46 protein-coding genes and 1 tRNA gene (1 of these 47 running past the window's edge) are annotated in these 57671 nt (G+C 71.4%); 29 read left to right on the top strand and 18 right to left on the bottom strand.

Annotation, left to right across the window (positions count from 1 at the left end):
- The 6 genes from ACFY3D_RS24525 to ACFY3D_RS24550 all read left to right on the top strand — a co-directional run.
- Window positions 1-1254: WD40 repeat domain-containing protein (locus ACFY3D_RS24525; protein WP_389982992.1), on the top strand; the 1254-nt coding region annotated here is incomplete at its 5' end.
- A 199-nt stretch (window positions 1255-1453) separates the two neighbouring features.
- Window positions 1454-2272, top strand: coding sequence for a PIG-L family deacetylase (locus ACFY3D_RS24530; protein WP_389982995.1), 819 nt, complete (start codon window positions 1454-1456; stop codon window positions 2270-2272).
- A gap of 167 nt (window positions 2273-2439) precedes the next feature.
- Window positions 2440-4068 (top strand): penicillin-binding transpeptidase domain-containing protein, encoded by a 1629-nt coding sequence (locus tag ACFY3D_RS24535; protein WP_389982998.1) that lies wholly within the window; start codon window positions 2440-2442, stop codon window positions 4066-4068.
- Window positions 4069-4106: 38 nt separating this feature from the next.
- On the top strand, window positions 4107-4697 hold the full coding sequence (locus ACFY3D_RS24540) for a phosphoribosylanthranilate isomerase (protein WP_389983001.1): 591 nt from the start codon (window positions 4107-4109) through the stop codon (window positions 4695-4697).
- Window positions 4698-4844: 147 nt separating this feature from the next.
- Complete coding sequence (locus tag ACFY3D_RS24545) at window positions 4845-5417, top strand: carboxymuconolactone decarboxylase family protein (protein WP_389983004.1); 573 nt, start codon at window positions 4845-4847, stop codon at window positions 5415-5417.
- A gap of 97 nt (window positions 5418-5514) precedes the next feature.
- Entirely contained in the window at window positions 5515-6048 is a 534-nt protein-coding gene (locus ACFY3D_RS24550) for a DUF4396 domain-containing protein (protein ID WP_389983007.1), read from the top strand.
- Window positions 6049-6113: 65 nt separating this feature from the next.
- On the opposite strand, the gene ACFY3D_RS24555 is transcribed toward ACFY3D_RS24550, so the two are convergent.
- Window positions 6114-6716: an O-methyltransferase gene (locus tag ACFY3D_RS24555; RefSeq protein ID WP_389983010.1), complete on the bottom strand. Its 603-nt coding sequence runs from the start codon at window positions 6714-6716 to the stop codon at window positions 6114-6116.
- Window positions 6717-6900: 184 nt separating this feature from the next.
- Between ACFY3D_RS24555 and ACFY3D_RS24560 the strand changes: the two genes are divergently transcribed.
- Window positions 6901-7695 carry an SDR family NAD(P)-dependent oxidoreductase gene (locus tag ACFY3D_RS24560; protein WP_389983013.1) on the top strand — a complete coding sequence of 265 codons (795 nt, stop codon included), beginning with the start codon at window positions 6901-6903 and terminating at the stop codon, window positions 7693-7695.
- A 13-nt stretch (window positions 7696-7708) separates the two neighbouring features.
- Entirely contained in the window at window positions 7709-9634 is a 1926-nt protein-coding gene (locus ACFY3D_RS24565; RefSeq protein WP_389983016.1) for an FUSC family protein, read from the top strand.
- Between the two features lie 39 nt (window positions 9635-9673).
- Here the strand turns inward: ACFY3D_RS24565 and ACFY3D_RS24570 are convergent, their stop codons facing one another.
- From ACFY3D_RS24570 to ACFY3D_RS24580, 3 genes are all read right to left on the bottom strand, one after another.
- Window positions 9674-11047: a GntP family permease gene (locus tag ACFY3D_RS24570; RefSeq protein WP_389983019.1), complete on the bottom strand. Its 1374-nt coding sequence runs from the start codon at window positions 11045-11047 to the stop codon at window positions 9674-9676.
- Window positions 11044-11679 (bottom strand): gluconokinase, encoded by a 636-nt coding sequence (locus ACFY3D_RS24575; protein ID WP_389983022.1) that lies wholly within the window; start codon window positions 11677-11679, stop codon window positions 11044-11046. The genes ACFY3D_RS24570 and ACFY3D_RS24575 overlap by 4 nt, the downstream gene beginning before the upstream one ends.
- 435 nt (window positions 11680-12114) lie before the next feature.
- Entirely contained in the window at window positions 12115-12930 is an 816-nt protein-coding gene (locus ACFY3D_RS24580) for an SAM-dependent methyltransferase (protein WP_350949070.1), read from the bottom strand.
- A 616-nt stretch (window positions 12931-13546) separates the two neighbouring features.
- Between ACFY3D_RS24580 and ACFY3D_RS24585 the strand changes: the two genes are divergently transcribed.
- Window positions 13547-13882, top strand: coding sequence for a YciI family protein (locus tag ACFY3D_RS24585; protein ID WP_362903193.1), 336 nt, complete (start codon window positions 13547-13549; stop codon window positions 13880-13882).
- A 48-nt stretch (window positions 13883-13930) separates the two neighbouring features.
- Window positions 13931-16102, top strand: coding sequence for a sigma-70 family RNA polymerase sigma factor (locus tag ACFY3D_RS24590; protein ID WP_389983137.1), 2172 nt, complete (start codon window positions 13931-13933; stop codon window positions 16100-16102).
- Window positions 16103-16126: 24 nt separating this feature from the next.
- Here ACFY3D_RS24590 and ACFY3D_RS24595 read toward each other — a convergent pair whose 3' ends face one another.
- Window positions 16127-17095 (bottom strand): aldo/keto reductase, encoded by a 969-nt coding sequence (locus ACFY3D_RS24595; protein ID WP_389983025.1) that lies wholly within the window; start codon window positions 17093-17095, stop codon window positions 16127-16129.
- A gap of 391 nt (window positions 17096-17486) precedes the next feature.
- Between ACFY3D_RS24595 and ACFY3D_RS24600 the strand changes: the two genes are divergently transcribed.
- Window positions 17487-18800: a hypothetical protein gene (locus tag ACFY3D_RS24600; protein ID WP_389983027.1), complete on the top strand. Its 1314-nt coding sequence runs from the start codon at window positions 17487-17489 to the stop codon at window positions 18798-18800.
- Between the two features lie 16 nt (window positions 18801-18816).
- Here ACFY3D_RS24600 and ACFY3D_RS24605 read toward each other — a convergent pair whose 3' ends face one another.
- On the bottom strand, window positions 18817-19260 hold the full coding sequence (locus ACFY3D_RS24605) for a MerR family transcriptional regulator (RefSeq protein WP_389983030.1): 444 nt from the start codon (window positions 19258-19260) through the stop codon (window positions 18817-18819).
- A 100-nt stretch (window positions 19261-19360) separates the two neighbouring features.
- On the opposite strand from ACFY3D_RS24605, the gene ACFY3D_RS24610 reads away from it, so the two are divergent.
- Window positions 19361-20410, top strand: coding sequence for an aldo/keto reductase (locus ACFY3D_RS24610; protein WP_350949064.1), 1050 nt, complete (start codon window positions 19361-19363; stop codon window positions 20408-20410).
- Window positions 20411-20431: 21 nt separating this feature from the next.
- Here the strand turns inward: ACFY3D_RS24610 and ACFY3D_RS24615 are convergent, their stop codons facing one another.
- The 6 genes from ACFY3D_RS24615 to ACFY3D_RS24640 all read right to left on the bottom strand — a co-directional run bounded on the left by ACFY3D_RS24615 (window position 20432) and on the right by ACFY3D_RS24640 (window position 27046).
- On the bottom strand, window positions 20432-21961 hold the full coding sequence (locus tag ACFY3D_RS24615) for an N-acetylmuramoyl-L-alanine amidase (RefSeq protein WP_389983033.1): 1530 nt from the start codon (window positions 21959-21961) through the stop codon (window positions 20432-20434).
- A 167-nt stretch (window positions 21962-22128) separates the two neighbouring features.
- Entirely contained in the window at window positions 22129-22362 is a 234-nt protein-coding gene (locus ACFY3D_RS24620) for a zinc-ribbon domain-containing protein (RefSeq protein ID WP_389983036.1), read from the bottom strand.
- 97 nt (window positions 22363-22459) lie between these two features.
- The gene (locus ACFY3D_RS24625) at window positions 22460-23347 is read right to left on the bottom strand and encodes a carbohydrate ABC transporter permease (RefSeq protein WP_389983039.1); all 888 of its coding nucleotides are present in this window, start codon (window positions 23345-23347) and stop codon (window positions 22460-22462) included.
- Complete coding sequence (locus ACFY3D_RS24630; protein WP_389777968.1) at window positions 23347-24456, bottom strand: carbohydrate ABC transporter permease; 1110 nt, start codon at window positions 24454-24456, stop codon at window positions 23347-23349. The genes ACFY3D_RS24625 and ACFY3D_RS24630 overlap by 1 nt, the downstream gene beginning before the upstream one ends.
- 69 nt (window positions 24457-24525) lie before the next feature.
- On the bottom strand, window positions 24526-25797 hold the full coding sequence (locus tag ACFY3D_RS24635) for an extracellular solute-binding protein (RefSeq protein ID WP_389983042.1): 1272 nt from the start codon (window positions 25795-25797) through the stop codon (window positions 24526-24528).
- Between the two features lie 52 nt (window positions 25798-25849).
- The gene (locus ACFY3D_RS24640; RefSeq protein ID WP_389983045.1) at window positions 25850-27046 is read right to left on the bottom strand and encodes a LacI family DNA-binding transcriptional regulator; all 1197 of its coding nucleotides are present in this window, start codon (window positions 27044-27046) and stop codon (window positions 25850-25852) included.
- A gap of 176 nt (window positions 27047-27222) precedes the next feature.
- Here ACFY3D_RS24640 and ACFY3D_RS24645 point away from each other — a divergent pair, with 176 nt between their 5' ends.
- Entirely contained in the window at window positions 27223-29358 is a 2136-nt protein-coding gene (locus ACFY3D_RS24645; RefSeq protein WP_389983048.1) for a glycogen debranching N-terminal domain-containing protein, read from the top strand.
- 161 nt (window positions 29359-29519) lie between these two features.
- On the opposite strand, the gene ACFY3D_RS24650 is transcribed toward ACFY3D_RS24645, so the two are convergent.
- Window positions 29520-30449 (bottom strand): dienelactone hydrolase family protein, encoded by a 930-nt coding sequence (locus ACFY3D_RS24650; RefSeq protein WP_389983051.1) that lies wholly within the window; start codon window positions 30447-30449, stop codon window positions 29520-29522.
- Window positions 30450-30816: 367 nt separating this feature from the next.
- Between ACFY3D_RS24650 and ACFY3D_RS24655 the strand changes: the two genes are divergently transcribed.
- The 6 genes from ACFY3D_RS24655 (at window position 30817) to nrfD (ending at window position 38859) form a co-directional block, all read left to right on the top strand.
- Window positions 30817-31806, top strand: a complete 990-nt coding sequence (locus ACFY3D_RS24655) for an AraC family transcriptional regulator (RefSeq protein WP_389983054.1) — start codon at window positions 30817-30819, stop codon at window positions 31804-31806.
- 231 nt (window positions 31807-32037) lie between these two features.
- Window positions 32038-33261 (top strand): styrene monooxygenase/indole monooxygenase family protein, encoded by a 1224-nt coding sequence (locus ACFY3D_RS24660; protein ID WP_389983057.1) that lies wholly within the window; start codon window positions 32038-32040, stop codon window positions 33259-33261.
- A 9-nt stretch (window positions 33262-33270) separates the two neighbouring features.
- A complete protein-coding gene (locus tag ACFY3D_RS24665) occupies window positions 33271-33771 on the top strand; it encodes a flavin reductase family protein (protein WP_389983061.1) in 501 nt (166 codons plus the stop codon).
- A gap of 33 nt (window positions 33772-33804) precedes the next feature.
- A complete protein-coding gene (fdh, locus tag ACFY3D_RS24670; RefSeq protein ID WP_389983064.1) occupies window positions 33805-36996 on the top strand; it encodes a formate dehydrogenase in 3192 nt (1063 codons plus the stop codon).
- The gene (locus ACFY3D_RS24675; RefSeq protein ID WP_389983067.1) at window positions 36989-37768 is read left to right on the top strand and encodes a 4Fe-4S dicluster domain-containing protein; all 780 of its coding nucleotides are present in this window, start codon (window positions 36989-36991) and stop codon (window positions 37766-37768) included. The genes fdh and ACFY3D_RS24675 overlap by 8 nt, the downstream gene beginning before the upstream one ends.
- Window positions 37765-38859, top strand: a complete 1095-nt coding sequence (nrfD, locus tag ACFY3D_RS24680) for an NrfD/PsrC family molybdoenzyme membrane anchor subunit (RefSeq protein ID WP_389983070.1) — start codon at window positions 37765-37767, stop codon at window positions 38857-38859. The genes ACFY3D_RS24675 and nrfD overlap by 4 nt, the downstream gene beginning before the upstream one ends.
- A gap of 132 nt (window positions 38860-38991) precedes the next feature.
- On the opposite strand, the gene selD is transcribed toward nrfD, so the two are convergent.
- Window positions 38992-40038 carry a selenide, water dikinase SelD gene (gene selD, locus ACFY3D_RS24685; RefSeq protein WP_389983073.1) on the bottom strand — a complete coding sequence of 349 codons (1047 nt, stop codon included), beginning with the start codon at window positions 40036-40038 and terminating at the stop codon, window positions 38992-38994.
- An 85-nt stretch (window positions 40039-40123) separates the two neighbouring features.
- Here selD and ACFY3D_RS24690 point away from each other — a divergent pair.
- A tRNA-Sec gene (locus ACFY3D_RS24690) sits at window positions 40124-40216 on the top strand.
- 110 nt (window positions 40217-40326) lie between these two features.
- Here ACFY3D_RS24690 and ACFY3D_RS24695 read toward each other — a convergent pair.
- Window positions 40327-43629 carry a glycoside hydrolase N-terminal domain-containing protein gene (locus ACFY3D_RS24695; RefSeq protein WP_389983076.1) on the bottom strand — a complete coding sequence of 1101 codons (3303 nt, stop codon included), beginning with the start codon at window positions 43627-43629 and terminating at the stop codon, window positions 40327-40329.
- Window positions 43630-44095: 466 nt separating this feature from the next.
- On the opposite strand from ACFY3D_RS24695, the gene selA reads away from it, so the two are divergent.
- The 3 genes from selA to fdhA all read left to right on the top strand — a co-directional run bounded on the left by selA (window position 44096) and on the right by fdhA (window position 48838).
- Window positions 44096-45394 carry an L-seryl-tRNA(Sec) selenium transferase gene (gene selA / locus ACFY3D_RS24700; RefSeq protein WP_389983079.1) on the top strand — a complete coding sequence of 433 codons (1299 nt, stop codon included), beginning with the start codon at window positions 44096-44098 and terminating at the stop codon, window positions 45392-45394.
- 12 nt (window positions 45395-45406) lie between these two features.
- A complete protein-coding gene (locus ACFY3D_RS24705) occupies window positions 45407-47440 on the top strand; it encodes a SelB C-terminal domain-containing protein (protein WP_389983082.1) in 2034 nt (677 codons plus the stop codon).
- Between the two features lie 174 nt (window positions 47441-47614).
- Entirely contained in the window at window positions 47615-48838 is a 1224-nt protein-coding gene (fdhA, locus tag ACFY3D_RS24710; protein WP_362925334.1) for a formaldehyde dehydrogenase, glutathione-independent, read from the top strand.
- A 151-nt stretch (window positions 48839-48989) separates the two neighbouring features.
- On the opposite strand, the gene ACFY3D_RS24715 is transcribed toward fdhA, so the two are convergent.
- Window positions 48990-49475, bottom strand: a complete 486-nt coding sequence (locus tag ACFY3D_RS24715) for a ribosomal protein L7/L12 (protein WP_389983086.1) — start codon at window positions 49473-49475, stop codon at window positions 48990-48992.
- 401 nt (window positions 49476-49876) lie between these two features.
- Between ACFY3D_RS24715 and ACFY3D_RS24720 the strand changes: the two genes are divergently transcribed.
- Genes ACFY3D_RS24720 through ACFY3D_RS24735 form a run of 4 tightly spaced genes read left to right on the top strand, consistent with a single transcriptional unit; the run spans window position 49877 to window position 54810 of the window.
- Window positions 49877-50986, top strand: coding sequence for a BMP family ABC transporter substrate-binding protein (locus ACFY3D_RS24720; RefSeq protein WP_362903239.1), 1110 nt, complete (start codon window positions 49877-49879; stop codon window positions 50984-50986).
- A 1-nt stretch (window position 50987) separates the two neighbouring features.
- Window positions 50988-52718, top strand: a complete 1731-nt coding sequence (locus ACFY3D_RS24725; protein WP_389983089.1) for an ABC transporter ATP-binding protein — start codon at window positions 50988-50990, stop codon at window positions 52716-52718.
- Window positions 52715-53899: an ABC transporter permease gene (locus tag ACFY3D_RS24730; protein ID WP_389983092.1), complete on the top strand. Its 1185-nt coding sequence runs from the start codon at window positions 52715-52717 to the stop codon at window positions 53897-53899. The genes ACFY3D_RS24725 and ACFY3D_RS24730 overlap by 4 nt, the downstream gene beginning before the upstream one ends.
- A complete protein-coding gene (locus ACFY3D_RS24735; protein WP_389983095.1) occupies window positions 53896-54810 on the top strand; it encodes an ABC transporter permease in 915 nt (304 codons plus the stop codon). Before ACFY3D_RS24730 ends, ACFY3D_RS24735 begins: the two co-directional genes overlap by 4 nt.
- A gap of 50 nt (window positions 54811-54860) precedes the next feature.
- Here ACFY3D_RS24735 and ACFY3D_RS24740 read toward each other — a convergent pair whose 3' ends face one another.
- The gene (locus ACFY3D_RS24740) at window positions 54861-55295 is read right to left on the bottom strand and encodes an ArsR/SmtB family transcription factor (protein WP_389983098.1); all 435 of its coding nucleotides are present in this window, start codon (window positions 55293-55295) and stop codon (window positions 54861-54863) included.
- A 162-nt stretch (window positions 55296-55457) separates the two neighbouring features.
- Here ACFY3D_RS24740 and ACFY3D_RS24745 point away from each other — a divergent pair, with 162 nt between their 5' ends.
- Window positions 55458-55652: a DUF1918 domain-containing protein gene (locus ACFY3D_RS24745; protein ID WP_389983101.1), complete on the top strand. Its 195-nt coding sequence runs from the start codon at window positions 55458-55460 to the stop codon at window positions 55650-55652.
- 75 nt (window positions 55653-55727) lie between these two features.
- A complete protein-coding gene (locus ACFY3D_RS24750) occupies window positions 55728-56705 on the top strand; it encodes an aldo/keto reductase (RefSeq protein WP_362903249.1) in 978 nt (325 codons plus the stop codon).
- Window positions 56706-56740: 35 nt separating this feature from the next.
- Here ACFY3D_RS24750 and ACFY3D_RS24755 read toward each other — a convergent pair whose 3' ends face one another.
- Window positions 56741-57671, bottom strand: partial view of a BTAD domain-containing putative transcriptional regulator gene (locus ACFY3D_RS24755; RefSeq protein WP_389983104.1) — the final stretch only. The gene runs 2609 nt beyond the window's last position; the window shows 931 of its 3540 coding nt (coding positions 2610-3540); its start codon lies beyond the right edge, outside the window; its stop codon occupies window positions 56741-56743.

The raw sequence follows: 57671 nt of genomic DNA on the forward strand, positions 1-57671 counted from the left end.
TGGGAGGCCGACGGTGGTGAGCGGGCCGCTCTGACGGGGCATGCGGGGGTGGTTCGTCAGGTGGTGATCTCTCCCGACAGCACCTGGCTCGCCGCCTGCTCCGACGAGGGGACGATCCGGATCTGGCAGTCGGAGCGCGCCGCGAGGCAGAGCCGCAAGGGGAGGACCGGGACGGTCCGCCAGGTGACGATCTCTCCCGAGGGGAGCTGGGTCGCCACCCACTCCGGTGACGGATCGGTGAAACTCTGGAACGAGGACAGGATAGAGGAGGCGACCCTCACCGTTCCCTTGGAAGACGGTCACCACGGCGTGGTCTCACCGGACAAGACGTGGCTCGCCGTCTGGTCCACCGATCACGTCGTGCGGATACGCGGGGCCGGTGGCCGCAGGCGAGCCATCCCGACGGGGCACGCCGGACGCCTGCGGGGGGTGGCGATCGCCCCCGACAGCACCTGGCTCGCGACCTGGTCGGCCGATCGGGCCGTACGACTGTGGGGTGCGGGCGGCAGCAGGAGGGCGGTGCTGAACGGTCACACCGGGCCGGTGCGCGAGGTGGTGATCTCTCCCGACAGCACCTGGCTCGCCACCTGCTCCGAAGACGGCACCGCCCGCGTGTGGTGGGCCGACGGCACCGAGCGCGCCGTCCTGGTCGCGAACATCAGGGCGACGGCACACCTCCTCGTCTCCCCGGACGGCGGCTGGCTCGCCACGCTGTCCATCTACGGGAAGATCCAGCTCTGGAAGCCGGACGGTGCCAGGTACGCCACGCTGAGAAGCAGGGTGGAGGCGATCGAGGAGATCACCGTGGCGCCGAACGGCAGGTGGTTCGCCATCTTCTCCGCCAACGGCACGGCCGGCCTGTGGGGAGCCGACGGCAAGTCGCGGGCCTCGCTCAAGGGATGCCCCGGCCCCGCCCGGGGGGTGACGATCGCCCCCGACGGCACCTGGCTCGCCGCCTGCTTCGACGACGGCGGCGCCCGCGTCTGGTCGGCGGGTGGCACGGAGCGGGCGAGGCTGTCCGGCGGCGAGGGAAGGATCCGCGCGGTGGCCATCTCGCCCGACAGCAACCTGCTCGCCACCTGCTCCGACGACGGCACCATCCGGGTGTGGGACAGGTACGGCGACTCGTTCGCCGCCGGGGCACGGGTCGAGGCGGGCCTCAACTGCCTCGCCTGGTTTCCCACCGGGTTCGCCATAGCCGCCGGTGGCGATCAGGGCCTGTACGGGTTCGACCTCTACCCCCCGCCCGGATAGCGGCCGGCGCGGCGTACCCGACGAGGGGGGACCCGCGACGCGGGACGCGGGGTGGGCCGCTCGCCCCGGAGTGTTCAGGGTCTGGACGCCTCCCGCCCGGAGACGTCGTTCCAGGTGATCCGCCTGTCGCGCTCGACCTCTCGGCAGCGGTCGTAGAGTGGGCCGGTCCGCATGGCTTTTTGCGAATGGGTGGAAAATCATGGATGAGAAGTTGACGCTGATGGCCGTGCACGCCCATCCCGACGACGAGGTGATCAGCACCGGCGGGATCCTCGCCAGATACGCGGACGAGGGTGTCCGTACCGTATTGGTGACCTGCACGAACGGCGAGCAGGGCGACGGTCCCGGCGGGGTGAAGCCGGGGGAGGCCGGCCACGACGCGGAGGCGGTGAGAGCGTTGCGGCTGGAGGAGCTCCGCGAGTCGGCGACCCATCTGGGGATCTCCCACGTCGAGCTGCTCGGCTACCAGGACTCGGGCATGGTCGGCTGGGCGGCCAACGAGGCGCCGGACTCCTTTGCCAACGTGTCTTTCGAGCAGGCCGTCGGCAGGCTCGTCGAGCTGATGGAGCGCTATCGCCCGCAGGTCGTCGTCACCTACGACGAGAACGGCGGTTACGGCCACCCCGACCACATCCAGGCCCACCGGATCGCGGTGGCCGCCACCGAGGCGAGCGGCATTCCCCGCAAGCTCTACTACACCGCCGTGCCCCGGGAGCGGACGGCCGAACTGTTCGCGTATCTCCGCTCGATCGGCGCCGGTCCCGAGGACGTCGAGCTTCCCGACGACTTCGGCGTTCCCGAGGAGCAGATCACCGCCGTGGTCGACGTGTCCTCCCAGGTGGAGCGCAAGCGCAAGGCGCTGGAGGCGCACGCGAGCCAGGGCGACAGCATCTTCCTGCTGCGCATGCCCGCGGAGGCGCAGCACCAGGTGTTCGCGCAGGAGGCCTTCATCCGTCACATCAACCACGTTCCCGCCGCGGGCGATCGAGAGGACGACCTTTTCGACGGTCTCCGTTAGGGAGAGGGCCCCGGCCGGGGAGAGGTGACCTGTCGTGGAGCTCCCCCGGTTGCGCCGCGGGATACGGTGTCATACCGAAGTAGGGAAAAATCTGGTTCGCTGCTTCTTGTCGCCTTTACGATCTTTTCTCTGGTATGCAACTCTGCACACCCGGGGGAGTAGACGGTATGCGTGATCGACGGCTCCTCGCACTGGTCATCTCGGCGGCCACGATCCTCCTCTTCGGCGTGTACGCGGTGGTGGCCGCGCCGGGCGCCGTCGTTGCCTCACCGCCCTCGCCGGCCGGTGACCCCGAGGTCAGGACGAACGCGGTACGGGCGGGGGAGTCGCCCAACCCGGTGCCCGCCTCACCGCCGGCGAACCTGGTCACGCTGACCCCGGCCACACCGAACCCGAACAGCGGTCCCGAGACGACCGCGACGAACTATCTCACCGCCTGGCAGGGGGGCGACCTCGCCGCGATGGAGGGCATGGTCGTCGACCCCCCGGCCGACTTCGGCCCGCGGCACCGCGGCTTCGACGGCGACCTGCGGATCTCCTCGCTCTCCCTTACCCCCGGCGACCTGCGTCACCGAGGTGAGGACGCGGCCGAGATGTCCTTCAACGGGGTACGACAGGTCACGGGGCTGGGCGAGTGGCCGTTCGCCTCCGTCCTGCATTTGGAGTCGCGGTTCGGGGTGTGGAAGGTGCGCTGGACCCCCGAGACGATGCACCCCTCGCTCAAGAACGGCGGGAGCGTGCGGTTGGAGGAGACCGAGGTCCGGCGACCGGCCACGGTGACCCGCGAGGGAGTGCCGTTCCCCCAGGACAGCAGGGCGGAGGACTACTTCACCGGGCTGGGCGACACGGCGGTCATCCTGAAAGTCCGGGAGGAGCCTTCCGGCCAGGTGCTGCGGGAGTCACCGCTCCCGCCGACCTCGGGGAAGAAGACCACGATCTCCCAGCCCGTGCAGGCGGCCGCGGCCCGTGCCCTGGACGGTGTCTCCCAGCCCGCCGCGATCGTGGCCGTGGACGTCGGGACGGCCCAGGTACGAGCGGTGGCGGACACGCTGGACGGGCGGGAGGCGTTCAACGGGCTCTACCCGCCCGGCTCGACGTTCAAGGTCGTGACCGCAGCCGCGCTGCTTCGCGGTGGCCTCACCCCCGACTCCCAGGTCGCCTGCCCCGCCGGCTACACGATCCCCAACGGCAGGAGCTTCAGCGACTCCGACGGCGTCGACCACGGCGGCGTGGCCTTCACCACGGCCTTCGCGCTCTCGTGCAACACCACCTTCGCCCAGCAGGCGTACGAGCGGCTGCGCGACGGCCAGCTGCGCGCCGAGGCGGCCGACCGGTTCGGTTTCCGGGAGAAGCCGGGGCTGAGCTCCTGCCGGATCCAGCCGCCCGGAAACCCGGACGAGCTGGGCTCCGACGCCATCGGCCAGAACTCGGTGCAGGCGAGCCCGCTCTGCATGGCCGAGGTCGCCGCCGCGGTGGCGAGCGGTGTCTGGAAGCCCGCGATCACGACCGACGAGCCTCCCGCGGACTCGCCCGCCCCGGTGCCGCTGGACGAGGGGGTGGCCGCGGGGCTGCGGACGATGATGAGCGCCGTGGTCGCCCGGGGAACGGCCGCCCAGGCCGGGCTCCCGCCGGACACCGCGGGCAAGACCGGCACCGCCGAAGTCGCCGGCGGCGGGGACCACGCCTGGTTCATCGGCTACCGGGGTTCCCTCGCCTTCGCGGTCTTCATCCGGCACGGCGGTGCGGGAGGCAAGGTCGCGGCGCCGATCGCCGCGAGGTTCCTGAACGCCCTCTGAGGCGTTCCGGGTGGGGGAGACGGGCTACCGTACACAGGGTGTACGTGAAGATCTGCGGGCTGCGCGAGCCCGGACATGTGACGGCCGCCGTCGAGGCGGGGGCCGACGCCATCGGGTTCGTCCTCACCAGGAGCTCGCGGCGGGTCACCCCCGCGCGGGCGAGGGAGCTGGCCTCGGCGGTGCCCCCGCACGTGCTGACCGTCGGGGTCTTCGCCGGAGAGCCCTCCGAGGAGGTGAGGGCGGCCACCCTGGAGGCGGGACTGCGCGCCGTCCAGTTGCACGGTGACCACCCGCACGGGGACTTCACCGCGTTGAAGGACCTCGGCGTCACGCTGGTCCGCGCCGGGGCCGCGAGCACCGACCTGCGCTGCGGCGCCCTCGACGAGGACCTGCTCATCGTCGACGCGCCCAGGCCCGGTTCGGGGGAGCCGTGGGACTGGGCGGCCGTGCGCGGGCGCCCGGCGGGCCGCTGGATGCTGGCAGGGGGACTGGCCCCGTCGAACGTGGCCGAGGCGATCGCCGCCGCCCGGCCCTGGGGAGTCGACGTGTCGAGCGGTGTGGAGGTCGCGCCAGGGGTGAAGGACCCCGGCCTCATCAGGGACTTCATCACCGCCGCCCGCGGCGGCTGAGCCTCGCGGGCCCGCGTCCGGGGGCGGCCGTTGCCAAAGTCGTCAACCTCGTTTACGGTATAGACAACCATGTTGACGATATCGCCGTGACGTGCGATCGCCGAACCCGTGTTCCGAGGGCTCGGAACACCCAGAGAGAAGGCTCCCGTGACCACTGACGTCCACCCCCTCTTCCCCACCCACACCGCCGAGAGCGCCCCGGCCGACGCCCGCTCCACCGTCGAGAACGTGAAGCGGAAATTCGGCTACGTCCCCGCGCCGGTCGGCCGGATGGCCACCTCCCCGCAGTTGCTCAAGGGATTCCTGGCGGCGAGCGCCACCTTCGAGCAGACCACCCTCGATCCGATCGACCGCGAGATCGTCGTCATGACGGTCGCCACCCGCAACGGCTGCCACGTCTGCGTGGCGATGCACACCGCCACACTGGTCAGGCTGGAGGCCCCGTCCGAGGTCGTCGAGGCGCTCCGCGCCGGGAAGCCGCTCCCGGACGGGCGCGCCGAGGCGCTCCGGTCGTTCACCCTCGCCGTCATGGACCATCACGGCGCGGTCGGCGACGAGGAGACGCGGGCGTTCCTCGACGCGGGCTACAGTGCGCGGAACGCCCTTGAGGTCGTCCTCGGCGTCGGCGCGTACACGATCTCGACCTTCGCCAACCGCCTGATCGACGCGCCCCTCGACCCGCCGTTCCACGCCTTCGCCTGGGACGGCGACGACAGATAGGGGCGACCGGTTCGCCCTCCGGGCTCTCTGGCCGTTGTCACATACCCCCCACCGGTATAGATTAAGGCTCTTGCCAGAGAGCCATGAGGAGGTAGGGATGTCCGAACCGGCACGGTACGCGAGTCACGCCGACGACGGGGCCGACCATGGATCCGGCCACGGGGCCGATCACGGGTCCGGCGACCACCCGCCGAAGGCCACCTGGCGGGTCGCCGCGTCGGCGACCCTGCACTGCCTCACCGGATGCGCCATCGGCGAGGTGCTCGGCATGGTGATCGGCACGGCTCTGGGATGGCCGAACGTGTCCACCGTCGTCCTCTCCATCGTGCTGGCCTTCTTCTTCGGCTACGCCCTCACCCTGCTCGGGTTGCGCAGGGCCGGCGTCGACTGGCGCAAGGCCGTACGGCTGGCGCTGGCGGCCGACACCCTGTCCATCCTCGTCATGGAGATCGTCGACAACACCGTCATGATCGCGGTTCCCGGCGCGATGGACGCGGAACTCACCTCCGGCCTCTTCTGGGGCGCCCTCGCCTTCGCCCTCCTGGTGGCCTTCCTGGTCACCACGCCCATCAACAAGTGGATCATCGGCCGAGGCAGGGGACACGCCGTCGTCCACTCCTACCACCACTGAGGGACCGTCCTCGACTCCGTCGCCACCCGGAACCGACGCGACCGCGCCGTACGCCGAGCAACGGGCTAAAGGGGGCGGCGAACTCCGATGACGGTGCTGAGATCACCTGACAGGGGGATGTCGACGGCGCGAAGCGCCGGATGGTCCAGCCAGTGGACACGGGCGGAGTCGGGTCGCCCGAGATGCTCCGGCGGCCAGGTGGCCGACGGTGTGAAATCGTCGACGACCAGCACGCCGCCGGGGGTGAGCAGCCGTTCGGGGTCGGCGGCGGCCTCGCCGTTCTTACCCTGGCCGCCCCCGTCCAGCACCAAGAGGTCATAGGGCCCGTACGCGTACACCTCGGTCCAGTCGGCATGCAGGACGCGAACCCCCGGGATGCCGACGAAGATCTCGGCGGCGCCTCTCGCCCTGTGCTCGTCCCGTTCGACACCGATCATCTCGACCCCGGGTCGCGCACCGGTGGCGAGCCACGCCAGACCCACCCCGTACCCCGTTCCCGTCTCGGCGATCCGGCGGGTGGCGCCGCCCGCGAGGGCGCGCAGCAGGCGGCCCTGCTCCGGGAGGCAGGAGAACGCGAATCCGTGTCGCTCGGCCACCGCGACCGCGTGGGCCACCAGCGGTGGAAGACCGGTCTCGCTCCGGTACGCGTCGGTGCCGAACAGGGACATGAGCGCATTATCGGGAAAAGCGTCGTCATGCGGACCGGTTCTCTGCAAATGATCGCTGCCCGCGCGTTCCACCTCGATGGGCGCGGGAACGAACACCGGATCAGCTGGACGACGTATCACCAGGTCGTGATGGTCTCGCCCGCGCCGATGGGCGGCTCCGCACCGGGTTCCAAGGACGTGACGCATGCATATCGATCTCACCGGCAAGACGGCGCTGGTCACCGGGTCCACCCAGGGCATCGGGGCCGCCATCGCCGTCGGTCTCGCGCGGGCGGGCGCGACGGTGGCCGTCAACGGCCGCACACCCGACAAGGTCCAGGCCGCCGGCGAGGCGCTGCGCGCGCAGGTCCCCGATGCGGAGATCGTCCCGCTCGCGGCGGACCTCGCCACCGAGGAGGGCGCGGAGCACGCGGTGGACCTCCTGCCGGAGGTCGACATCCTGGTCAACAACCTCGGGATCTTCGGAGCGAAGGACGCCCTGGAGATCACCGACGACGAGTGGCGCCGCTACTTCGAGGTGAACGTCCTGGCGGCGGTCCGCCTCACCCGTGCCTACCTTCCGGGGATGGTGGCACGCTCCTGGGGTCGCGTCCAGTACATCGCCAGCGACTCCGCGATCGTCACCCCCATCGAGATGATCCAGTACGGCATGTCCAAGACCGCGCTCCTGGCCGTCTCGCGCGGCTTCGCGAAGAAGGCCGCGGGCAGCGGCGTCACCGTGAACTCCGTCATCGCCGGCCCCACCCACACCGGCGGCGTGGAGGAGTTCGTCTACGAACTCGTCGACCGTGACCTGCCCTGGGAGGAGGCCCCGCGTGCCTTCATGAGAGAGCACCGCCCGCAGTCGCTCCTGCAACGGCTGATCGAGCCGGAGGAGATCGCCAACATGGTCGTCTACCTCAGCTCACCACAGGCCTCCGCCACCACGGGTGGTGCCCTGCGCGTCGACGGTGGATACGTCGACGCCATCATCCCCTGAGCGACGGCGAGCGATGCCCTCGCTCTTCCGGCGGACCGCCGACCGGCTGACCGACGCCGCTCCCGGCTGGCTGGTCGAGACGGTCAGGCCCGCACCCGCGCCGCTACGGTGGTGGCCGATGCTGCGCATGGCCGTGGCGGTGACCGGCCCGCTTCTCGTGGCACTCGTCTCCGGGAACGTCGTGGCCGGTCTGCTGCCCGCGATGGGCGCGACGAACGCCGGTCTGGCCGACCGCGGTGGCCCCTACCTGGTCAGGATCGCCAGGATGGGCGCGGCCGGTGCCGCGGGGGCGCTGGGGTATCTCATCGGGGCCGCGGCCCACGGCCACGGCTGGTGGACGGTGCCGGTCGTGGTGGCGGTCGCCGTGCTGTCCGCGCTCATCAGCACGAGCGGGGCGACGGGCTCGGCGGCCGGGCTGCAGCTGCTGGTGATGACCGTGATCGCCACCGGCGTGAAGCTGCCGGGGGCGCCGGGCGCGAACGCGCTGGCGTTCCTGCTGGGTGCGCTCTGGGTGATCGTGCTGGGGGTCGCCGACTGGCCGTTCCACCCCCGGGCGCCGGAGAGGGCCGCCGTGATCGCGGTCTACGAGGCTCTCGACCGGCTGTTCACCGATCACGACACCCTCGCGCTGAGAACGTTCGACACCACTCTCAAGAACGGCTACGACGTCGTGCTCGGCGCCCGCTTCCTGGCCGGAGGGCTGGACCCGGAACGCACCCGCCTGGTCGCCCTGCTGAACCAGGCCTCGCTGATCCGCAACGCCCTGCTCTCGCTGCGCTACGAGGAACGCGGGCTGCCCGAACCGCTCGTGCGAGCCGCCTCCGCCCCCGGGGCCGTCGCAGCCTCGCTCGCCGGTGGACCCGCGCCTCGGGTGCCGTCGTGTTCCTGCGAACGAGGCGACCCGCCCGTCACGCGCGCCCTGTGTCTCGCCGTGCGGGGGGCCGTCGAGCTGGTGTCCGGCGGCGAGGTCGCGAAGGACCAGCTGCCGTACGAACGGGTCGGCTACCGTTCCCGGCTCCGTGACGTGCTGGAGCAGATGTGGCGGGGCCACCTCGCCCGCGTCTACACGGTCAGGCTCGCGCTGTGCATGGGCGTGGCCACCACGCTCAGCGAGTTCGGCTGGTTCGAGCGGTCCTACTGGATGATGCTCACCGTCGCGTTGGTGCTCAAGCCCGATTTCGGGTCGGTGTTCGCCCGCGCCGTGCAGCGCGTGCTCGGCACCCTCGTGGGCACACTGATCGGCACCCTCGTACTCGTCCTGGTGCCGTACGGCCCGCTGCTCCTGGCGCCCATCGCGGTGTGCGCGGCGCTCCTGCCGTACGGCCTGCAACGCAACTGGGGTCTGATGTCGGCCTTCCAGGCGCCGCTGGTCCTGCTCCTGGTGGACCTGCTCACCCGCGGGGGACCCGAGCTGGGGAGGATCCGGCTGGTGGACACGCTGGTCGGATGTGTGATCGTCCTGGTATTGGGCTACCTGCCGTGGTCGTCGAGCTGGGAGGCGCCGGTCGGGCCGCGGTTCGCCGACGCGGTGACGGCCACCGCGAACTACCTGCGGCACGCGTTCGACGGCGGGCACGCCGGCGGGGCGCGACTGCACCGCGGGGCGTACGACGCCCTGGCCGACCTGCGGACGGTTTTCCAGCGGGCGCTGTCCGAACCGCCGGTGATCAGCAGGCGTGTCACCACCTGGATGCCCGCGATGGCCGCGCTGGAACAGGTGGCCGACGCGACCGCCACCACCGTCGCGCGCACCGGGCGCGGCGCGCCGCCACCTCCGAAGGAGGCTGTCCGCGCCCTCGCGGACTCCCTGGAGAAGATCGCCCAGGATGTCCGCGAGGGGCGCGAACCGGCCGGTCCCGGGCCCGATGACGAGGAGAGCCTGGAGCGGGTCGCCTCCGCCGTCCGCTGCCTGCGCGACACGGTCTCCGGACACCACTGACCGGTCCCGGGCCGCGCGAAGGCCGCGGGTCTCGCGGGACTACAGGAAGAGGCTCAGGATCAGGACGAAGACCAGGCCGGCCACCGAGATGACCGTCTCCATCACCGACCAGGTCTTGATGTTCTGGCCCACGGTGAGCCCGAAGTACTCCTTGACCAGCCAGAAGCCCGCGTCGTTGACGTGGGAGAAGAACAGCGAACCCGCGCCGATGGCGAGCACGAGCAGCGAGGTCTCCCCGACGCTGAGGTTGGCGACCAGCGGGGCGAGGATCCCCGAGGCCGTGACGGTCGCGACGGTCGCCGAGCCCGTGGCCAGCCGGATGAGCACGGCGACCAGCCAGGCGAGCAGCAGCACCGACAGGCCGCTGTTCTCCACCCACGTGGCGATGAGGTCGCCGATCCCGGTGTCGATCAGCGTCTGCTTGAAACCACCGCCCGCGGCGACGATCAGCAGGATGCCCGCGATCGGCGGCAGCGACTGTTCCAGGGACTTCGCGACCGCCTTCCTGTCCATTCCGGCGCCGAGGCCCAGGGTGAACATCGCGACGAGGACGGCGATGAGCAGCGCCACCAGCGGCGTACCGAGGAAGTCGAGCACGGTGCGCAGGACGTTGCCCTCGGAGAGGAGGATGTCGGCGAGGGCCTTGCCCATCATCAGCGCGACCGGCAGCAGCACGGTGGCGAGCGTGACGCCGAACGACGGGCGCCGGGTGTCCTCCGCCGAGGGCCGGGCCTCGTAGAGCTCCGGCGCCGGTACGTCCACCCAGCGGGCCGCGTACTTGGCGAACAGCGGCCCCGCGATGGCGACCGTCGGGATGGCGACGAGCACGCCCAGGCCCAGCGTGATGCCGAGGTCGGCGTTGAGCGCGTCGATGGCGACCAGCGGGCCCGGGTGCGGGGGAACGAGCCCGTGCATCACGGAAAGGCCCGCGAGCGCGGGTATGCCGACCCGGATCAGGGAGAGGCCGGAGCGGCGCGAGACCAGGAAGATGACCGGCATCAGCAGGACGAGGCCGATCTCGAAGAACATCGGCAGGCCGATCAGCGCGCCCACCGCGGCCATCGCCCAGGGCAGGGATCGGGGGTTGGACCGGCCGACGATCGTGTCCACGATCTCGTCGGCCCCGCCGGAGTCGGCGAGCAGCTTGCCGAACATCGCGCCGAGCGCGATGAGCGTGCCGACACCGGCCGCGGTGCTGCCGAACCCGTCGCTGAAGGCGGCGATGGTGTCGGTCATCGCGAGGCCCGCGACGGCTCCGACCGCGAGCGAGCCGAGGGTGAGGCTCAGGAAGGGGTGGAGCTTGAAGTACGTGATCAGTACGACGATCAGCGCGATGCCGACGAGCGCCGCCGGGATGAGCCTTCCGGGGGAGGTGTCGGCGGGCGCGGCGAGGGTGGTGAGGAGGGGGCTCACCTCGGGCTCCCGGCCTCGTCGTCCGGGTCTGAGGTCCGGGACGCGGCCGGGGCGGTGGAGTCGGCGGGGGGCGGGTTCGTTTCCGTTCCGGGGGCGGACGTCGTCTGGGCGGTCGCGGCGAGGTAGGCGTCCACGAGTTCGTCCACGGAGGCGGAGAAGTCGAGGACGATCCCCTGCTCGTCGGGCTCCAGGGGCTCCAGCGTCTTGAACTGCGACTCGACCAGCGAGGTGGGCATGAAGTGCCCCGGGCGGCCGGCCACTCTGCGGCGCACGGCGTCCACCTCGCCGTGGAGGTGGACGAAGCTCACCGTCGGCGCGGCCTCGCGCAGGATGTCGCGGTAGCTCCGTTTGAGCGCTGAGCAGCTCGCCACACCGCCGGTGGCGGCGTGCTCGCTGAGCCAGGTGCCGATCGCGCGCAGCCAGGGCAGCCTGTCCTCGTCGTCGAGGGGGATCCCGTCCGACATCTTGGCGATGTTGGCCTCGCTGTGGAAGTCGTCGGCGTCGGCGAACGGCACCCGTAGCCGCTGGCCGAGGGCGGCGCCCACGGTGGTCTTGCCGGAACCGGTCACCCCCATGACGACGATCAGCGCGGCGCCGGGGGGCGGTGAGGCGGGGTCCTTAGCGGGGTTCATGGAGACGACCTCCCATGTCGATCTTGGTTGATCTTCGCGACGGCCTGGCCGGATGAGTGGTGCGCGATCCGGGGTCGGCGTTACAAAAACATCCTTTTGTGGAGATATGTCACCGTTTGTCGCAGTTGGTTGCTGCGGGAGGCAACGAGCGGACGACTATGGGACTGCACCGGAGCGTCCTGAATAAACCCGGTTCGGGGGCCGTGTCTGACGATCTCCGCTGAATCTTCTCGCCGGTCGGGCGCCCAGGCTTGGGCACTCCGCCCCCTGTCGGGGGCGCGAGAGGGCTCTCCGTGACGCGCCGCGCCATCGAGGGGTCGCGATCCGGCCCCCACAGGGGACGTACGGGGCGATGTGCCGCAATCGGAGCACCGAAGCCGGTGCGCACCGAGAGGCCGGAAGGACGCAAACGACAAAAGGCCGGAGAAGGACTCGTCAGGGCTTGCGGGCGACACCGCAGAACTGGGACACCTCAGGAGAATCGCCCCACGGGGTGCGTTCCGAACGCCAGCGTGAACAGGAGACCACGCCGGGCTCCAGGAGTTCCAGGCCGTCGAAGAACGAGGCGACGTGGTGGCGGTCGCGGGCCACGATCGGGGTGCCGCCCCGCTCCATGAACTGTCGCATCGCCTCGTGCATCGCCTCGCCGTGAACCTCGGCGGTGGCGTGCGCGATCACCAGGTGGCTGCCCGAGGGGACGGCGTCGACCAGTTCCCTCACGACCTTTCCCGCCTCCTCGTCATCGGTGAGGTGGTGCAGGATTCCCAGCAGCATCAGCGCGACGGGCCTGGTGAGGTCGAGGGTCTCCGCCGCCGCCCGCAGGATGTGCTGGGGGTCGCGCAGGTCGGCGTCGATGTAGTCGGTGGCACCCTCTGAGTTGCCGACGAGCAGTGCGCGGGCGTGAACCAGGACCAGCGGGTCGTTGTCGACGTAGACGACCCTGGACTCCGGGGCGATCCGCTGAGCCACCTCGTGCGTGTTGTCGGCGGTGGGAAGGCCCGTGCCGATGTCGAGGAACTGGCGAATCCCGGCCTCGGCGACGAGATATTGCACGCAGCGGCCGAGGAACGCCCGGTCGGCCCGCGCCGAGTCGACGATGCCGGGGATGAGCTGCTCGACCATGTCCCCGGCCTCGCGGTCGGCGGGGTAGTTGTCCTTTCCGCCCAGCCAGTAATTCCAGATGCGGGCCGAATGTGGCCGACCGGCATCGAGCTCCACGGGCTGCCAGCCGGATTCGCGAGAGGTACTCATGGGGGTCAGGTCCGTTCATGAGGAATTCGCATCGAATGAGACAGGGGGTAGTTGATCACAATGGTGATGTTCACGGCAAATCTCCCAGGGATCATAGCGGTCACCGAGGTGATCCACGCGATTCCGGAACGTGGGTGACCGGAAGGTGGACGGCACCCTCGTGGCGTCCTCACTGAGACGGAAACGCGGCGATCGTGGGCGGGAATTCGCTCGTCGCGGAACGTGTGCCCGTTTCTGCCGGGCCTCGTCGCGAGGTCCCGTTCTCTCACCACGGAGGTGCAGGATATCCGGGGAGAATACGCCGATGTCGCGATCGTTAAAAAGCTTATGACTTTATTGAGGTTTCCCTAAGACGAATGCGTGGGCCAGGCGGACCAAGGGGTGGAGGCGTTGATTCGCCGGCAGCCGACCGGTGAGCGCGCCGCTGCCCGAGTCGCGAACACGCCGCGAACACGGAATCGGCCCGCGCCTCCCCGTACCGCCGCATCGCATTCCCTGTCACATCCGGGCTACTGTCCTGGTCAGAGGGTGCGTGTCGATTTCCCGCCGATCCGTTCGACGCGTAGCCGAGGACCGGCGAGGATCGGTCACCTGACCACCCGAAGGAGATACGGCAATGCGATTTCTGATGACGACCAGGGGCAGCGACGACATGGCACCCCCGACCGAGGCGATGCACGCCGAGATGGCCGCCTTCGTCCAGGAGATGATCCAGGCGGGAGTGGTGCTCGCGACCGGTGGCCTGGACCCGGCCGGCACCCACATCTCCTCCTCCGCCGGGGAGATCACCGTCACCGACGGGCCGTTCACCGAGGCGAAGGAGGCGATCGTCAGCTTCGCGCTCGTCGAGGTGCGCTCCAAGGAGGAGGCGATCGAGCTGTCCCGGCGCTTCTGGAAGATCGTCGGCGACGGCGAGGGAGACATCCAGCAGGTCTTCGGCCCGGAGGACTGATCGGATGCTTGCGTACCCGGCCGGGCGAATGCTCTGATCGAGCGCGTGATGTCCGGGGACGCCCACCGCGCGGTCGACGCGGTCTGGAAAATGGAGTCGGCGAGGATCGTCGCCGGGCTCGTCCGGATGGTGGGCGACGTGGGGATGGCCGAGGAGCTCGCGCAGGACGCGCTCCTGGCCGCCCTCGAACAGTGGCCGGGGGCCGGCGTCCCGGACAATCCGGGCGCCTGGCTCATGGCCGTCGCCAAGCGCCGCGCCATCGACCACCTGCGCCGGGAGAAGCGGCTCGACCTCAGGCACGAGGAGCTCGCCCACGACCTCGCCACCCGGCAGGACACCGCCGGGGCCGACGTCGACGCGGCCCTCGACGACGAGGTGCGTGACGACGTCCTGCGCCTGATGTTCGTCTCCTGCCACCCGGCACTGCCCGCCGAGTCCCGGGTGGCTCTGACGCTGCGACTGCTCGGGGGCCTGCGCACCGACGAGATCGCGCGTGCCTTCCTCGTCTCGGAATCGACCGTCGCGCAGCGCGTCGTCCGGGCCAAGCGCACCCTCGCCGCCCTCCGGATCCCGTTCGAGGTCCCGGAGGGTCCGGACCGGGCGGCGCGCCTGTCGTCGGTCCTCGAGGTCGTCTACCTGGTGTTCAACGAGGGGTACGCGGCGAGCGCCGGTGACGACTGGATGCGCCAGGACCTCTGCCAGGAGGCGCTGCGCCTCGGCCGCCTGCTGGCCGCACTCGCGCCGGGCGAGGCGGAGGCGCACGGCCTGGTCGCGCTGATGGAGCTCCAGGCATCGCGATCGGCGGCCAGGACAGGGCCGTCGGGAGAGCCCGTCGCGCTGCACGAGCAGAATCGCGGACGCTGGGACCGGCTCCTCATCGACCGGGGAATCGCGGCCCTGCTGCGCGCCAGGCGGTGTGAGGCACCTCTCGGCCCGTACGTGCTGCAGGCCGCCATCGCCGTATGTCACGCGCAGGCCCGTACGGCCGAGGAGACCGACTGGCAGCAGATCGCCGCCCTGTACGCGGCGCTCGTCCGGGTGCTGCCCACTCCGGTCGTGCAGCTCAACCGCGCGGTCGCGCTGGCGATGGCCCACGGTCCCGAAGCGGGTCTGGCGCTCGCCGACACGCTCGTCGGAGCACCCGCGCTCAAGGGCTACCACCGCCTGCCCAGCGTGCGCGGCGACCTGCTGGCCAGGCTCGGCCGCCACGAGGAGGCGCGGCGGGAGTTCGAACGCGCCGCGGCCCTCACCCTCAACGTGCCGGAACGCACGATCCTCACGCGACGCGCCGCGGCCTGCGCCGCCCTCGTCGCACGGAGAACACCCGGAACGGTGGGCTCGCAGGGGGCGGCCGGCACCCCGGCCGGGGCATCGGGAAGGGCCGGGCAGAAAGCGGGCCTCACCCTGGCCGAGGCCGCCATCGCCTTCCTCGCCCGTGGCGACCTGGACGCCGCGACCGTCCGCTCCTACCGTCAGACCATGAACCGGCTGCGCCGAGATCTCGGAGACGACATCCCGCTGTCGGACGTGAGCTCCGCGCGGGTCGCGGAGGTCTTCACCGACGCGTGGGGCAACGCGGCCCCCGCCACATGGAACCGCCACCGCGGGGCCGTCCGCTCCTTCAGTACCTGGATCACCGCCCGGGGCACACCGGTCGGTGGCCCGGGGGACGACCCGGAGCGGGGCCCGCTCGACAGGCCGGATCGCAGGCCGGCCGGTCAGGCGGACAGCGGGCAGTCCGGCGACCTGACCGGCGGTGTGCCCCGCGACCTGGCCGCCGCGCTCGGGCGCAGGCCCGAGCCCAGGGGGCGCACCCGTCCCATCGACAGGCCGCACGTCGAGGCGCTCTGGGAGCGCCCGGACATCGCCCCGCGCGAACGCGCCCTGTGGTCGCTGCTGTACGAGAGCGGGGCCGGGGCGGGCCCGGCGCTCTCGCTCAACGTCGAGGACCTCGACCTGGCGGGGATGCGCGGCAAGGTGGCCACCGGGTCCGGCTGGATCCACTGGCGTTCCGGCACCGCCGAACTCATCCCCGCCCTCGTCGCGGGCCGGCGCCGGGGCCCGCTGTTCCTGTCCGACCGCAGACCCGGCCCCGGCCGGCCTCCCGCACCCGCCGACCTGTGCCCGGAGACCGGTCGCCGCAGGCTCTCCTACGAACGGGCCGAATACCTGTTCAAGCGGGCCACCGGCTACACCCTCAACCAGCTCAGGACCCGATAGGGCCCCATCCGCGCTCCGTCGCCGTCAGCTCCAGGGCAGTGCGCCGCGCCGTGCCCAGTAGCCGTCGGGGTCTTCCTCCAAGCCGGCGAGCCGCTCGTCCAGCTCCGCGTCCCACTCGATCTCGGCCGCGCCGAGGTTGTCGCGCAACTGCCCGGCCGAGACCGCGCCGCTCAGCACCACGCCCGCCCACGGCCTGGCGAGTACGGCCGCCAGCGCGAGCGCGTCCGGCGTGGTGTTCCGCTCACGCGCGACGGTCGCGAGCGCGGCGGGTGCCGCGCGAGCGGTCAGCCGGCCGTTCGCCACGCCCTCCTTGACGATCACCCCCATTCCCGCCTCGTGCGCCCGCCCGAGCGCCTCACCGGCCGAGCGTTCCAGCAGGTTCCACGTCGACTGCACCGCGTCGAACAGCCCGGCCCCGATCGCCCGTTCGATCGTGTCCGCCTGGCGCGGCCCGCTCGTCGACAGCCCGACCGCGACCCCTTCCGCCCGCAGCGCGCGCAAACCGTCGAGCACGTCCTCGTCGTCGAGCACCCCGCTCTCGATCGTGGCCGAGTGGATCTGGTAGAGCGACAGGTGCTCACCGAGCAGCGCGCGCGTCTGGTCCAGCTGGACGCGGAGCCGGTCGGCGGTGAGCTCCTTCACCTCGTGCCGCTCGGCGTTCAGCCGCCAGTCGCCGACGTAGGCGTATCCCCACTTCGAGCCGACCACGACGTCTCCCGGGGCGATCCCGCGCTCGCGCAGCCACCCGGCGAGGAACTCCTCGGCCCGCCCGTACGAGCGCGCCGTGTCGAGGTAGCGCACGCCCGCCGCCCACGCGGCGTCGAGTACGGCCCAGGTGCGTGACCGCATCGTGGCGACGTCCCGCCCTTCGCCGAGGTCCTCGGCGCGGCCGAGCGTGATGTAGGCGGGACGACCGAGGGCCGCCAGGCCCAGGCCGAGCGGCGTCACGGACAGGGAGGTCTGGCCCAGAGGGCGTCGGACCAGCGCGTTCATTGCACCCAATATAGCGACCACGGCGCTCGGGGGCTTTCGGAGCGTTCGGGCACGGGGAGTCCACGATCTCCGGCACGCCGCCCCGAACCGCGGCGCACCGGGTCATCGGCCGCCGTCTCCATCGCACCGTGTCGCACCGGCGGCGGTTATCATCGCCGAGGCCGCCCACGGCTTTATATATCGAAATGGTGTTATATCTTCTTTTTTCTCTTGTGGAGGTTTAGTCGCTTATTGAAAGTCCGTCATCCCGTGGAGTGGGGGAGTCTTGACCTGCTTTCTTTGAAAATCATACGATTTCTAGACTTATAAGAATGTGGGGCCAAAGGCGGAAAACAGTCGGCTCCGCAGGGATACGGGGAAATGCTCCGGCCCGAGTGGTTCTGGAGGGCGTATGGGGAAGTGGCGGGCCGCGATCGTCGCGGTGCTGGCGCTGTTGGTCCTGGGCGCGGGAGCGCCGTTCCAGGAGGCGGCCGAGAAGTCGTACGAGGTGTGGCTCGTCGACCAGTCCAATACCAACGGGCTCGTCCACGGTGGCACCGTCAGTGTGTACTCCGGGCGTGACGTCACCAAGCAGTTGTCGTCGGCGCGGCCCGTCCACGTCATAGACCTGGGCGGCGCGACCTCGTCCCTCTGCCTGGCGAGGACCGGCAGCGTGCCCGTACGCCCGCACATGATCGTTTTCAACAAGGCCGACACCCACGCCGCGCTCGCCTTCGTCGCCAGCGGCCACGTGGTCGTCTTCGACGCCCGCACCCGGCAGCCGCTCACCTGCCTGCTCACCGAGGTCGGAGCGGGAGGGGCACGACAGGCTCACGCCCTCTGGCCCACCGAGGACGACAGATACCTGATCGTCTCCAACCAGAACGGCAAGAAGCTGGAGCGCGTCAGCACCGACTACGCCTCGAACACCTTCGTCCAGCAACCTGCCGCGACGATCGACCTGGCCGGTTGCACCACCCCGAACGGCGTGCCGTGCCAGTCGCCCGTGCTCCGGCCGGACAACGCGCCGATCTGCCCGTTCATCGCCTCGGACAACGGCCCGGTCTTCGTCAGCCTGCGGGGCGGCGGGATGCTCGTGGTCGACTGGCACACGACGCCGATGTCGATCGTGGGGGAGTACGACGCGACCAGGATCCCGGCGAACGGATGCGGGTTCATCGAGGCGAAGGACACCGTCTTCGGCAACGGGGGCGGGGGCACGCCCGCCAACCTCGACCAGTTCAGCGTCTTTAGGCTGCCGATGGGCGGCTACTCGCCCGCCAACCCGCCCAACACCCCGGCGGTCCAGGCGCTCTTCGACGACGACTCGCCCGAGCGCGACGCCCACGGCGTCCTCGCCTCCGCCGGGGAGCGTCACGTGTGGGCCGGTGACCGTGACGCCAACGTCGCGGAGGTCTTCGACGGGGCGAGCGGCGCCCACGTCGGCACCGTCGACCTCGTCTCGCCGTTCAGCGCGGATCCGACGGTCGACCTCTTCGCCGTCTCCCCGGACCACAAGTGGGCCTTCGCCTCAACGCGGGGGCCGAACCCGCTCTCCGGGGACCCGCACTCCTCCCACGGGAGCGACCCGGGGATGCTCATCCTCAAACTGACCGGCAACGGTAAGAAGGGCACGGTCGAGGGCCTGATCCGGATCTCCAACGTGGACGCGGGCGGTGTCCAGCGGGCCGACGCCCACGGCATCCGCGTGCGGCGTACGGACTGACCGGAACCGCTCTCCCTCAGGACCGTTCCGCGCGCCCCGGCTTGTTCTCCGATGACGGCGGCGCGACGCACTCGTGGCCGGCGCCGCCCCGGTCGATGATGTCCTCGTACACCCCGACCTTGTGGTTGATCAGGTCCAGGCAGCGGGAGAGCTGGTCGATCTGGGCGGTCACCCGCTCCCGGTGCAGGCGCAGGAGGGCGAGCCGCTCCTCCTCGTTTCCGTCTCCCCGCCTCACCATCTCCGTGTACTGGCGGATCGCGGGCAGGGGCATGCCGGAGGCGCGGAGAATGACGCAGAGGATGAGCCACTCCACGTCGTCCTCGCCGTAGACACGGCGCCCGCCGGGGTCACGCCGGACGGGATTGGCCAGGATGCCCTCGCGCTCGTAGAAACGCAGCGCGTGAACGCTCAACCCCGTGCGCTCGGCGACCTGCCCGATGCTCAGACCCGTTGTGCCCATGCCGGCCAGAATACGGACTTGACCTAGAGTCGACTCTAAATCCTACGATGCGGGGCGTCGCGACACCACGTCCGGAACGACCATCAAGGGAGCACGACCCATGCGTTATCGCGTCCTCGGCGGCACCGGTATCGAGGTGAGCGTCCACTGCCTCGGAGCCATGATGTTCGGCGCCGTCGGCAACCCCGACCACGACGACTGTGTCCGCATCATCCACGCCGCCCTCGACCAGGGCGTCAACTTCGTCGACACCGCGGACATGTACTCCGCCGGAGAGTCCGAGGAGATCGTGGGAAAGGCGCTCAAGGGGCGCCGTGACGACGTCGTGCTCGCCACCAAGGTGCACTTCCGGATGGGGAAGGGCCCCAACCGGAGCGGCAACTCGCGGCGCTGGATCATCAAGGAGGTCGAGGAGAGCCTCCGGCGGCTGGGAACCGACTGGATCGACCTCTACCAGGTCCACCGCCCCGACCACTCGACCGACATCGAGGAGACGCTCTCCGCGCTGAGCGACCTCGTGCACCAGGGGAAGATCCGCGCCTTCGGCTGCTCGACCTTCCCGGCCGAGGAGATCGTCGAGGCGCACAACGTCGCCGAGCGCCGCGGGCTGCAGCGCTTCAGGACCGAGCAGCCGCCCTACTCGCTGATCGCCCGGGGAGTCGAGGCCGCCGTCCTGCCGGTCTGCCTGCGTTACGGGATGGGGGTGCTGACCTGGAGTCCGCTCGCCTCGGGGTTCCTCACCGGCAAGTACCGGAAGGGGCAGCCCGTCGACCTCTCCACCGGCCGCGCCTCGCTCACGCCCGCCCGTTTCGACCCCTCGATCCCCGAGAACGCCGCCAAGCTCGACGTCGTCGAGAAGCTCGTCGAGCTCGCGACGGACATCGGCTGCTCGCTCCCCGAGCTCGCCGTGGCCTTCGCCGCGGCGCATCCCGCCGTCACCTCGGTGATCACCGGGCCGCGGACCATGGACCAGCTGGAGGGGCTGCTGAAGGGCGCCTCGCTCACCCTCGACGACGCGACCCTCGACCGGATCGACGAGATCGTGCCGCCGGGAACGAACCTGTACCAGCCCGACGGAGCCTGGCGCCCGCCCTCGCTGACCGACACCGCGCGGCGGCGGCGACCGCTCACGGAACGCGCCGCGGGTTAGCAAGGGGAGCCCCGGGGGAGTTCAGAGCCGGGTGAGGCGTACGGCGTCGGCGACGATCAGTCCCGTGCCGGAGGTCCAGCGGCTCACCCCGACGGTGTTGTACGTCCCGGCCTTCAGGGCGAACGTCCCGATGCTCCGCCAGGCGCCGCCCCCGGCGCGCTGGTCGACGTAGACCGTCTTGCTGCCGGAGGAGGTGGCGACGATGTACGGGGCGGATACGTTGTGGCCGGGGGCGGCCGGATACCAGACCTCGACCTGGTAGGTGGCCGCGGCGGGGACGGTGAACCGGTACCAGGCGACGTCACTGGAGGTCACCGGCGTGGTCTGGCGGTGGTCGGGGCCGTGGCGCCCGGCCGCCTGGGTGGAGGTGGTCCAGTTCGCGCTCGCGGTGAACGCGCCGGCGGTGGAGTTGTCGACGGTCGCCGACCAGGGCGCGGTGTCCCCGGTGACGTAGCGCATGTACTTGGCCCAGTCCCAGTGGGAGCCGGGGTCGGTGTGCGTGGCGCCGGGAACCTGCTTGTGCCCGATGATGTGCGAGCGGTCCTTGGGAATGCCGTACTTGTCGCAGAGGGCGCGGGTCAGGGCCGCCGAGGCGCGGTACATCGCGTCGGTGAACCAGGAGGCGTTGTTGATGAACCCCTCGTGCTCGATCCCGATCGACCTGGCGTTGTACGAGCTGTTCCCCGCGTGCCAGGCGACGTCCTTGTCGCGGACCATCTGGGTGATGTCACCGTCGGAGGAACGGACGACGTAGTGCGCGGAGACCTTCGCGGCGGGGTTCTGGAACCAGGAGATCGTGCCCGCGTACGCCCCCTGGGTGACGTGGATGACGACTCGATCGATCTTTGAGCTTTTCGGCCTGTTCGCGACGGCCCGGTTGCCGGCGTGGGCGGCCACCCAGCTCGCGGCGGGGTAGTCGGGGCTCGGGGCCTTGGCGGCGAGTTCCCGCACGCCCTCGTAGGCGCCGCGATCCACCTGCAGTTCCACGGCCGCGACCGTGACGACCTCGCCGCCCGCGACGGTGGCCACAAGGCCCTTGCCGAGGAGGTCGTAGACGGTGTCGGCGTACAGCCTGGCCGTCTCCGAACCGGAGGCGTTGCCGTACCTGGCCACGGCCGGGTACCACAGTCCGGCGTCCTTCCTGGCGCCTGCGTCGAGGCCGAGCGCGTCGGCGTAGGAGCGCAGCACCGCGGCGCCGCCGAGGATGTTGGCCGCGTCGTCCCTCTTCAGGGTCGCCGCCGGTGTGCCGGTCAGCTCGGCCGCGCGTTCCAGGACGCGTACGGCGGGGGTGCTGAGAAGGTGCATCACCCCGTACCCGCCGCTCGCGCTCGGCTCGCCGCCGTGCCCGTCGAGGTGCGTCTCCGCGTACGCGAGGGCGACGAGCAGGTCGCGTGGCACGTCGTAGCCGGCGGAGGCTCGGGCGAAGGCGTCCGCCAGGGGGCCCGCGGACCGGGCGCTCGCCGTCTGGGCGGGCGCGAGGAGCAGGAGGGCGAGAACGGCGGACAGGATCGCGGCTGACCGGCGGTGCGGGCGCGGCCGGGCGTTCTGCACGGAGTCTCCTCAGGAATCGGGGGTCCGGGTCCCCTTCGGACACCGGCTGATTCGGCACCGTAAAGCAGAAACGCGACAAGTGTAAATAATTAACACTTCTTTGTTTGTTTCAGACAAATCCCTTCTTTCATCTGATAGGTCGATATATGTGCAGGTGAAGAAGGGGGTCAGTGGATTGCCAGCCGGTTCGCCTCGTCCTTGGTGATGGCGTACGAGGCCGCGCAGAAGGTGCACTGCATCCCGTATCTCGTCCGTACCGGAAACAGCGGGACGAAGAACAGGCTGAACTTGGTGACCCGACGCGACAGCACCTGCGCCGCCGTGTTGCCGCAGTTGCGACAGGTCAGGGTTACCACCCCGAGCCGATGGGCCACCGTACGCAGACCGAAGATGAGCATCATCCAGACATACCCGGTACGAGCGTGCTATGCCTCGCCCCGTGTCACCCGACGAAGTCTGCCGGGCCTGAGCGCCCGGCAGACTCCCCGTCCCGCCGCCTCACCCCTTGTCCGCGCCCTCGTTGGCGCCCCGGATGAAGTAGCGCTGGAAGATCACGAAGATGATCGCGACCGGGATGGTGGCGAGCACCGCCGCGCCGAGTTTGAGCGGATACTGGCTGCCTTTTCCAAGAGAGCCGCTGACCAGGTCGGCGAGGCCCCGCGGCAGGGTGAACAGGCTGGGATCCTGGACGGCCACCAGGGTGTGCGGGAACTCGTTCCAGCTGCTCTGGAAGGAGATGATCGTCAGGGTGATCACGGCGGGCCGCCCCATCGGCAGCACCACCGACCAGAAGGTGCGGAAACGGCCCGCGCCGTCGATCCGCGCCGCCTCCTCCACGCTCACCGGGATCGACTCGAAGAACTGCTTCATGATGAAGACCCCGGCCGCGTCCGCGATGATCGGCAGGATCAGCGCGGTGTAGCTGTCGTAGATGCCGAGCTGGTTCAGCACCAGGAACTTCGGGATGAACAGCACCACCCCGGGGACCGCCATGATCGCGACGATGGAGGTGAAGAGCGCCTTGCGTCCCCGGAAGCGCAGCCGGGCGAGCGCGTATCCGGCGAGGGAGTCGAAGAACACCCGGCCGACGGTGATGACGACGGTCACCAGCAGCGAGTTGCCCAGCCACAACGGCATGCCGGTGTCGACGAACACCCGCTCGAAGCCGGCCAGCGTCGCCGGGTCGGGGATCGGCGAGAGCGGGTTCGCCGCGGCGTCGGGCTCGGTCTTGAACGAGTTGGCGACCTGGATGACGAACGGGTAGAGGAAGACCAGCGAGAAGAAGACCAGGACGGCGTACCCGCTGAAGGTGGAGAACAGCGAGCGGAGCACGCCCGTCCTCCCCGGATCCTCGGCGCGGTCGGGAGGGGTTCTGGCCGCGGACATCATGCCCTCCTTCGGTGCGGCGCGCGGCGTTTCGCGACCCCGCCGCTCCCGGCGTCCCTGTCGCGCATGACCCACCGCTGGAACGCCGCCAGCACCACGATGAGCACGAAGAGAACGAACGAGATGGCGGCGCCGGAGCCGTAGTCGAGCTCCTTGAAAGCCGTCTGGTACGACAGGAAGGCCGGGGTCAGGGTGGTCTTCGCGGGTTTGCCCTGGCTCATCACGTACACCTGGTCGAAGACCTGCCAGGTGGCGATCAGTCCGAGGGTGAGAACGAGGAACAGGGTCGGCTTGAGCATCGGCAGCGTCACGTAGCGCAGGCGCTGACGGGAGGTGGCGCCGTCCAGCTTGCTCGCCTCCTCCAGGGTCACCGGGATGTCCTGGAGCGCGGCGAGGAACATCAGCATGAACGTGCCCGAGGTGGTCCAGACGACCAGGATGATGATCGTGCACATGGCCACGCTGGGACCGGACAGCCAGTCCCACCACGAGAGCCCGAACGGGCCGCCGCCGGTGAGCGCCTCGGGAGGTGCCTCTGGGTCGACGAGGCCGACGGAGCCCAGTAGCAGGTGCAGTACGCCCCGCGCGTCGGAGAACCACGGGGGCCCGCTCACGCCGGCGAACGCGAGCAGCCTGTTGACCGCTCCGGAGTTGCTGAAGATGAACAGGAACAGGACGCTGATCGCCACCGAGCTGGTCACCGAGGGAAAGAAGAAGGCGGTGCGGAAGAAGGTCTTTCCCCTCAGCATCCGGCGGTTGACGATCAACGCCAGGCCGAGTGCGAGGATCGTCTGGGCGGGCACCACGATCAGCACGTAGTAGAAGTTGTTGCGAAGGCTCGTCATGAAGTTCAGGCGGGTCAGGTTGTCCCGCGCGAACAGCTCGGTGTAGTTGTCCACGCCGACGAACGGCACCTGCGCCCGGAACGGGCTGCCCTGCCCGTTCCAGTCGGTGAGGCTCACCCACAGTGCCATCAGGATCGGCAGCAGCATGAAAAGGGTGAGGATCACCACCACCGGCGCCACGAAGAGCCAGCCCGCGATGTTCTCCCTGGTCCTGTCACCAAGCCGGCGCGCGGGTCGCCGTGATGCGGTCGTTGTCTCGGCCACGTAAGTCTCCCTCATGCCCGGTGCGCGGCCCCGGCCCTGTCCCGGGCCGGGGCCGCGCACCGATCTGACTCAGTCGCCGAGCGCGGCCTGGGTGTTCTTCTGCAGGTTCGCCAGGATCTTCTTGGGGTCGCCCGCGGGCAGCTGCTGGATCGCGGTGTCGAAGTCGGCGAGCACGCTGTCCATCTTGGGGGCGTTGACCGGACCCTGGGCGTACTCGGCGCCGTCGACGAACGGCGCGTCGTCGGGGAAGGCCTGGGTGAAGGCGTCCTTGGCCGACTGGCGCGAGGGCATCACGCCGAACGCCTTGGCGAAGGTCATCTGCTGGTCGGCCTTGGTCATCGCCTCGACGAAGGCGATCGCCTGCTCCTTGTATCTGCTCTTGGCGGCGATGCCCCAGCAGGTGGTGAAGGACAGGGTGCCCTTGCCCTTGGGGCCGGCAGGCAACTCGTGGGCGCTGTACTTGACGTCCGGGTAGTCGGCCTTCATCGCGCCCTTGATCCAGTTGCCCTCGATGGTCATCACGGCCTTGGTCTTGCCGAAGGCCTCGCCGCCCCAGCCGGCGTCCACCTGCTTGGGGAACTGGGCGAGCTTGTCCTTCAGCAGGCCCCGTACGTAGTTCAGGGCCTCGACGTTCTCGGGGGTGTCGGCGGTCGCCTTCTTGCCGTCGGGGCTCACGATCCAGCCGCCGGCCTCCACCATGAACGCGCCGAGCCGGTCGCGGGTGTCGCCGATGACGAGCGGTGTGACGTCCGGAACCTTCTCCTTGAGCTTCCTGGAGACCGAGGTGAGCTGCTCCCAGGTGGTCGGCACGTCGGCGTCGGTGAGCCCGGCCTTCTTCCACAGGTCGTCGTTGACGATCAGCGCCAGCGTGGAGAAGTCCTTGGGCACGCAGTAGAAGGTGCCGTCGTAGGTGAACGTCTCGCGCAGGCTCGGGTAGAAGTCGGCCGCCTCGGAGATCTTGTCCGCGTACGGCTCCAGGGCTCCGACGCTCGCGTAGTCGGCGAAGCGCGCGGCGTCGACGTAGAACACGTCCGGCGGGTTGCTCCCGGCGAAGGCCTGACCGAGCTGCTGGGTCAGGTCCTGGGCGGGGGTGATCGTCGCGGTGTTGCCCGAGGAGGCCGACCACGCCTGGGCGGCCTCGCGCAACGCGTTCGTCTCCGCGTCGCCGGAGGAGCCGAAGAGCACCTGAAGGTTGGCGGGCCCGCTGCTCTGCGGGGCGCTGCTCTGCCCGGCGGAGTCGTCGAAACCACTGCCGCAGGCGGCCGTGGTGGCGAGGGCGCCCGCGGCGAGCGCGGCGAGCGCCGCGCTCCGGAGGCCGTGTCGCTTGGTCGGCTGTTTCATCGTGCTTTTCCAATCTTTCTGGGGGGGGGTGATCCGAAAAGGAGTCAGGTGTTCATCCGGCCGGGTGGTCATGCGGCCACGAGGACTGCCGCAGGACGAGGGACGGCTGGAGCAGGAGGTGCGCACCGGCCTCGGGGGTGTGGGAGGCCGCGGAGATCACGGAGGCCGCGGAGGTGCCGGGGTCGCCGGGGGAGGGCGGGTCGAACAGCCGGGTGAGCAGGCCCACGCAGCCGGCCGCGGCCTCGGCGAGCGGCTGGCTCACGCTGCTCAGCCCCACCGCCCTCGCCACCGGCGTGTCGTCGAAACCGATCACGCTGACCGGGAGGCCCTCCTCGTCGCCGGCCCGTCCCGCGACCGTGAGACGCCCCTCGGCCGTCAGGCGTCCCGAGGCGATCAGCTGTCCCGAGGCGGTCAGGGAGCGGACGGCGTGCAGCGCGCCCAGGGCGAGCGAGTCGCTGGCGCAGACCAGCGCGGTGATCGGCCGCTCGGCACGCAGCAGTTCACGGGCCGCCTTCTCGCCGTCGGCCACCCCGTCGTCCGTGGCCTGGTCCAGGCCGGCCGGGTCGATCCCGGCGGCGGCGAGGGTCCTCGCCCAGCCGGACCTGCGGTCGTCGCCCACACCGGAGCCTCGCGGCCAGCCGAGGAAGCCGATCCGCCGGTGACCGGCGTCGAGCAGGTGGCGGGTGGCCGCCGCGGTGCCGGCCGCGCCGTCCACGTCGACCCAGGGGTACCCCGGATCCGCGGTCGTCCCGCCGGAAGCGGCGTCGCCGTCTCCCGCGTCTCCCCAGGGCCGTCCGAACGTGACGAACGGCAGCCGCCGCTCGCGCAGCCACGCGGGGCGGCCGTCGCCGTGGTAGGTGCTGGTGAGCACGAAGGCGTCCGGCTCGTGGCTTCCGACCAGCTCGTCGAAGGTGTCGATCTCCGCACGCTCGTCGCCCGCCGCGTACAGCAGGATCCGGTATCCGGCACGGGCCGCCGAGGCGGTCAGCCCGTGCAGGAAGCGGTCCAGGACCGAGCCGTTGATCCCGTCCCGGTCGGGTTCGATACGCGTCGCGATCAGCCGTGATCGGCCGGTTCGCATCTGCCGGGCGGCCTGGCTGGCCCGGTAGCCGAGCGTCTCGATCGCCTCCCGCACCCGGTCGCGGGTCTCCTCGCGGACGAGTTCGGGACTGTTGAGCACGTTCGACACCGTCTGGCGCGACACCCCTGCACGGCGCGCGACGTCGGTGATCGTCACTTTTGCAGCCATTTGCACCCTTCTAGGGGTTTGAACGTTCAAAGGGGTATGAGGCATGATTGGATCGTTCAAGTAAACGGAGCGTAATGGTTGGATCGTTCAAGTAAAGAGAGTGTTTCGCAATGTGCACCCCCCGGCCGTCTTCTGTCAAGACGTCACCGGCTCGATACGATCTCAGGGAGTCAGTCGTGCTCGACGACGCCTCATCCCCCAGCCCACAGGCGGTCGCGGTGGGCGGCTCCGCCGACGCCTACCGCCTCCAGCCCCTGCTGCACGATCTCGTCAGCACCGTGCTGGCGCCGACCGTCGCGCTGAGCGGCGGCGACGGGCAGATCCGCCCGGCCGGTGTCCAGGGCGTGTTCCACGCGGACTCCCGCGCCCTGTCGCGGGCCGTCCTGACGATCGACGGCCGAGAGCCCGAGGCCGTGGGCCACGCCCAGAGAGGGCCTGGCGCCACCGGGTTCGTCACGCTGGCCCGATGGCTGGGCGACCCCGTCCCCGATCCCACTGTACGGATCGAGCGGTTCCGGCAGGTCACACCGGGTGGCATGGAAGAACGCGTCGAGATCGTCTCCAGCGCGACCGTTCCCGTCGCCGCCGTCGTCAGCCTGGAGCTGGGCTGCGACTTCGCCCCCATCGAGGTGGTCAAGTCCGGCGGCGACACCGCGGAGGCGGCGGCCGAGCGCACCGCGCCCGATCAGATCTCCTGGAACTCCGGCGGCGTCCGCGTCGTGGCGACCGGTACGGGCGCGCGGGCCGAGTCCGCCGGGTCCGCGCGCACGGCTTTCCTGCGCTGGCCGGTCGAGTTGGCGCCCCGCGCCAGGGTCACCCTGTCGTGGCGGGTCGAGGTACGCGACCCCCAGGCCGTGGTGACCGCGCCCGATCGCCCCGCCGAGTGGGCGGGCGAGGAAACTCTCCGGGTCGTCGCCGCCGACCACCGGCTGAGCAGGCTCTTCGAGCAGTCCATGGACGACCTGCGCTCGCTGCGGCTGGCCGAGACCGCGGCCCCCGGCGACGTCTTCCTCGGCGCCGGAGTGCCCTGGTTCCTCACCCTCTTCGGCCGCGACAGCATCTGGGCCGCCCGCATGCTGCTGCCGCTCGGCACGGAACTGGCGATGGGCACCCTGCGGGTGCTGGCCCGAAGGCAGGGAACCAGGCTGGATCCGGGCTCCGGCGAGGCCCCCGGGAAGATCATGCACGAGCTGCGCCGGCACGACTTCACGGTCGAGGGCAACGACCTGCACCTGCCCGCCGCCTACTACGGCACGATCGACGCCACCCCGCTGTGGATCGCCCTGCTGCACGACGCCTGGCGCTGGGGTGCCCCCGCCACGGAGGTCGCCGCGCTGCTGCCCCAGCTGGAAGCCGCCCTCGGCTGGCTCGGCCACCACGCCGACCCCGACGGGGACGGTTTCATCGAGTACATCGACACCAGCGGCCGGGGCCTGGCGAACCAGGGCTGGAAGGACTCCGGCGACGCGCTGCGCTTCCACGACGGCCGCCAGGCCCAGCCGCCGATCGCCCTGGTCGAGGTGCAGGGCTACGCCCACCAGGCGGCCAGGCAGGGAGCCGACCTGCTGGAGGCGTTCGGCCGCCCCGGCGCGGCCCGCTGGCGCGAGCACGCCGCGGCGCTGGCCGAGCGCTTTCGAGCCAGGTTCTGGGTGGAGGGACCACAGGGCAGGTTCCCCGCCCTCGCCCTGGACCGGGACAAGCGCCCCGTCGACGCGCTCACCAGCAACATCGGGCACCTGCTCGGCACCGGCCTGCTCACCGGGGTGGAGGAGGCGGAGATCGCCGACCTCCTCGTCTCCCCGCAGATGGCCGGTGGCTTCGGCCTGAGGACGATGTCGGCGGACGCGGGCGGCTTCAGCCCGCTGTCCTACCACTGCGGGTCGATCTGGGCGCACGACACGGCGATCGTGGTCGCCGGACTGGCCCGCGCCGGGTTCGCCACGCACGCGGCGACCCTCGCCGAAGGGCTGCTCACCGCGGGCGAGACGTTCGGCTACCGGCTGCCCGAGCTGTTCGGCGGCGACGACAGGTCGGCATTGGGGCGTCCGGTTCCCTACCCGGCGGCCTGCCGCCCGCAGGCGTGGTCCGCCGCCGCCGCGGTGACCGTCGTGCACGCGGCACTCGGCCTCTATCCCGACGTGCCCGAGGGGCGGATGCTGCTGCGCCCGCTCGCCGGTGCCCCCCTGGGTGCGGTCTTCGCGGGAGGTCTGCGGGTCGCCGGAGCGGAGGTGAGCGCGGCCGTCGACCGGGAGGGCGAGGTCGTCGTGACAGGTCTGCCCGAGGGGATCCTCACCGAGCGCGCCTCGACCTGAGCCGGGCGTGCCCGGACCTGAGCCGGGCGCGTCACCGTACCGCGCAGGCGGGTGGGGACGCGCGGATGGGCGGGACGTGTGGGACGTGCGGCGGGAGGCTTCCCGGAGAGGGCGTTCGCCGACCGCCGCGGCGCGGGCCCGTCGGCCGCCGGACGGGACGCTCAGCCCAGGTGGCGGCCGAACCAGTCCAGGACACGCCGATAGGCCTCGGCGGCGGCGCCGGCGTCGTAGCGCGGGCCGGTGTCGTTGAAGAAGGCGTGGCCGACGCCGGGAAACGTGACGATCTCGTGTTCCAGGCACGCCCTCTCCAGGGCGGTTCCGGCCTTCTCGCGGGTGGCGTTGACCCGGTCGTCCCGCTCGGCGTAGATCGCGAGGACGGCGGCCCTCGCCCCCGAGAGGTCGGCGTCGCCGGGAAACGGGCCGTAGAACGGGACGGCCGCCGACAGGCGCGGCTCGTCCGAGGAGAGCAGCAGCCAGGTCATGGCGCCGCCGAGGCAGAAGCCGATGACGCCGAGCCTCTTGCCGAAGGCGCCCCGCTCCAGCTCGCCCAGGGCGGCCTTCATGTCCGCGGCGAGGCGCTCGGGGGAGAGGGCACCCAGCGCCGCGGTGGCCTGAGCCGGGTCCTCGAAGGAGGCGGTCCCGCCCTCGCGGGAGAGCAGGTCGACGGCGAGCGCGCAGTAGCCGTCGGCCGCCAGGCGCCCGGCGACCGACCGGATGTGGTCGGTGAGCCCGCGGTTCTCGTGGATCACCAGCACCGCGCCTCGCGGGTCCGCGGGCGCCGCCCAGGCGCCCCTGAGGGTGACGCCGCTCTCGGTGCCGGGGAAGATGATCTCCTCGGTCGGCAGGGGCGAGGAGATCGGGGGCGGTTCGCCGCCCGGTGGCACGGTGGACGCCGTCGCCGTGTCGGATCCCGTGGCGGACGGCGCGGTCGCGTTCCCTCCGCCGCTTTCCCAGGTCGCGAGCAGAGCGACGGCGGCGGGTGCCTCCAGCCCGAGGAGGGTGAGGCGGTGCAGCGCCTCGTGCCGGGGGACGAGCCCCGCCGCGTGGTCGACCGCGACCTCCTCCGCGAGGTACCGGTGAAAAGACGTCACCAGCACACGGTAGGACCGGCGCATGAAAGCCACGGCAAAGTCGGACCACGTGCCGCCACCCGAAAACCGGGGAGCGCGCGGCCTCCGACGAGGGTCTCCCGAAGGCCCCCTCCGCGGTGACCCACGCGGATTCCACGTGCCCGTGAGGACGCCGCCGGCCTCGCCCGCGAGACCTGTCCACTATTGGACACGCTCCCTCGGGCTTTTGCGTATTTCTCCATGGTCGGCCGGTTCCGATCCGTAGATCATGTGAGGACCGGCCGTGCGCGACCTCGCGTCGTCCTACGCACGCGGCGGCACGTGCGGAGATGCACGAGCACAGATGGTTACAGACGGTTATAGAGAGTTGCGGAGGGTTGGAGGGTCGATGGGCGAGGGTGGAGCGCCGGTCCCGCTCGGTAACCGGCCGGTCTTCGACACCGCGGACCTCGACGAGGCCCGCGAGCTGGTGGCCGGAGTGTTCTGCCCCCACCGGCTGGAGCTCACCGGTGGCACCTCCCGGCTGGCCGCGCGGCTCAACTCGGTCCAGCTGGGCACCGTGCGGGTGAACTACCTGGACTACGGGGCGGACGTCCGCATCGAGCCCGGGGAGCTCGAATCCTTCTTCCTGGTGCAGATCCCGCTGGCCGGGCGCAGCCTGATCCGGTGCGGCGGCCAGGAGATCGTGTCGACGCCGGGTCTGGCCTCCCTGCCGTCGCCGTCGGAACACCTCGACATGCGCTGGGCGGCCGGCTGCCCCCAGCTGATCGTCAAATTCGACCGGCCGGTCGTCGAGGACGCCATGGAGCGGATGCTCGGGGAGCGGCTCGACCGGCCGATCGTCTTCGACCTGGGCATGGACATGACCGCCGGCTGGGCGAGGGCCTGGAAGGCGATGGCCGACCTGATCGTCAGGGAGGCCGAGTACGGCGACGGGCTCGCCGCGCAGCCGCTCGCGATCGCCCACCTGGAGAACGCCATGCTCTCCTCCCTGCTCACCGGGCAACCGTCCAACTACCTGGAGCGGCTGAACGCCCCCCGGCCTCCCGCCCTGCCCAAGGTGGTGCGCCGGGCGATGCGGTACATCGACGACCACGCCCACCTGCCGCTCACGACGGACGAGGTCGCGAGCGCCGTGGCGGTCAGCGGACGCTCGCTCCAGGAGGGCTTCCGCCGCCATCTCGGCCTGACTCCGATGACCTACCTCAGGGATGTGCGCCTGGGCAGGGTGCACGACGAACTGGCGGCCGGCGATCCGGCCAGGTGCACCGTGACGAAGGTGGCGGCCCACTGGGGCTTCCCGCACCAGGGGCGTTTCGCCGCCCTCTACCGCGCGCGCTACGGCCGGACGCCGTCCCAGACGCTACGCGGCGGCTGACGGCACTCGGCCCGGCAGTCGGACGGCCATGACGTCGAGGTGAGGACGAATCGGGGAGGGGCGGGGGAGGATCCCGCGCCAGACGGATGGAACCCGCGCTGAGCGGATGGCATGGGCGGCGGCGGCCGTCGTACCTTTTCACCAGGCGCCGCTCGATCGTTCCCCGCTTCGGGGAAGCCCTCTCAAGGCATCCCCGAAGCTCTCGAAACCTCCTCGAAAGGACACCTCACCATGCGCAGAATCCTCGTCGTCGGCGCCGGTCAGGCGGGCCTCCACCTCGCCCTCGGCCTGCTGCGGAACGGCTACGACGTCACCGTCGTCTCCAACCGGACCCCCGAGGACATCCGCGACGGCCGGGTCATGTCCAGCCAGGCCATGTTCGGCACCGCCCTCGGCCACGAGCGTGACCTCGGCCTGGACCTGTGGGCGGACGGCTGCCCGCCGATCGACGGGATCCAGTTCGCGGTGGCCGGCCCCGACGGGGACCCGGCGATCCGCTGGGCCGCCCGGCTCGACGCCCCCGCCCGCTCGGTCGACCAGCGGCTGAAGATGCCCGCCTGGATGGCCGAGGTGGAGCGGCTCGGCGGGAAGATCGTCATCCATGACGCCACCGTGGAGGACCTGGAGGGCTACGCCGCCCAGTACGACCTGGTCATGGTCGCCGCGGGCAAGGGATCGATCGCCTCGCTCTTCGAGCGGGACGCGTCGCGCTCGCCGTACCACGCCCCGCAGCGGGCCCTCGCCCTCACCTACGTCAACGGCCTCACACCGCGGCCCGACCACTCCGCGGTGTGCTTCAACATGATCCCCGGGGTCGGCGAGTACTTCGTGTTCCCCGCCCTCACCGTCACCGGCCCCTGCGAGATCATGGTGTTCGAGGGCGTCCCCGGCGGGCCGATGGACCGCTGGGCGGAGGTCGCCACCCCCGCCGAGCATCTGGCCATGAGCAGGCGGATCCTGGAGACCTTCCTGCCGTGGGAGGCCGAGCGCGCCGCGGACGTCGAACTCACCGACGCCGGCGGTGTCCTGTCCGGCCGCTTCACGCCGGTCGTGCGCAGGCCGGTGGCGACGCTCCCGTCGGGCGCCCCGGTCCTGGGCGTGGCGGACGTGGTCGTGCTCAACGACCCGATCACCGGGCAGGGGTCCAACAACGCCGCCAAGTGCGCGGCCTCCTACCTGTCCGACATCCTGGAGCGCGGCGAGCGGCCGTACGACGCGGCCTGGATGGAGCGGGTCTTCGAGCGCTACTGGCGAGACGCCCGGCACGCCACCGCCTGGACGAACGCGCTGCTCGCGCCCCCGCCACCGCACGTGCTGGAGCTCCTGGGAGCGGCCGGAGGGTTGCCCGAGGTGGCCTCCCGTTTCGTCAACGGCTTCGACGACCCGTCCGACTACGCGGACTGGTTCCTGGACCCGGCCGGCGCGGCCGAGTACCTGGCGCGGGCCGGGAAGTGAGGCGGAGCCATGAGATCCCTGCGCGACGCCCTCGGGCAGTTCGCCACCGGGGTGGCGGTGGTCACCGCCGCCACCCCACGGGGTGGCCGGCTGGGCGTGACCGTCAACTCCTTCACCTCGGTCTCGCTCGACCCGCCGCTCGTCCTGTGGTGCCTGTCCCGGCGGGCCCCCAGCGCGCCGGCCTTCGCCGAGGCGGAGCGGTTCGCGGTCAACGTCCTGGCCGCCGGCCAGGAGCACCTGTCACGGCGGTTCGCCACACCGCTGCCCGACAAGTTCGCCGGGGTGGAGACCCGTCTCGCCCCGGGCGGGGTGCCGGTCCTCGCCGGAACCGTCGCCCACTTCGCCTGCCGCGCGGTGACCACGTACGACGGGGGTGACCATCTGATCTTCGTCGGGGAGGTCGAGCACTTCCGGAGAGGGGAGGGCGACCCGCTGGTCTTCCACTCGGGGGGCTACCGGGCGCTCTCCGCGCCGGACCGAGAGATGGCGCTCTGCGAACCCGGACGGTGATTCAGGGCAGGTCAGCCGGGGTAAGCCCCGAAGATGACATGGGGGAGGTGGATCTCCCGCTGGCCGGTGATCCGGCAGCTCATGGGAGAGGACGGCAGGGGCGACGCCGCGCGTTCGGCGCGCACCGACGCCATGCGGCCCCGCACCGAGGAGGCCGACGGCGTCGCGCGCTCGGTCTGCCCGTTCTGCGCGGTCGGCTGCGGCCAGCTGGTCTATGTCAAGGACGGCCGGGTCACCCAGATCGAGGGCGACCCAGACTCGCCCATCTCACGCGGGCGCCTCTGCCCCAAGGGGGCCGCGAGCAAGCAGCTCGTCACCCACCCCGGCCGGCAGACCCGAGTTCTCTACCGGCGGCCGCACGGCACGGACTGGGAGCCGCTCGACCTGGAGACGGCGATGGACATGATCGCCGACCGGGTGGTGCGGACCCGCAGGGAGACCTGGCAGCAGGAGTACGAGGGCAGGACGGTCCGGCGCACCATGGGCATCGCGAGCCTGGGCGGGGCGACGCTGGACAACGAAGAGAACTACCTGATGAAGAAGCTCTACACCGCCCTCGGCGCGATCCAGGTGGAGAACCAGGCCCGTATTTGACACTCCTCCACCGTCCCCGGTCTGGGGGCCAGCTTCGGGCGTGGCGGTGCCACGGACTTCCAGCAGGATCTGGCCGAGTCCGACTGCATCGTCATCCAGGGCTCCAACATGGCCGAATGCCATCCGGTGGGATTCCAGTGGGTGGTGGAGGCGAAGGCGCGCGGGGCGAAGGTGTTCCACATCGACCCGCGCTTCACCCGCACCAGCGCGATCGCCGACCGCCACCTGCCGATCCGCGCGGGCAGCGACATCGTGCTGCTCGGCGCGCTGATCAACCATGTGCTCTCCAACGAGCTGGACTTCCGCGAGTACGTGGTGGCCTACACCAACGCCTCGGCGATCATCTCCGAGGACTTCGAGGACACCGAGGACCTGGACGGGCTGTTCTCCGGATTCGACCGGGAAAGGCGCGCGTACGACCCGTCGAGCTGGACCTACGAGCGCGGTGAGGAGGATGAGGCGTCCGACGCCGGCGGTGAGCAGATGGAGGGCGGACCCCGGCACGCCGAGGCGGCGGGTCCCGAGCAGTACGGCTCCGGGGGCGCCGCCGCGCCGTCGAGGCCGCTCACGGATCCGACGCTGCGCCACCCCCGCTGCGTCTACCAGATCCTGCGGCGGCACTTCGCCCGCTACACCCCGGAGACGGTGTCGCAACTGTGCGGCATCTCCCCGGAGGACTTCGCAGAACTGGCCGAGGCGATCACCGCGAACTCGGGCAGGGAACGCACCACCGCCTGGGCGTACGCGGTCGGCTGGACCCAGCACACCGTGGGCGCGCAGTACATCCGCACGGCCTCTATCCTGCAGCTGCTGCTGGGCAACATCGGCCGCCCCGGCGGCGGCATCCTGGCGCTGCGCGGTCACGCGGGCATCCAGGGCTCCACCGACATCCCCACCCTGTTCAACCTGTTGCCGGGCTACCTGCCGATGCCCCACGCCCACCGGCACGAGGGGCTCGACGACTATCTGGCCAAGGCCGGGGCCGAGACCGGCTTCTGGGGCAGGAAACGCTGCTACATGGTGAGCCTGCTCAAGGCGTGGTGGGGCGACGCCGCCACCGAGGAGAACGACTTCCGCTTCGACAACCTGCCCCGCATCACCGGCGACCACGACCACTTCACCACCGTGATGGGACAGATCGACGGCACCGTCAAGGGCTACTTCGTGGTGGGGGAGAACCCGGCGGTCGGCTCCTCCGGCGGCCGGGCACAACGCCTGGGCCTGGCCAACCTCGACTGGCTGGTGGTGCGCGACCTGACGCTGGTGGAGACGGCCACCTTCTGGAGGGACGGCCCCGAGCTGGAGACCGGGGAGATGCGCACCGAGGACATCGCCACCGAGGTGTTCTTCCTGCCCGCCGCGAGCCACGTGGAGAAGGACGGCACCTTCACCAACACCCAGCGGCTGCTGCAGTGGCGGGAGAAGGCACTCGAACCGCCGGGCGACTGCCGCAGCGACCTGTCGTTCTACTACCACCTCGGCAAGCGGATCAGGTGGCGGATGACCGACGACGAGATCGACCGGCCGGTACGCGAGCTCACCTGGGACTACCCGGAGGAGGGTGAGCACGCCGAGCCGTCGGCGCGGGCGGTGCTGCGTGAGATCAACGGCACCGGCCCCGACGGGCGGACCCTGTCGGCCTACACCGAGCTCAAGTCCGACGGTTCCACCCGGTGCGGCTGCTGGATCTACTGCGGGGTCCACGCCGACGAGGTCAACCAGGCGGCCCGTCGCAGGCCGGGGAACGAGCAGAACAGGGTCGCGCCCGAATGGGGCTGGGCCTGGCCCGCCAACCGGCGCATCCTCTACAACCGGGCCTCCGCCGACCCCGAGGGCCGCCCGTGGAGTGAGCGCAAGGCCTACGTGTGGTGGGACGAGGAGAAGGGGGAGTGGACCGGGCTCGACGTGCCGGACTTCGAGAGGCACAAGCCGCCCGGGTACGTGCCGCCCGAGGGAGCCCTGGCCGAGGACGCCCTGGCCGGGACCGCCCCGTTCATCATGCAGTCCGACGGCAAGGGCTGGCTGTTCGCCCCGGCGGGACTGGCGGACGGGCCGCTGCCGACCCACTACGAGCCGCACGAGTCGCCGGTGCGCAACACGCTGTACGGGCAGCGGGCGAACCCGGCGCGCCAGACCTACCCGCGCCCGGAGAGCCCCTACAACCCGCCGGGCTCACCGCGCTTCCCGTACGTCCTCACGACCTACCGCCTCACCGAGCACCACACCGCCGGAGCCATGAGCAGGCCGCTGGCCTATCTCGCCGAGCTGCAGCCGGAACTGTTCTGCGAGGTGTCGACGGAGCTCGCCGCCGAGCTGGGCCTCGTCAACGGGGGCTGGGCGACGATCGTGACATCCCGCACCGCGATCGAGGCCCGTGTCCTGGTGACCTCGCGCGTGCGCCCGCTGCGTCTGCGGGACGCGACGATCCACCAGGTCGGCCTGCCCTACCACTGGGGCTGGGGCAGCGGCGGCCTCGTCACCGGCGACGTCGTGAACGACCTGATGCCGCTCGTGCTCGACCCGAACGTCTACATCCAGGAGAGCAAGGCCATGACCTGCGACCTACGGCCGGGCAGACGCCCCACGGGCAGGGCGCTGCTCGACCTCATCGAGGAGTACCACGATGGCTGAGCGGATGGGGTTCTTCACCGACACGAGCATCTGCATCGGGTGCAAGGCCTGCGAGGTCGCCTGCAAGGAGTGGAACGACGTGCCCGACGACGGGTTCGTCTTCCGAGCCACCTCGTACGACAACACGGGCGGCCTCGGTGCCGACACCTGGCGCCACGTGGCCTTCATCGAGCAGCCGGGCGGGAACGGCGGGCAGGGCATCGAGGGATGGCTGATGTCGTCGGACGTGTGCAAGCACTGCACGCACGCCGCCTGCCTGGATGTCTGCCCGACCGGGGCGCTGTTCCACACCGAGTTCGGCACGGTGGTGGTGCAGGCCGACGTCTGCAACGGCTGCGGCTACTGCGTGCCCGCCTGCCCGTACGGCGTGATCGACCGCAGGGAGCGCGACGGCAGGGCGTTCAAGTGCACCATGTGCCACGACCGCCAGCTCGGCGGGCTGGAACCGGCCTGCGCCAAGGCGTGCCCCACCGACTCCATCCAGTTCGGGCCGCTGGAGGAGTTGCGGGCCCGCGCCGAGGAACGGGTGGAGCTGCTGCGCGGCGAGGGCAGGCTGCGGGCCCGCCTGTACGGGGCGGACCCCGGCGACGGCGTGGGCGGGGACGGGGCCTTCTTCCTGCTGCTCGACGAGCCCGAGGTGTACGGCCTGCCACCCGACCCGGTGGTCACGACCAGGGATCTGCCCGCCATGTGGCGCTGGGCGGCCGGGGCGGCGCTCTCCATGGTCGCAGTGGTGGCGGTGTCCTTTTCCGGGCTGAGGTGGTCGCGGTGAGGCGCGGTGAGGAGACGATGGTGCCCGGGGCCGAGTTCCGCTCCTACTACGGGCAGCCGATCATCAAGGCCCCGATCTGGCACGAGCCCCACATGCCGCTCTACCTCTACCTGGGCGGAACCTCCGGTGCCGCGTCGGTGATCTCCGCCGTGGCGACGCTCACCGGGCGTGACCGGCTCGCGCTCACCGCCAGGGTCACCGCGGCCGCCGGTGCCGTGGCCGGCGCCGGTTTCCTCGTCGCCGAGCTCGGCAGGCCGGAACGGTTCCTCAACATGCTGCGCGTGTTCAAGCCCACCTCGCCGATGAGCGTCGGCTCCTGGCTTCTGGCCGCCCACAGCGCCCTGACGGCCGTCTCGGCCGCCTCCGCGCTCGTCACCGCCCGATCCGTCAGGGAGATCCCCGCCCGGTCCATCCCGTGGTTCCCCGCCTGGCCGGCCCTGCGGGTTCCGGCCCGGCCCGTCCCAGGGGGCACCCTTGGGCTCGCCACGCGGTTTTCCGCCCGGTTCGTCCTGCGCATCCCGGTGCTCCCGGTGAAGGTCACCCGTGCCCTGCCCGCGGTCGGTGACGCGGCCGCCTGGGCGGCCGTGGTGACCGGGCCGCTGATGGCGACGTACACCGCCGTGCTCGTCGCCGACACCGCCGTGCCCGCCTGGCACGAGGCCCACCGCGAGCTGCCGTTCCTGTTCGCGGGGAGCGCGCTGGCCGGTGCGGGCGCCGTGGGCATGCTGGCCACCTCGCGCCGTGAGGCGGGCCCGGCCCGCGTCACCGCGATGCTGGGCGCCGCCGTCGAGACGGTCGCGGGCGCGGTGCTGGAGCACCGGCTCGGCCTGGTCGGCGAACCCTACCGGCTGGGCAGGCCGGGCCGCCTGATGCGGACGGCCCGAGCCCTCACGGTGGGCGGCGCCCTGCTCGCCACGGTCGCCGGGCGCGGCCGTGCCCTCGGCGCGCTGTCCGGTCTCGCCCTCACCGCGGGCGCCCTCTGCACCCGCTTCGGCGTCCTGGCCGTGGGCAAGGCCTCGGCCGCCGACCCGAAGTACACGGTGGTGCCCCAACGGGAGCGTCTGAGGAGACGGGCGGACGAGAACTCCTGACCGATGACGTCTTTTACCGGGGTTCCCGGTCGCATGGAGAGGCCCCCGTCGTCCGCTCCGGTCCGGTCCGCCCCTGCCTGGTTGAGGCTCGTCTGGCCCTGGCCGGTCTTATCCGAGCCGTGTCCGGGCAGGTCAGCGCAGTCGCAGGGCCGGACCCTCGCGGGGGACGAGCTCGCCGACGACCGGCGCGCCGGGGATCTCCCCCGCCACGAGCAGGCCGCCTGAGGTCTGGGCGTCGGCGAGCAGCAGCTGGTCTTCCTCGCCGAAGCGGCCCGGATCCAGGTGCGGTGCCACCCACGCCAGGTTGCGCCGGGTGCCGCCGCTGACGTAGCCGTCCCGTACGGCTTCGCGAGCCCCGCTCAGGTACGGCACGGCCGCCACGTCGAGCACCGCCGTGACGCCGCTCGCCCTGGCCAGCTTGTAGAGGTGGCCGAGCAGGCCGAACCCGGTCACGTCCGTGGCGCACCCGGCGCCCGCGGCGAGCGCCGCCCGGGAGGCGTCCCGGTTCAGCGTGGTCATCGCGGCCACCGCCTGCGGGAAGACCTCGCCGGTCGCCTTGTGCCGGGTGTTGAGCACGCCGACGCCGAGCGGCTTGGTCAGGGAGATCGGCAGGCCCGCCCGGCCGCCGTCGATGCGCAGCAGCCGCTCAGGATCGGCGAGCCCGGTGACGGCCATCCCGTATTTCGGCTCGGGATCGTCGACGCTGTGGCCGCCCGCCACGTGGCAGCCCGCCGCCCGCGCCACCTCCAGGCCGCCGCGCAGCACCTCCCCGGCCAGCTCCATCGGCAGCACGTCCCGGGGCCAGCCGAGCAGGTTCACCGCCACCAGCGGCTCCCCGCCCACCGCGTACACATCCGACAGGGCGTTGGCCGCCGCGATCCGCCCCCAGTCGCAGGGGTCGTCCACCACGGGGGTGAAGAAGTCCGCGGTGGCCACGATCGCCCGGCCGCCCTCGACGCGGACCACGGCGGCGTCGTCGCCGTCGTCCAACCCGATGACCAGCTCACCGTGGAGGTCCTGGCGTGGCCCGTCCGCCTCCCGGAGCAGTCCGGCGACGACGGACTCCAGCTCACCGGGAGGGATCTTGCAGGCGCAGCCGCCCCCGTGCGCGTACTGGGTGAGCCGCACCGCGTCCTGCCGGGGAGGAGAGGCGCCTCGCTCCACAGTGCTCTCCGCCATGCCGCGTCTCCCCTGGTAGATCGACACGCCGCCGTCCGGCACGCCGCCCCGATGCACATACCCGCTCGGGGGTATGTTCTCCCCCGGAGGCGTATGGGCGCCTGGTGGCCCCCGCGGTCTTCAAAATCGTCGAGGCCGAGGTTCTCGGCCTGGCGGGTTCGATTCCCGTCCGCCTCCGCCGTTCAGCGTGCGGGCCTGACGTTTCCGGCATGTCAGGAAGGGCCGCGGGGTGGCCGGGTGTGGCCACGCCGCGGCCCTTCGGTCAGGCTCGGCGGTTGTCCGGGGGTGCTATCCGCCTATCGCGATGGCGAAGATGTGCATGGTCGCGACGCCCGACTGCGCTCTCGCGCTGATGTTCGGCAGGTCGAGGCGGGAGACCTCCTTGTCCTGCAGTGCCACGCCGACGTAGTAGATGGTCGCGGGGGTGTTGACCTGCTGGTTTCCCGGCCGGTTCTGGTAGGGGGCCACGATGGCGGCGTCGCCTTCCGGCCTGGGGGCGCCGTACCAGTCGGGGGAGCTGAGGGTGAAGGTCTGCCTCGTGCCGTCCTTGTAGACGACGGTGGCCGGCCCGGACACCGCGCCGTACGTTCCGGTCAGCAGGAAGCCGAGTTTCGCGCCCGAGCCGCTCAGCTTGATGGACTGGCCGGAGGCGATGGCGTTGTCGGCGGTGCCCACCGGGACGGCCGGCCACTTGAAGTCGATCCCGCCCTTGTTGACCGTGCTGCCGGGGGTGACGCCGACCTGGGCCAGCGCCTGGGCGGAGATGCTGGCGCCGTTGCCGTCGAAGGTGCCGGCGGCGGTGTTGCCGTTGTCGGTCACGGCGACGTTGGTGAAGTTCTGCTCCAGCGGCGTCTCCCGGCCGTCCCACAGCCGGACCGAGGTCTTGGCGGAGGCGGTCCAGTCACGGCCGGTCGCCTTGGCGGTCAGGACCACGGTGGTCGCCGAGCCGGTCGCGGCGGGGGTGACCTTGAACTCGGCGGTGGCCTCGGAGTCAGGCCGCAAGGGCTTCAACACGACCTGCGCCGGAGTGACGGTCCACCCGTCCGGAACTTCGAGGGACACGCTCGTCCTGGGGGTGATCGGCATGTCGATCGCACGGAGGGTGAAGGTGAACGTCGCCTCCTGGCCCAGCGCGACCTCGGCGGGCCCGTCGAGCCTGACCTTCTGCAAGGCGTACGCGCGGTAGGTGTGACCGGCCTGTCCGGTGATTTCGAGCAGGTCGGGCTCGTCGGTCTGCTTGGTGCGAGCGGTGCCGCCGCGGGTGGCGTCGAGCACCCGGTAGCGTCCGGCGAACATCTGGCCGCGCACCTTGATCGTGCCGTTGCGATCGGGCGTGATCAGGAATTCGTCGGCCTGGGAATCGCTCCACGCCGCGCCGACGGTGTAACCTCCGCGGCCCCGCAGGCCTTCGATCCGCCCGGTCGGCCACGCCTCCGGCAGCGCGGGCAGCAGGTGCAGTTCACCGGCATGGCTCTGCAGCAGCATCTCGGCGATGCCGGAGGTGGCGCCGAAGTTGCCGTCGATCTGGAAGGGCGGGTGCAGGTCGAACATGTTGGGGGCGAGCCTGGCCGGCGTCACGAGGAAGCGGATGAGGTCGTGCGCGCGCTTGCCCTCCTCCATCCGCGCCCAGTAGTTGATCTTCCAGGCGAGCGACCAGCCCGTTCCGTCGTCGCCGCGCAACTCCAGCGTCCGCCGGGCGGCCTGGAACAGTTCCGGGGTGCCGCGCTTGGTGATCTGGTTGCTGGGGTGCAGGCCGTAGAGGTGGGAGACGTGCCGGTGGCTCCGCTCGGTCTCCACCCAGTCGTACAGCCATTCCATGATGTTGCCGCGCGAGCCGACCTTCATCGGCGGCAGCCGGTCCGCGGCGGCCAGGACCTGCGCGCGGAAACTCGCGTCCACACTGAGGACCTGGCTCGCCTCGGCGCACCCGTGGAAGAGGTCGCGCAGGATCTGGTTGTCCATGGTGGGGCCGGCGGCGACGCTGACGTTCGCGTGGTGGGCCAGTTCGGGGGAGTTGGAGGGGTTCGTGACCAGATATCCGAGCCTCGGCTCCTCCACGAGGGTGTCGAGGAAGAACTGGGCGGCGCCCTTCATGGCCGGGTAGTTCTTCCGCAGGAACTCGACGTCGCCGGTGAAGTTGTAGTGGTCCCAGATCATGGTGGCCAGCCACGCGCCGCCGGTCTGCCACATGCCCCAGAACGCGCCGTCCACGACCGAGGTGGCCCGCCAGCCGTCGGTGTTGTGGTGGGTGACCCAGCCGCCGGCGCCGTACTGCGCCTGCGCCGTGCGGGCGCCGGTGACCGTGAGGTCGTTGATCATCTTGAACACCGGCTCGTAGCACTCCGACAGGTTCGTCGTGTCGGCGGGCCAGTAGTTCATCGGCAGGTTGGCGTTGATGGTGTACTTCGAGTCCCACGACGGGGACATCGATTCGTTCCAGATGCCCTGCAGGTTGGCCGGTTGCGTGCCGGGACGCGAAGAGGAGATCAGTAGGTACCGGCCGAACTGGAACAGCAGCGCGGAGAACTGCGGGTCGTCGACGGCGTTGTGCTGCGCGATCCGGACGTCGGTCGGCTGGTCGGCCGCCGAGGTGCGTGGGAGTTCGAGATTCGTACGCCCGAACAGCTTCTGGTAGTCGGCGACGTGCCGGCTGCGCAACTCGGCGAAGGTCTTGTCCTTGGCGGCGTTGAGGTGCCCGAGCGCGATGCCCTGGTAGTCGCCGCTCACGTCCTGGTAGTTCACGTAGCTTGAGCCCATGGAGACCAGCACCGTCACGCTGTCGGCGGCGGAGACCTGAAGCGTGCCGCCGGAGCTGGAGACGGTGCCGCCTTCGGCGAAGGCCCGGGCCAGTGCCTGGAACCGGACCGAGCCGGTGATGCCCCGGTGATTGCCGGACCGGCCGTCGAGCGCGACCGTCGCGCCGTCCGGGCTGGAGCGCGTGTTCTGCTGGGGGCTGTCGAAGGTCGCGGAGAACGTGATCGAGCCGGGCTGGTCGGCGGTCAGCCGGATCGCGATGACCTGGTCCGGGGCGCTCGCGAACACCTCGCGCCGGAAGCGCACCCCGTTCTTGAGGTACGTGGTGGACGTGGTGGCGGTGGTGAGGTCCAGCTGGCGGTTGTACTCCGTCGAGCCGGTGCCGCCGGGGAAGCTCAGCCTGAGGTTGCCGACGGGCTGGTAGGCCAGCTGGCCCACGGGGTTCCCGAGCATCGCCTGGTCGATGAGGTTCTGGGCCTGAGCCCACTGGTCCTCGAAGACCAGTCGCTGGATCTCCGCCAGCGCCGCGGCGCCCCTCGGGTTGCTCTGGTCGTACGGGCCGCCGGCCCACACGGTGTCCTCGTTGAGCTGCAGCCGCTCCTGGTCGACGTTGCCGAAGACCATGGCGCCGAGGCGTCCGTTGCCGATGGGCAGCGCGCGCAGCCAGTCGGTGCCGGCGGACCGGTCGTACCAGAGGGCCAGGTCGTTGGCGGCGAGCACTTCCGGAGGCGCCACCGAAGCGGCTCGGGCCACCGCCGTCCATTGCATGGGGAGCAGCAGAGCTCCGGCTCCGGCTGCGCTGATCGACATCAACTGCCTGCGGGACAGGTCTGGCATGGTGCTTCTCCAAGCGTGGTGCAGCCTCGCCGGCAACCGAAATCGCGCATGCGACGACGAACTCGACGACAGGTCAACTCGGGAGTCCGGTCGAATCGGCAGCGTGGTGAGGTTTGGGGCTGGGGTGGTTTCGGTCAAGTTAAAAGATTTGATGTATCGCGTCAATAGCCGTAACAAAAGCCAACGAAAATCCGCCCGTGCGTCGTTCGTCGCCTCTAGACATCCGACCTATCAAGGTTTCAGAATGAGGACCGAGGATGTGCGGAGATCGCTGGCGGCAACATTTGGCCACGTGAGGCGCGCTTCACATCATCGAGACCGGAGACGGGAAGTCCTGACCGACGACGCCCAGAGGAGACGCGCTCGCCGGAACGCCCTGCGGCAGGAATGGGAGGGCGGGCTTCAAAGGCCCAGGTCCTCGGCCTGGCGGATTCGATTTCCTCCCGCCTTCGCCTATGTTCGGAGAGTGGACCCACGCAGGCTCGTGCCGCGTACCGACGCCGTCCTCGCCGATCCCCGGCTGGTCGCGGCGGCGGGGCGGCTCGGGCGGACGGTCGTCAAGGACGCCGTGGCGCGGGCACAGCGGCGCGTACGGCAGGGCGTGCTCGATCCGGGAGAGGTCGCGGACGCGGCCGTGGCGGCGCTCCCGCCGTATCCGGCGAGCCCGCGGCAGGTGATCAACATGACCGGGGTGCTGGTCCACACCAACCTGGGCCGCGCGCCGCTCTCGGCCGCGGCGGTGGAGGCCACGGCCGCCGCGGCGGGTTGCACGGACGTGGAGTTCGACCTCGCCACCGGAGCCCGCGCCCGCCGGGGACGGGGCGCGATGGACGCGCTCGCGCGGGCCGTTCCGGCCGCGGAGGCCGTGCACGTGGTCAACAACAACGCCGCCGCGCTCGTGCTCGTCGCCACCGCGCTCGCCGCCGGGCGGGAGATCGTGATCAGCCGCGGCGAGCTGGTGGAGATCGGTGACGGGTTCCGCATCCCCGACCTGCTCGTCTCCACCGGCGCCAGGCTGCGCGAGGTGGGCACCACCAACCGCACCTCCTACGCCGACTACCGGGCGGCGGTGGGACCGGAGACGGGCTTCGTCCTCAAGGTGCACCCGTCGAACTTCCTGGTCGAGGGTTTCACCGGCTCGGTCGAGGTCGCCGAGCTGTCCGCGCTCGGTGTGCCCGTGGTGGCCGACATCGGTTCGGGCCTGCTCGCGCGGGAGCCGCTGCTGCCGGGCGAGCCCGACGCGGCGAGCGCCCTGGAGGCCGAGGCCGATCTCGTCACCGCGAGTGGCGACAAACTGCTCGGCGGCCCGCAGGCCGGGCTGCTGCTGGGCCGGCGCGACCTGGTCGAGCGGTGTGCGAGACACCCGCTGGCCCGTGCGCTCCGGGTGGACAAGCTGACACTGGCCGCGCTGGAGGCCACCCTGCGAGGCCCCGCCACCCCCGTCCACCAGGCCCTGTACGCCGATGCCGCGCTGCTCGGCGAGCGTGCCGCCGCGCTCGCGGGCCGGCTGGCCGAGGCGGGGGTCGACGCGAGGGCCGTGCCGAGCGAGGCGGCGGTGGGCGGCGGCGGGGCACCGGGCGTGAGGCTGCCGAGCGCCGCGATCAGCCTGCCCGAGCGGTTCACGGTGCCGCTGCGGACCGGGCGGGTCCCGGTCGTCGGCCGGGTGGAGGGTCGCCGTCTCCTGCTCGACCTGCGTGCCGTGCCCGCGGACCGGGACGGTGATGTGCTGAGCGCCGTTCTCGGGGCGGAGCACCGCCGTGGGTGACCGTCGGAGCGGTTGCTCGGCACGCGGGGCGTGGGCGGGCGGCTGATGCACGTCGTCGCCACGGCGGGTCACGTCGATCACGGTAAGTCCACCCTGGTGCGGGCGCTCACCGGGATGGAACCCGACCGGCTGGCCGAGGAGCGGCGGCGAGGGCTCACGATCGAGCTCGGTTACGCCTGGACGGAGCTGCCCTCGGGGGAGCGGCTCGCCTTCGTCGACGTCCCCGGCCACGAGCGCTTTCTCGCCACCATGCTGGCCGGGGCCGGTCCCGCGCCCGCCGTCATGTTCGTGGTGGCGGCCGACGAGGGCTGGATGCCGCAGTCCGAGGAGCACCTGGTGGCGCTGGAGACCCTGGGAGTGCGGCACGGCCTGCTCGTGGTCACCCGCGCCGATCTCGCGGAGCCGGCTGCGGCCATGGAGCGGGCGCGGGCCCGTCTGGCGGCGGGTGGCCTAGGCGGTGCCGAGGCGCTGGTCGTGAGCGGGCGCACCGGGCAGGGCCTCGACGAACTGCGCCGGGCACTGGACCGGCTGGTGGCCGGACTGCCCGTCCCCGATCACCGGGCGCCGGTTCGGCTGTGGATCGACCGGGCGTTCACCGTACGCGGCAGTGGCACGGTCGTGACCGGGACTTTGCCCGCGGGCACGATCACCGCGGGGGACGAGCTGGATCTCGGCGGCGTGCCCGCGCGGGTGCGGGCGCTGGAGTGCCTGAAGGAGCCGGTGGCCTCGGTGACCGGCGTGGCCAGGGTGGCGCTCAACCTGCGGGGCATGCGCGGCCGGGGCGATCCCTGCCGTGGCCTCGCCCTGGTCACCCCGGACGCGTGGACGTACACCGACCTGGTCGACGTGCGCCTCAGCCCGTCGGGACCCGAGGGCGACGGCCCGCGGTGGCCTGGTGAGCCCGAGGTGGACGGCCTCGGAGGCGGTGGCTCACGCGTGCCCGGCGGGGACACCGGACCGGAGGGCTCCTGGGAACACATCCCCGAGGCGTTCGGAGGCGAGGGGCGTCCCGAGGGCTGGGACGCCGGTGATCTTCCGGGGCGGCTGACCGCGCACATCGGCTCCGCGGCGGTGGTGTGCGACGTGCGGCCGCTCGGTGGGCGGATCGCCCGGCTGCGCCTGGCAGGACGGCTCCCCCTGCACGCGGGCGACGTGCTGCTGCTGCGCGATCCCGGACGCGACCGGGGCGAGGTGCGGGTCCTCGCGCGGGCGAACGTGCTCGATCCTCGCCCGCCCGACCTGCGCCGCCGGGGCGCGGCGCGGGAGCGGGCGGCCGAGTTGGCGGCGGCCCCGCCGGACGCGGCCTCCCTGCTGCGGACCCACCTGCTGCTGCGTACGAGGGATCTGGTGGCGATGGGGTGTGCTCCGGGCAGGCCGGTGTGCGGCGACTGGCACGTCGATCCGGCGCACTGGTCGATGCTGGAGGAACGTCTCCCCGAGGTGGTGCGGCGCCACGCCTCGGCGCATCCGCTGGAGCCGGGCATGCCGGTGGAGGCGGCCCGCCACGAGCTGGCCCTGCCCGACCGTCGGCTGGTCGCGGCGCTCCTGCGCCCGCCGCTCGCCCCGGAGGCCGGGCGGATCGTGAGCGGCTCCTCTGCTCGCCCGGTGCTGCCCGTGCCGGTCGTCCGGGCCGTCGAGCGGCTCGGCGCCGAGCTGTCCGCGCGCCCCTTCCTGGCCCCTGAGGCGGGCAGGCTGGCCGAGCTGGGGCTGGGGCCCCGGGAGCTGGCGGCCGCCGTACGGGCGGGGGCGCTGCTCCGGGTGGCGGACGGGATCGTGCTGCTGCCCGGCGCGGACGTCCTGGCGGGCCGGGTGCTCGCCCGGCTGCCGCAGCCGTTCACGGTCAGTCAGGCCAGGCAGGCCCTCGGCACCAGCCGCAGGGTCGCGGTGCCGCTCCTGGAACACCTCGACGAAAGAGGGCTCACCGAGCGGGTCGACGAGGTCCACCGCCGCTGCCGGCCCCACGCGGGACAGGGATCTCGCGGTATCACGCCGGTCACCGGATCCGGCGGGATGGGGAGGCGGACCCCGGAGGGGGATGGCTCCTGATATCGCCGCAACCAGCAGGTATATGGTGAAAAAAGGCGAAAAATCATCTTTGGTTCGGATGCGGTGGTCACCGTTCCCCTCACGTTCCCTCGACCGTCCCCCCGACGGTGGCGGGCCGCTCCGCCGGCGTCACGCGGAAGGGCACACCACGAGGAAACGAACAGGGAGGACGTCATGCCGAGCAACAGGGCCGTCTCGTACCAGGGGACAGGCAAGGTGGAGGTCCGGGACATCGACTATCCCGGGTTCGAGCTCAAGGACGGCCCCGGGGTGAACCCGGCGAACGTGGGCCGCAAGGTGCCGCACGGCGCGATCGTCAAGACCGTCGCGACGAACATCTGCGGCAGCGACCAGCACATGGTCCGTGGCCGCACCACCGCGCCCGTCGGCCTCGTCCTCGGGCACGAGATCACCGGCGAGGTCGTCGAACTCGGCCCGGACGTGGAGTTCGTCAGGAAGGGCGACCTCGTCTCCGTCCCCTTCAACATCGCCTGTGGCCGCTGCCGCAACTGCAAGGAGGGCAAGACCGGGATCTGCGAGAACGTCAACCCCGACCGGCCAGGCTCGGCGTACGGCTACGTCGACATGGGCGGCTGGGTCGGCGGGCAGGCGCAGTACGTCCTGGTGCCCTACGCCGACTGGAACCTGCTCACGTTCCCCGACAAAGAGCAGGCGATGGAGAAGATCCTCGATCTCGCCATGCTCACCGACATCTTCCCGACCGGGTTCCACGGCTGCGTCAGCGCCGGGGTGAAGCCGGGGTCGACCGTCTACATCGCGGGCGCGGGACCGGTCGGGCTCGCCGCGGGCGTCTCGGCGTTCCTCCTCGGGGCAGCCGTGGTCATCATCGGCGACCTGAACAAGGAACGGCTGGAAAAGGCCCGCGGCTTCGGCTGCGAGACCGTCGACGTGTCGCTGGGCGACCCGAAGGACCAGATCGAGCAGATCCTCGGCGAGCCCGAGGTCGACTGCGGCGTCGACGCCGTCGGCTTCGAGGCGCGCGGCCACGGTGGCGACTCCGACAGGGAACAGCCCGCCACCGTGCTCAACTCGCTCATGGACATCACCCGCGCCGGCGGCGCGCTCGGCATCCCCGGCCTGTACGTGACCGGCGACCCAGGGGCTCCGGACGAGGCGGCCAAGCAGGGGTCGCTGTCCATCAGGCTCGGCCTCGGCTGGGCCAAGTCGCTCGCCTTCACCACGGGACAGTGCCCCGTCATGCGCTACAACCGCTACCTGATGCAGGCGATCCTGCACGACAGGGTGCAGATCGCCCAGGCGGTCAACGCCGTGCCGATCCCGCTGGAGCGGGCTCCCCAGGGGTACGAGGAGTTCGACCAGGGCGCCGCGTCCAAGTTCGTGCTCGACCCGAACGGCATGCTCGGAACATCCGGCTGACCGCCCGCACCACACCCTGAGGGGTGACAGCGCTCGGATCCTGTTCGCCGGCCTGGGCCGAGGGCTTCACCGCGGGCTGCCCCGGTTCGCAGCGGCCGGAAAAGAGGGCCGGAGGGACTCGGGGAAGGAGGCTTGAAGGGCTCGGGAAGGGTCAGAGCGCTTCGACGAAGAGCTCGGCCTCGCGCTCGCCCATGCCCGTCTCGCCGCGCACCAGGTGGATCGCCTGCTCCGCGCGGCCGGCGGCCTTGAGTTCGCGCACGCGAGTGGCGAGGTCGGGCCCGGTGATCGCGACGGCGCTCGGGGACTCCACGGGATGGGCGGCGCGAACGCGCGCCATGAGGGGATGGCTCCACAGGTCGCGCCCCATGGCCACGGCGTCGACGACATCCTTGGCCTCCTTCAGGCCGAGCCCGGAGTATCGGCGCAGCTCCTTGATCGCCTGGATCTTCTGCCCCTGGCGGGTCAGCCCGGTGACGGTCTCATGCAGCCCCTGGGGCGTCAGCGGCGCGGTGGGCACCCCGCCGGAGACCGCGCGACCGCCCTTCCTGGCCGCCATGACGGCACCGACGACGATCGCCAGGACCACCACGAGCAGGACGGCGACGATCAGCAGCTCAGTGGGCCCGATGTTCGGCATGCCCGCATCGTACGCCGGATCCGCGCGGGTCGTGCGAGGCGATGACGGGTCGGGTGAAGAGGGTGCCGAGGAGCGTCGGGCCCACCTGCCCGAGGATCCGCGCGGGCGGCGTGGGGCGGCGGTGGGGCGGGCGAGGAGGGCGTCGACGAGCGCGTGGCTCGCCTGCCGAGGATGCGCACGGGCCGGGTGTACGGCACGGGAGGTTTTTCTGCCGGGGAGTTCTCCCTTCTCGGGCAGGCGGTCTTGGGCAGGCGGTGAACACGATGGACGCCGACGGCGGTTAAATGGCAGCGTCCACATGGCAGCGTCCCAACCTGCCCCCAACGAGCCCGTACCCCCTGTCCGCGACCAAGGTTCGTTCCCCACCCGCGCCCCGTGGGCATCGGATCGAGAGGATCGTCATGTCCGCACACCATCGAACGGGCCGGGTCACGGCCACGCTGACCGCCTGTCTCGCCGCGATGGCGCTCACCGGATGCGCGAGCGGCGACGCCACGGCGCCCCGCGCGGCCACCCCCGTCCCGGCGGGTACGGGAGCCGAGACGGACGGCGGCACCGTGCTCCCGGGCCAGCCGGACGTCAACGGCGACGGCCGGGTCGTCATCGGGGTGCTGAGCCCCGGTGACATCAACGACAAGGGCTACTACCAGAGCTTCGTGGACACGGCGGAGGAGTTCGCCACCTCGAAGGGCTGGACGATCATCAAACGCGGTGGCGTCAACACCAGCGAGGCGCTCAACGCCGCGCGAGCGCTGTGCCGCCAGAAGGTCGACATGGTGGCCCTGGGCGCCGCGGACCTCAGGGACGCGATCCCCGCCGCCGAGGAGCCGGTGTGCGCGAACACCGCCTGGTACGTCCCCTCCTCGGACAACGTCCCGCAGACCCCGAGGATCATGCTTTCCACCGACGAGGCGGACCAGAGCCTGCTCGCCGCCGGATACGCGGCGGGCCTGCTGATGAAGGAGAAAGGCGAGACCAAGGCCGGGTTCGTGACCGGGCCGGAGGTCGACTTCACCACCGCGGCGGCGAGGGCCTTCAGGGCGGGTATCCGGCTGGTGGTCCCCGAGGCCACGCTGACGGTCACCTACAGCGGCGACCTCAACGACTCGGCCAAGGCCAAGGAGGCCACTCAGGCCCAGATCAGCCAGGGCGTCAAGGTCGTCTACCCCTACCTGGGCGGCGCCACCGACGCGTCGGCGGAGCTGGCCGACGCCAACGGCGTGCTCACCCTCACCCCGGGCACCGACCGGTGCGCCTCCACCGCGCCCACCTTCGACATCTCGGTGCTCTTCAGTCCCGGAGACTACTTCAGGGCCGCGCTGGAGGAATTCGCCGCGGCGAAGCTGCGGATGGGCGTGGAGAAGGTCTGGAAGCTCGGCGTCGACCCGTTCCCCACCGTGAGGATCTGCGAGCCCACCCCCGAGCAGAGGGAGAGGCTGGAGACGTTCATCGCCGACGTCGGCAGCGGCAAGATCGACCCCAAGGCGGAAGTGCGGAGGCTCGGCTCCTGAGATGCGGGAAGACGAACACGCCGGGGAGCTCTCCCCACCGCCGGTGCCCGCGCTGCGGCTGCGGGGAGTGAGCAAGAGCTACGGCCAGGTGGTGGCCTGCGACACCGTGGATCTCGACGTGTATCGGGGAGAGATCCACGGCCTGCTCGGTGAGAACGGGGCCGGCAAGTCGACACTCATGAAGATCCTGCTGGGACTCGTCCGGCGGGACGCCGGAACCGTCCTGCGCGATGACGAGCCCGTCGACATCGGCAGCCCGAGACAGGCCGCGGCGCTCGGCATCGGCATGGTGCACCAGCACTTCAGCCTGATCGAACCGCTCACGGTCTGGGAGAACGTCGTCCTGGGCGACACCGGGAGGATCGACAGGGCCGCCGCCCGTGACCAGGTGCTGGAGATCTCCCGGCGCTACGGTCTGCCGGTCGACCCACTGGCCAGGGTCGCGGGGCTCTCCGCGGGCGAGCGGCAGCGGGTCGAGCTGATCAAGTGCCTGCGCGGGGACCCGTCGGTGCTCATCCTCGACGAGCCGACGTCCGTGCTGACCCGGGCGGAGTCGGCCGAACTGTTCGGTGTGCTGCGCCGCGCGGTCCGTTCGGAGAACCGCGCGGTCATCCTGATCAGTCACAAGCTGGACGAGATCACCGCGGCCACCGACCGGGTGACCGTGCTGCGCGGGGGAAAGGTCGTCTTCCGTGGCGCGACCGCGCGGACGGGTCCCCGGGAGCTGGCCAGGTGGATGGTCGGCAGGGAGGTCTCCCTGGGCGCCGAGGCCGCCGCCCTCGGCGTGCTGCCGGGAACGTACGGGTCCGCGAGGGGTGACGGACCCGGGAAGGCCGCGATGACCGAGACCGGTCCCGAGGCCGGAGCCACAGAAGCCGCGACGGGGGAGGCCGGGCCGGGAAAAGCCACGATGACCGAGCTCAGGCCCGAGGAGCTCAGGGCAGAAAAGATCAAGGCGGACGAGGCGGGCACGGGCGTCCAAGACCCCCCGGCGCCCGCGCTACGGCTGCGCGACCTCACCCTCACCGTCGACGGCGTGCCCGTCCTGTCCGATCTCGGGCTGGACGTCGCCCCCGGTGAGATCGTCGGCCTGTACGGGGCCGAGGGCAGCGGCCAGTCGAGCCTGGGCGACCTGCTGTCCGGGCTCGCCGTACCGGACTCGGGGACGGTCGAGATCTCCGGCAGACCGGTCGATCCGAACCGCCCGGGTGCGCTGCACGCCGCCGGGCTCGGCATCGTGCCCGAGGACCGGCACGGTTTCGGGCTGGTGCTGGACATGAGCGTCGCGGCGAACCTGGTCATGAAGTCGCCGGACGCCGTGAGCGGCCGGGTGTTCCTCGACCGGAGGAGGATGCGCGCCGTCGCCCGCCGCATGGTGGCCGAGTTCGGCATCGTCACCCCGTCGACGGACACCCCGGTGCGCGACCTCTCCGGAGGAAACCGGCAGCGGGTCGTGCTCGCCCGCGAACTCTCGGCCCGCCCGGCCGTCCTGGTCGTGGCCCAGCCCTCGCGGGGGCTGGACGTGGGCGCCATCGAGGACATGCACCGGCGGCTACGCGACGCGGCGTCCGAAGGGGTGGCCGTACTGCTGATCTCCACGGAACTGGAGGAGGTCATGACCCTCGCCTCCAGGATCGCGGTGATCTCCGCGGGAAGGATCACCGGCGTCCTCGCCGGCGGGGAGGCCACGGCCGAGCGGCTCGGAATGCTGGTGGGCGGGGCGAGCGCATGAGAGAAACCCCCCCGAACGCCGGCCGGGACCCGTCCGGGCGCCTGCTCGCCCTCCTCACCCTCGGTCCCGGCGCGTCCGGCTGGAGGACCGGCCTGGCGACCGTCGCGGGCGTGGTCGTGGCGCTCGCCCTGTCGTCGCTGCTGATCGCCGTGACCGGTGGCTCCCCGCTCGCCTCGGTGCGGGCACTCTTCCAGGGCAGTGTGGCCGACCCGACGGCCTGGACCTCCACCCTGCTGTACACGGCGCCGCTGCTGCTCGTCGCCGTGGGCGCGTGCGTCAGCGCCAGGTCCGGCGTGTTCAACATCGGGCAGGAGGGCCAGGTGCTCGTCGGGGCGCTCTTCGCCGCCTGGGTGGGACTGCGCCTCGCGGTCACCGGCCCGGCGCTGCTGGTGGTCGTGCTCACGGTCGCCGCGCTGGCCGGTGGCGCGTGGGCTGGCCTCAGCGCGCTGATGTACCGGCTGCGGGGCGTGAACATCGTGGTCAGCACACTGCTGATGACCTTCGTCGCCCAGCAGCTCGTCGCGTTCGCGGTGAACACGCCGTGGCTGCTGCAGGAGTCGCGGGTCGGTGACGCCGTCGTCGCGCCGCAGTCCAACCCGCTGCCTCGGAGCGCGCTGTTCGGCTCGATCGGGGAATACCCGGACCTGCAGGTCAACGGTGGCCTGCTGATCGCGGTGACCGGAGCCGCGATCATCGCGACGGCGATCACCCGCACCCGCTGGGGGTTCCGGCTCACCATGCTCGGACTCAACCCGCTCGCCGCCAGGCACGCGGGCGTACGCGCCGGCGCGCTGGGCGGCGCGGCGCTGGCCGTCTCCGGTGCCTTCGCCGGGCTGGCCGGGGCCGTGCTGCTGACCAGCCCGGTGGGCGTCCACCGGCTGCAGCCGGGCATGGCGATGAACATCGGCTGGGACGGCCTGCTCGTCGCCCTCGTCGCCCGCAACAGGCCGGTGCCGGCCGTGGCGGTCGCCCTGCTGTTCGGCGCGCTGCGCTCCGGCGGCGGCTTCCTCGCCGCGACCGGCGTGCCCTCGTTCGTCGTGGACGTGGTGAAGGCCCTGCTGGTGCTGGCCTTCGTCGCCCCGCCCGTTGTCATCGCCGCGCTCCGGCGCCGCGGGACCGGCGTGCGCGCCGCACGCGACGGGCACGGGGCCGCGCCCGTCGCGGAGAGGACGGCCCTGTGATCGGCGCGGACGACGTCTCCACCATCCTGTCCAGCGGGGTACGGCTCACGGTGCCGCTCGCCTTCGCGGCGTGCGGGGAGTATCTCGCCGAGCGGGCCGGTGCCATGAACATCTCCGTCGAGGCGATGATGCTGGGCGCCGCGTTCGGCTCGATCGCCACGGCCAGTGCCACCGGCAGCGCCACCGCGGGGCTGGTCGCGGGTGTGCTGGTCGGTCTCCTCATCGGCCTCGTGCACGGCAACCTCTCCCACCGGCTGGAGATAGACACCTTCGTGGCCGGTCTGGTGCTCAACGCCCTCGTCCTCGGGCTGACCGGCTACCTGATCACGGTCAGCGACTTCGACTCCCACCAGGTGTCACAGGTCAGCGTCCCCTGGCTGCGCGACATACCGCTGATCGGCCCCCCGCTGTTCGTCGAGCGCTGGCCGGCCTACCTGCTGGTCGTCGTCGTCCCGCTGACCTGGTGGCTGGTCGAGCGCAGCAGGTGGGGCCTGGAGTTGCGGGCGGTCGGCGAGCGGCCGCGTGCCGCCGACGTCACCGGCATCCGGGTCAACGCGCGCCGCCGTCAGGCACTGCTGTGGTGCGGCGCGCTGGCCGGGCTGGGCGGCGCGTACCTCGCGGTCGGCGAGGTCGGTTCGTTCAACCAGAACATGACGGCCGGACGGGGGTACATCGTCGTCGCGGCGGTGATCTTCGGAGGCTGGCGGCTGGGACGCACCCTGCTCGGCTGCGCGATCTTCGGTCTCGCCGACGCCATGCGCCTGGCGCTGCCCGCGCTGGGGGTGGAGTTGAACGCGCAACTGCTCATCGCGGCGCCGTACCTGCTGGCCCTGCTCGCGATGCTGCTGCTCACGAACCGGAGCCGCGAACCCGGGGCGCTGGGACGACCCTTCGAGCGTGGCTCACCCTGAGCCTCCGGGTGGCAGGGACGGCGGGAGCGGCCGGAGCGGCGCGGCCGGTCTCACGGGCCGGTGTCGGCGCCGGCGCCCGGAGGCGGCGAGGCCAGCGGGGACGGCGAGGACGGCGAGGACGGCGGGGACGGCGAGGACGGCGAGGACTCTGCCTCCCTGACACGACGCTCCCGCTTTCCCCGCGCGATCTCGGTGCCCAGGGCGTCGAGGTGCTGGTTCCAGAAGTGCCGGTAGCGGTCGAGCCATCTGTCCACCTCCCGCAGCGGGGCGGGGTCGACGGCGTACAGCCTTCGGGTCCCCTGAGCGCGTACGGTCGCGAACCCGTTGTCCCGCAGCACGCGCAGGTGCTGCGAGACGCCGGGCTGCGAGATCCCGAACTCCTCCTGCACCACGGCGCTGATCTCACCGGCCGCCCGCTCGCCGTCGGCGAGCAACTCCAGGATCCGGCGCCGGACCGGGTCGCCGAGAACGTCGAGCGCGTGCATGGCCTCACTGTCTCAGTATCGACTTATATAAGTAAAGTCTGACGCCGACGGATGCTCCGGCAGGCTTCAATGTGCCTGCCACCTGGACGAATGCGCCGCAGAGTGATCCCATGGAAAGGGAGGATGGCCACGGGGGCAGCATCCTCACATCCGGAGGACACCATGAAGGCCACCATAGGCGACAAACTGATCGTGGAGGGCACCCGCAACGGCGATCCTCGCAAGGTCGGGTTGATCATCGAACTGCGCAACGAGGACGGAAGCCCGCCCTACATGGTCCGCTGGGAGGGCGACGAGCACCAAAGCCTTGTCTTCCCCGGTCCCGACGCCCACGTGATACCGAGCGTGTCGCGGTAAGAGGGGAACACCGCACCGCCGGCCTGTCCCGCCCGGGTACCGGTGATTCCCGCCGTGCGGGCTACGATCACTGATGTGGAACAGCGCGAATTGGGAAGAACGGGCAGGCAGGTCGGCGTCGTCGGGCTCGGCGCATGGCAACTGGGGGCCGACTGGGGTGAGGTCGGCGAGGACGAGGCCCTGGCCACCCTCGACGCCGCGGTGGAGGCGGGGGTCACCTTCGTCGACACCGCCGACGTGTACGGTGACGGGCGCAGCGAGCGGATCGTCTCGCGGCTGATCAAGGCCAGGCCCGGGCTGACCGTGGCCACCAAGATGGGCCGCCGTGTCGCGCAGGAACCCTCGGCCTACACCCTGGACAACTTCCGGGCGTGGACCGACCGCTCCCGCGCCAACCTCGGCGTCGACACCCTCGACCTGGTGCAGCTGCACTGCCCGCCCACCCCGGTCTACGCGACGGACAGGGTCTTCGACGACCTCGACACGCTCGTCGAGGAGGGCCGCGTGGCCGCCTACGGGGTGAGCGTGGAGACCTGCGACGAGGCGCTCACCGCGATCGCCCGGCCGGGCGTGGCCACCGTGCAGATCATCCTCAACGCCTTCCGGCTCAAGCCGCTGGAGAAGGTGCTCCCGGCGGCGGCCGAGGCCGGGGTCGGCATCATCGCCCGGGTCCCGCTGGCCAGCGGCCTGCTGTCCGGCAAATACGACGAGTCCACCGTCTTCGGCGCGGACGACCACCGCACCTTCAACCGGCACGGCGAGTCCTTCGACGTCGGCGAGACCTTCTCCGGGGTCGACTTCGCCACCGGCCTGGAGGCGGTCCGCCGCCTGGCACCATTGGTGCCGCCGCAGGCCGGCATGGCGCAGTTCGCGCTGCGCTGGATCATCGACCAGCCCGGTGTCTCCGTGGTCATCCCCGGTGCCCGCAATCCCGAGCAGGCCCGCGCCAACGCGGCCGCCGCCGCCGTGGACGCGCTGCCCGAGACGACCCTCGCGAGGGTGCGGGAGATCTACGACGAGCTGATCCGCCCGCAGGTCCACCAGCGCTGGTGAACCGGTGGCCGGTGACCTGACCGTGACCGGCCGGATCAGCTCAGGCGGGCCAGCAATCGCAGGCTCCGCTCCTCCAGGTGGGAGAGGCCGAGCCGCCGGTGCGTCTCGACCGCCTCGCGGGCGTGCTCACGAGCCCGGCCGGCGCGGCCCAGCCGCGCCGCCAGCTCGGCGAGGACCAGGTGGGTGGAGCCCCACGCCGTGCTGCCCGTCCCGGCGACGATCAGCTGGTCGCCGTGCGGGGCGAGCCTGTCGTACAGCTCCTCGGGGTCGGGGACGCCGAGCCCGGCGGCGACCAGGCCCCAGACGGGGATGAGGAAGTCGGCGATCCAGTCGTCCGCGACCTCGGTGCCCCAGCGGGCGACCAGCTCGCGGGCGAGATCCGGACGGCCGGAGTCGAGGGCGGCCAGCACCGCGATCGGGCGCAGCGGCACCAGCGACGGGTCCTCCGCCGAGGCGAGCAGCCCGTCGAGGGTCTCCGCGACCCGGCCGCGCCCCCGGTCGCAGGTGAACATCGTGAGCAGCAGCCGGAACTCCTGTCCCCAGACGCTGGAGCCGTAGCCCATCTTCCCGAAACGGGTGACGAGCGACTCCGCGTCCGCCCAACGGCCTTCGAGGGTGCACCTGGCGGTCTGGGCGATGCGGACCATGGCCTCCAGCTCGGGGCGGCGTACCTCCTCGACCAGCCGTTCGCAGCGGGCCAGATCGAGATCCCAGCCGGTCAGGTCGCCGGCGCGCATCAGGCAGGCCATCCGGAAGACCCGGGCCACCAACTCGGTGGCGCGCGGCAGATGTGGCAGGGACAGCATCTCCTCCGCGGCCCGCAGCCGTTCGGGGTTGCGGCCCGGCACCCAGCAGGCGAGCAGGTAGTTGTTCAGGGTCCGCGCCAGCAGCGCGGGATCGTCCAGACCGCGGGCGATCTCCACGGCTCGCGCCGCGTGCCGCTCGCTCTCGGCGCGACGCGGGCCG

The organism is Streptosporangium sp. NPDC000509, assembly GCF_042898365.1.
Classification (GTDB): Bacteria; Actinomycetota; Actinomycetes; order Streptosporangiales; family Streptosporangiaceae; genus Streptosporangium.

Coding starts and splice junctions, on each gene's coding strand:
- ACFY3D_RS24695 (WP_389983076.1), bottom strand. CDS start 43,629: ATGCCAGACCTGTCCCGCAGGCAGTTGATGTCGATCAGCGCAGCCGGA.
- ACFY3D_RS24565 (WP_389983016.1), top strand. CDS start 7,709: ATGCCCTCGCTCTTCCGGCGGACCGCCGACCGGCTGACCGACGCCGCT.
- ACFY3D_RS24720 (WP_362903239.1), top strand. CDS start 49,877: ATGTCCGCACACCATCGAACGGGCCGGGTCACGGCCACGCTGACCGCC.
- ACFY3D_RS24590 (WP_389983137.1), top strand. CDS start 13,931: ATGTCCGGGGACGCCCACCGCGCGGTCGACGCGGTCTGGAAAATGGAG.
- ACFY3D_RS24625 (WP_389983039.1), bottom strand. CDS start 23,347: ATGTCCGCGGCCAGAACCCCTCCCGACCGCGCCGAGGATCCGGGGAGG.
- ACFY3D_RS24575 (WP_389983022.1), bottom strand. CDS start 11,679: ATGAACCCCGCTAAGGACCCCGCCTCACCGCCCCCCGGCGCCGCGCTG.
- ACFY3D_RS24725 (WP_389983089.1), top strand. CDS start 50,988: ATGCGGGAAGACGAACACGCCGGGGAGCTCTCCCCACCGCCGGTGCCC.
- ACFY3D_RS24620 (WP_389983036.1), bottom strand. CDS start 22,362: ATGATGCTCATCTTCGGTCTGCGTACGGTGGCCCATCGGCTCGGGGTG.
- ACFY3D_RS24595 (WP_389983025.1), bottom strand. CDS start 17,095: ATGAACGCGCTGGTCCGACGCCCTCTGGGCCAGACCTCCCTGTCCGTG.
- ACFY3D_RS24715 (WP_389983086.1), bottom strand. CDS start 49,475: ATGCCGAACATCGGGCCCACTGAGCTGCTGATCGTCGCCGTCCTGCTC.
- fdhA (WP_362925334.1), top strand. CDS start 47,615: ATGCCGAGCAACAGGGCCGTCTCGTACCAGGGGACAGGCAAGGTGGAG.
- ACFY3D_RS24605 (WP_389983030.1), bottom strand. CDS start 19,260: ATGGGCACAACGGGTCTGAGCATCGGGCAGGTCGCCGAGCGCACGGGG.
- ACFY3D_RS24530 (WP_389982995.1), top strand. CDS start 1,454: ATGGATGAGAAGTTGACGCTGATGGCCGTGCACGCCCATCCCGACGAC.
- ACFY3D_RS24555 (WP_389983010.1), bottom strand. CDS start 6,716: ATGTCCCTGTTCGGCACCGACGCGTACCGGAGCGAGACCGGTCTTCCA.
- ACFY3D_RS24740 (WP_389983098.1), bottom strand. CDS start 55,295: ATGCACGCGCTCGACGTTCTCGGCGACCCGGTCCGGCGCCGGATCCTG.
- ACFY3D_RS24635 (WP_389983042.1), bottom strand. CDS start 25,797: ATGAAACAGCCGACCAAGCGACACGGCCTCCGGAGCGCGGCGCTCGCC.
- ACFY3D_RS24730 (WP_389983092.1), top strand. CDS start 52,715: ATGAGAGAAACCCCCCCGAACGCCGGCCGGGACCCGTCCGGGCGCCTG.
- selD (WP_389983073.1), bottom strand. CDS start 40,038: ATGGCGGAGAGCACTGTGGAGCGAGGCGCCTCTCCTCCCCGGCAGGAC.
- ACFY3D_RS24550 (WP_389983007.1), top strand. CDS start 5,515: ATGTCCGAACCGGCACGGTACGCGAGTCACGCCGACGACGGGGCCGAC.
- ACFY3D_RS24560 (WP_389983013.1), top strand. CDS start 6,901: ATGCATATCGATCTCACCGGCAAGACGGCGCTGGTCACCGGGTCCACC.
- ACFY3D_RS24745 (WP_389983101.1), top strand. CDS start 55,458: ATGAAGGCCACCATAGGCGACAAACTGATCGTGGAGGGCACCCGCAAC.
- ACFY3D_RS24585 (WP_362903193.1), top strand. CDS start 13,547: ATGCGATTTCTGATGACGACCAGGGGCAGCGACGACATGGCACCCCCG.
- ACFY3D_RS24580 (WP_350949070.1), bottom strand. CDS start 12,930: ATGAGTACCTCTCGCGAATCCGGCTGGCAGCCCGTGGAGCTCGATGCC.
- ACFY3D_RS24535 (WP_389982998.1), top strand. CDS start 2,440: ATGCGTGATCGACGGCTCCTCGCACTGGTCATCTCGGCGGCCACGATC.
- ACFY3D_RS24660 (WP_389983057.1), top strand. CDS start 32,038: ATGCGCAGAATCCTCGTCGTCGGCGCCGGTCAGGCGGGCCTCCACCTC.
- ACFY3D_RS24600 (WP_389983027.1), top strand. CDS start 17,487: ATGGGGAAGTGGCGGGCCGCGATCGTCGCGGTGCTGGCGCTGTTGGTC.
- ACFY3D_RS24610 (WP_350949064.1), top strand. CDS start 19,361: ATGCGTTATCGCGTCCTCGGCGGCACCGGTATCGAGGTGAGCGTCCAC.
- ACFY3D_RS24640 (WP_389983045.1), bottom strand. CDS start 27,046: ATGGCTGCAAAAGTGACGATCACCGACGTCGCGCGCCGTGCAGGGGTG.
- ACFY3D_RS24675 (WP_389983067.1), top strand. CDS start 36,989: ATGGCTGAGCGGATGGGGTTCTTCACCGACACGAGCATCTGCATCGGG.
- ACFY3D_RS24665 (WP_389983061.1), top strand. CDS start 33,271: ATGAGATCCCTGCGCGACGCCCTCGGGCAGTTCGCCACCGGGGTGGCG.
- ACFY3D_RS24655 (WP_389983054.1), top strand. CDS start 30,817: ATGGGCGAGGGTGGAGCGCCGGTCCCGCTCGGTAACCGGCCGGTCTTC.